This is a genomic window from uncultured Rhodospira sp., from assembly GCF_937138205.1.
Classification (GTDB): Bacteria; Pseudomonadota; Alphaproteobacteria; order Rhodospirillales; family Rhodospirillaceae; genus Rhodospira.
Genome location: NZ_CAKZOT010000091.1, coordinates 1 through 54,390 on the forward strand (window position 1 = coordinate 1; position 54,390 = coordinate 54,390).

Sequence of the window (54,390 nt, forward strand, 5' to 3'; positions counted from 1 at the left end):
AGACGATCTTGCCCGGATGGACGTTCTTCTTGGTCCAGCTCATCTCGGAGACGTGCACCAGACCCTCGACGCCCGGTTCCAGCTCCACGAAGGCGCCGTAGTCGGTGATGTTGGTCACGCGGCCCGCGAACACCGTGCCGACCGGGTACTTGGCGGCCACGCCCTCCCACGGATCGGCCTCCAGCTGCTTCATGCCCAGGCTGATGCGCTGGGTGTCGGGGTTGAAGCGGATCACCTGCACGCGCACCGTCTGGCCGATGTTCAGGGCCTCGGTCGGGTGGTTGATGCGCTTCCACGAAATGTCGGTGACGTGCAGCAGGCCGTCGACGCCGCCCAGGTCGACGAAGGCGCCGTAGTCGGTGATGTTCTTGACCACGCCGTCCAGGATCTCGCCTTCCTTCAGGCGTTCCAGCAGCTTGGCCCGCTCCTCGGCGCGCGTCTCTTCCAGCACCGAACGGCGCGAGACGACGATGTTACCGCGCGTGCGGTCCATCTTCAGGATCTGGAACTCGAACGGCTGCCCCATCAGCGGGGTGACGTCGCGCACCGGGCGGATGTCCACCTGGCTGCCGGGCAGGAAGGCCATGGCGCCGGACAGGTCCACCGTGAAGCCGCCCTTGACCCGGCCGAAGATCTGCCCCTTGACCCGCTGGCCGTCGTTGTAGGCCTTCTCCAGCTCGTTCCAGGCTTCCTCGCGGCGCGCCTTGTCGCGCGACAGGATGATGTTGCCGTCCCGGTCCTCGTAGCGCTCGACGAAGACGTCGATGGGATCGCCGGGCCTGAGCTCGGGGTCCTCGCCGGCCTTGGTGAATTCCTTCAGGGGCACGCGGCCCTCGGACTTCAGGCCGACATCGACGACGATGTGATCGTTGCGGACGGCGATCACCGTGCCTTTGATGACGGTGCCTTCAAGATTGGTGTTTTCGCCCAGGGTTTCGTTCAGGAGCGCCTCGAAGTCTTCCTTGAAGTCCTCCGTGGCGGGCATTTGGGTGGCGGCGTCGGCCATGGGGTCCGTATCCTTTCGGGTGGTCTGATGATATTCCGGCCAGCCGGTTGGGTCCGGCGGTCTTTGTGGCAGGGATTTCGGTCGGGTAAACCTCAGTCGCTGGATGAGCCGCAGGCGCCACGCGCGCGCGCCCCGGCCAGGACCAGCGCGGCGGCCAGGGCGCCGTCCTGGTCCAGATCGGTGGTGTCCAGTACGACGGCATCGTCCGCGGCAACAAGCGGTGCAACGCCGCGAGACGAATCCCGGGCGTCACGGTCCTTCATATCCTGAAGAACGCGCGACTCTATAACCTCCAAACCGCGCGCCCGCAACTCCAGAAAACGCCGATGCGCCCGCGCTTCCGGGCTTGCCGTGACGAACAGCTTCACCGGCGCACCCGGACAGACCACCGTGCCGATGTCCCGCCCGTCCAGCACGGCGCCGGCGGTGCCTGCCGGCGGTTTGGCCGCGAACGCGCGCTGGAAGTCGAGCAGCGCGGCCCGCACCGCCGGCATCGCGGCCACGCGCGAGGCGGCGTCGCCGGCGGCCTCGCCGCGCAGGTCGGGGTTCGACAGGTCCGACGGTGAAAGCGCGCGCGCCGCCCGTTCGGCTGCCGCCGGGTCGTCGGGATCGCCACCCGCCCGGCGCACGGCCCATCCCGTCGCGCGGTAGAGCAGGCCGGTGTCCAGATAGGCCAGACCCAGCCGCACCGCCAGGGCGCGGGCCAGTGTCCCCTTGCCGGCCGCCGCCGGGCCGTCGATGGCCACCACCAGGGAGGGCGCGCCGTCCGACCAGTCCCCCAGCCATGCCGGCGTCGCCGGCCAGTTGGCGGCCAGGGCAGCGGCCGTGGTCTCGGACTCGCCCGTGACGGTCAGGCGGACCCGCGCGCCCGCAGGCGCGACCGCCACCGGCACAGCGAACGCCGCCAGCAGGTCCGCCACCACGGCGGCGAGGCCCGGGGGCAGGGGTGCGCTGGTGTGGCCGGGTGCCGTCAGGCCGACACACAGCCGGGCCAGGGCCAGCGGCCAGGGTTCTGCCGTCGGATCCTCGGGGGCCGACGGCGCCATGGGCCGGGCGCGGCCACGCAGGGTGACGGGAGTCCCGGTGCCGGCCGCCATCACCGTGGCACCGCAGCCCTCCAGCAGCGCGGCCAGGCCGGCCGGCAAGGCCGCGCCGGTCACGACGGCGGTCAACGGATGTCCCGCCAACAGGCCGCACAGCGGGACCAGCGCGCCGGCGGTCTCGACCCGCAGCGGCGCCTCGGGCTCGCGCAGGCCGCCGAGGCCGCGCCCGTCGATGGTCGTCCAGGCCTTCGCGCCGGTCTCGCTCATCCGGGCGCCCAGGGCCGCCGCCAAGTCAGTGGTCCCCGGCGGCGCCACGGCCGCCGGCAGCCGGCTGGTGCCTGCTGTCGCGGCGGCCAGAAGCACCGCCAGGGTGGAGGCGGCGGCGGTCTCGTCGGCGGACAGGCCGAAGGGAGAAAAGACTCCGCTGTGGGCGGGCATCTCGGTCACGGGTCGGGCTCCGGCGGCGTTGGAAAACGAGGGTGCGCCGGCGGTTTATCACGGCGGCACACGGGGCGACAGGGGAACGGCGCCGGCGGCGCATCAAACCGCGCGAAGGGCGTTGACTTGGCCCGGCGATGATGGCAAACGCGCCACTCTTGCCGGTCGCGTCCGCCCTTGCGTCCAGGGACCGCCCCAGGGTGGAGGCGCGATGGCCGGCCGGAAGGAGCGATTGGGCCAGACGGGCGCCTCCGTTACCCGATCGCCGGGTGCAGAGCTTCAAGGAGATCCAGGGTGGCCAAGCCGGAATGGGGAACCAAACGGACGTGCGGCTCCTGCGGGGCCCGGTTCTATGACATGCGGCGCCAGCCCATCGTCTGTCCGAAGTGCGACGCGCTGTACGAGGAAGAGGCTCCGGCCCGGCCCCGGCGTGTCAAACCGGCCCCGCCGGAAAAGAAGCCGAAGCCCGCGCCGGTGGTCGAGGAGGCCTCGGATCTTGAAGAGTCCGCCGAGCTGGAAGACGCCGATCTCGACGAGACCAACCTCGACACCGACGACGACAAGACCGAGGACATGATCGAGGACGCGTCGGATTTGGGCGAGGACGACGAGGACATGGCCGAGGTCATCGAGCACCTGGACAGCGACACCGACGACACCTGAGGCACGGAACGGGACGGCCGTGGCGTTCCGGGCGCCTAGTGTAGGGCAAAAAAGGGCGCGGCGCGCCGCATTTTCCGCTTGCCCCGCCGGGGCGAAAACCCTAAGTTCCCGGGCCTCGACGGCAGCGCCGCCGTCGCCCTCCGGACCCGGCACCCCAAGGCCAGGTCACACGATATCCTGGGGCCGTAGCTCAGTTGGGAGAGCGCTACAATGGCATTGTAGAGGTCAGGGGTTCGATTCCCCTCGGCTCCACCATTTTTGTTCGCACCTTGCCGCCCGCCAACCCAAGGTGCTGGCACCGGTTCGAGGCTACGCCTCTCACCTCCACCATTTTTCTTTTACGCGCACCCGCCACACCAACCCTGCGCGGGTGGCTCGGCCGGGCCTTCTGGCGTGAAAGACCCTGCCGTTTCAGGACCTTCGACATGTTCTGGAGCGACATGGTCTTGCCGAGGCGTCGTTCCATCCAGCGAACCTGGCTCTCGCGAGTCCAGGTGCGCACGCCGTCCACGGCCGGGTCCGGGCCCGCAAAGACCGCCGCCTTCAGGACCGCCTGCTCGCTCTCGGTCAGGCGTTCGGGCGGACGCTACGAGTGCAGTGACGCCGTCAAGGGTTTCACCCTCGACGGCAAACGTCGCTGCACAACTTATACCGGGCGACGATAAGAATGACTCGTCCGACCAGGGTCTCTTCGGCGCGCCGATGATGCTGAGTCTTTGTTTTTCTCGCCGCAGCGCCCCTTCGGGGCGTGCGGCTCCGCGGCCCTGGCCGCCCTCAGGGCGGCCATACTTGGTCGGCGCCGCAAAGCGGCGCCGTGGGCGCCGGCCCCAGGTTGAAAAAGCTGGCGTCGCAAAGCGACGCCAAGGTCGCGCCGGCCGCCCGACGAAAAGGTCATCCTTTTCGTCGGGCGGTGTTAATGAATCGAGTGCATTTTTGGTCCAGACAAATGATGTTCGTTGCATCTCTTGTCTGGATCAATGCCCGAGGGCCGACCAAACAGGTCGCCCCCCCCTTGGCATTGGAGCGGATGACCGCGTTCCGCAGGGACTGCCGGTCTATTCCGGCCGCGCGCGCCGCTTCGGCCCGGGACATTTCGTCCAGAACAATTTGTCCAGCACATTTGCGGCGGCTTAGGCCCACGCCGCCGCTCGTCCCCGGGACCCCTCCTGCCCAGAAACGAGACGCTCTGGGCGCCGGCCCTCTCCAACGTGAAGTGCGTTCCACATCGGCTCACCCCTACATCTGGTGAGCTTCACGGAATCACAAACCGGCCCCATTTGGGAATCCCTCGCGAATCGGCTCGTCCGTGCGGCGGTATGACTTATCGCCAGACCGTCAGGGACGGCCCTCGCAGGAAGGCTGAGCGCTGCGATGTTCCGCGATCCAGGCGGAGCCCCGTTCTTTGTACCGGCGGCGTTGGTCGCGTCCGACCTTCTCCTGGAACACAGCGAGAAACGCGTCCAGGTGGGGCCGCAGCGGATCCTCGGCGCCGGTCAACGCGTCGGCGATGACCAGGAACAACTGGGCTGTTTCCGCCGAAGGAGCCACCCCGAGCCCGGCCGCGTAGGCCTCCGCGACGGCCAGGGCCGCCCGCCCGCTGCCATTGGCGGCGGCACGTTCCAGCAGGTCGAGCCCCTTGGCCTCGTCGCGCGCGACGCCCCCGAGCCCTTCGAGATAAACAAACCCCAGGTCGGTAGCGGCGTCGGGAAGGCCGATGGCGGCGGCGTCCTCCAAGTGCGGCAAGGCATCCTTGACCTTGCCCTGCCGCAGAAGCTGTGTCGCCTTGCGTTGCGCGGCGCAAGCTCGCCGAACCGCCTGGTCGGCATCCGGTTCCGTCAGGAACGAACGCACGTGCGACGGGGTCGGCGGCGCGATGGGCGCCGGCTCCGGTTCGGCGCGCCCGTTCCCTTGGCCATGCAGCAGGGCGAGCAGACTCCCGCCGGGGGTTGGCGGCGGTGTCTCAGTGGGCCCCTGGCGTTGGGAGGCGGACGGTTGGTCGGATGCGGTGGACGACCCGGAGGCCTTTGGCGATTCGGTCTCAGCCGGCGGTTCGGTCTCGGCCAGCGGTGCGGGCTTCGGCGGCGGTTCGATCTCTTCAACCGGATCGTCCAACGGCTGCGGGCGATCCAACGCGGCCAGCCGATCCCAGTAAACGGACAAATGGCGCGTTACGATTTCGTTGTAGCGGTCAGACTCTTTGAGCGCCTTCAGCCCGGCATTGAAGCGGTAGAGGAAAGTGGTGCCGCGCGGGTGGGTCTTTGAAATCAAAACGTGCAGGCCCTGGATCGAGATGGGCTGGGGCAGTTCCTTGACCTGTTCGTTCAGGCCCATCTCGCGCACGGTCAGACGCCCCAGGAACTCGTTGAGCGTCACGCCGTCCACCGCGCCGTCGACAAGCATCCGGAAACAGGCCTCGACCGAGTCGGGCTGCTCAAGCCGGATCCGGTTTTCGCTCAGCCAGCGCCGGCCCTCGCGGTCCAGGTCATGGGTGTAGTATCCATTCGGCCGGCAGATGGTGAGGCCTTCGATGTCACTGTCCGTCTCGAACCGGAGGTCGGACCCGGCTCGCACGAACAGCAGGACCAGCATCTCGAAGATCTGATCAGAGAAATGGAAATTCTGGCAGCGCTTGTGGTCGCGGTTCTCCTCGCAGTTCGGGCGCAACCAGGGAAAGCCCACGTCAAACGTCTTGTCGTCGAGAAGCGGAAACAGGTGCTTTGACCAGTCGTCTTCCCAGGACACCGAGAATGTCACCGGCGACGGGCTGACCTCGAAGGCGGCGTTGACCAACTCGGTGACCAGACCGCCGCCGAGCCAGTCCCGATCCGTGAACGGGGCATAGCCGCCCCCCGTCAGGCACCGCAACTGGGCCTGCCCCTCGCGCCGAAGGGGGGTCGGGTCGGCCCGCCCTTCCCCATCCAGACAAGGGATCGTCAGCCGCGTTCCGGGCAACAGGATCGATGGATTCCGCCCTATTTCAGTCTGGTTCGTGTAGTAGATTGATGACCATCGATCTTGATCACCATAGTACAGGACCGCGAGCGAGCGCAGCGTCTCGCCCCGCTCGGCGACGTGCACATGACCGCAGGTTTCGGCGTGCGCCTCGGCGTCCAGGATTCCGCTCGCCACAATCGCGACGAGTCCGCCGATGGCCCACGCGAGACGGCGTCCGTCGTGACAAAAGCTGCCGAGACGCACCTGCATCATGATCTCCAACCCTCTTCGCATCACAGCGGAGCGCCGTAAAAGTATTCGGCCAGCGTCCGTCGCATTCGACGCGTCACTGGTATTTTTCCCAGAACGCGCTCAGGTGCCGGTCAACGATCTCGTTGTAGACGCCGGACGCCTTGATCTGCGCCAGCCCCTCGTTGACCGCCGCGATTAGGTCGCTGGCCCAGGGGTGGTCGCGATGAGCCAGAACGTACAGGCCCTCGATCGATAGCGGCCGTGTTTGATTGACGGTCACCGCATCCATGATCTCCAGACGCAGGATGGCCTCGCGCCCCGTGAACTCGTTCAGGGCCACCGCGTCGACCTCGCCGTCGAGCAGCAGTTGGAAACAGTCGTCAACACTCTCCGGCTGCTTCAACGTGATCAGGCCATCCGCCAGCCAATTCCTGCCGTCTTTGTCGAGGTCGTGCGTGTAGTAGCCGTCGGGGCGGCACAGGGTCTTTCCGACCATGTCCGCGTCCTCATTGAACTCGATGGGGTCGTCCGCATCGACGAACAACAGAACCAGCATCTCGAACATCGGCTCGGAAAACAGGAAAGATTTGCAGCGGAGTTGCTCGGGATTTCCGACGCAATTGGGGCGCAACCAGGGAAAGCCGAGATCGTAGGCGCCGTTGCTGAGCAGGGGATCGAGATGACTGGACCAGTCATTGATCCAGTCGATCCGGTGGGCCTTCACACCGGGCGCCCGCGACATCACCCGGTCGACAATGCCGGTGATGAGGCCACCTTCCGCGAGAGAGCGGTCGGTGAACGGCTTGTAGTCGTCGGCCGTCAGAAGCAGGACCTCGCGTCCTGGTTTGTCCACCACCTCACCGGATGCGTCATTGTTGGCATCCGAGGCGTCCGACATCGTCGCCCGGACCTGACGAAAAGACCGCGTCATCCCCTCACCGGAGCCAGCCGAGGCCCCACCGGAGATGTCCGCGCCGGCCGCCTGATCCACTCCGGACTCGAGGCACGGAATCCGGAGCTCGTCACCGATCCGCAGGCGGAAGGGGGTCAGGCCGAGGAGGGAAATGTTCGCGTGGTGAAGGACGGTCCACTTGCGCGTATCTCCATAGACCGCCCCCGCAATTGTCGAGAGGGACTCGCCGGCACCGACGGTGTAGCTGCCGCCGCAGGTCTGTGTCTGCGCCAGCGCGGGTGTTGCCGCCCAATGAGCCAGGGCCACGAGAGCGATCAGCAGAAACCGCATGTCTTCAGGCCTCCTCGAGCCATTGCCATCTTTGTGCTTCCGCGCACCCGTTTCTGTGCCGAGTCGACACTGTCAACACTCAACACGCAAGCCGCTGTCGTCCAGTCCCAACGGTTTGCTTCGTTCCGAAACAGCGGTTTTTCGACTCGAGCCTCCGCTTCCCCTAGCGCGAAGACTGTCGGACAATCCCACGCCGCAGCCATACAGCCGATTTCGGCGCAAGCGTAACCATTGCTCCGTCTGGCCGCAAACAGGAATGTTCGTGCTCAACGTCAGTGGCGTGGGAGAGGCGAACCCTGCGCGGTGTCACCATGCCAGCGGCTGCCGTCTTGCCAAGGGCAGGCCCGGCGCGTATCACCACGCTCGTTTCGCAGTGAGGCACAAGAGCGATCATGACTCCCTGGCTGACGGTCGTCGGCATCGGCGAGGACGGCTTGGCGGGCTTGGGCAAGGCCGCGCGGCGGGCCGTGCGGGAGGCGCCCCGTTTGATGGGCAGTCCCCGCCACCTGGGCCTGGTGCCCGACATCCCCGGGCAGGTCCGGGAGCCCTGGCCCACGCCCTTCGCCGAAGGATATGACCGCGTGCTGGGCCACCGGGGCACCCCGCTGTGCGTGCTGGCCAGTGGCGACCCAATGTGGCACGGGCTGGGCGCCGCCCTGGCGCGGCACGTTCCCCCCGCCGAGATGCGCGTCTTCCCCGCGCCTTCGTGCGTGTCGCTGGCGGCGGCGCGGCTGGGCTGGGCGCTGCACGCGGTGGCCACCCTGCCCCTGCACGGCCGGCCCGTGGCCACGCTGCACCCGCTGCTGCACGCCGGGGCGCGCCTGCTGCTGCTGGCGGATAACCGCGACACCCCGGCCCAGGTCGCAGCCCTGCTGACGGCGCGCGGCTTCGGTGCCAGCGCCCTGAGCGTGCTGGAGCACCTGGGCGGACCGCGCGAACGCCGCCTGGACGGCACCGCCGCCGCCTGGGCGCACCCGCCGGGCGCCGACCTGGCGGTGATCGCGGTGGCCTGTGCCGCCGACCCCGGCACCGACGGCGGCCTGTCGCGGTTGGCAGGGCTGCCCGACGAGGCCTTTGACCACGACGGCCAGATCACCAAGCGCGACGCCCGCGCCATCACGCTGGCGCGACTGGCGCCGCGTCCGGGCGAGCTGTTGTGGGACGTCGGGGCGGGCTGCGGATCCATCGGCGTTGAATGGATGCGCGCCGATGCCACGTGCCGGGCCATCGCCATCGAAGTCCGCGCCGACCGTCGCGACCACATCGCCCGCAACCGCGAGGCCCTGGGTGTGCCGGGACTGGTGATCATCGCCGGCGAGGCCCCGGCGGCGCTGGACGGCCTGGAGCCGCCGGACGCGGTATTCCTCGGCGGTGGTGTGACCGTACACGGTCTGGTCGAGGCCTGCTGGGTGGCGCTGAAACCCGGCGGCCGGTTGGTGGCCAACGCCGTCACCCTGGAGGGCGAGGCGGCGCTGGTGGCCGCGCGGGCGCGCCTGGGCGGCAGCCTGACCCGGCTGTCGGTGGCGCAGGACCGGCCGCTCGGCGGCTTTCGGGGATGGCACCCGGCCGTTCCGGTCACGGTTTTCAGCGTCACCAAGCCCCACGCCGATCCCACCGGGGAGGCCGCCGCGTGAAAACCCTCCTGCTCATCGGCATCGGCCCGGGCGATCCGACGCTGTACGACGGCACCTTGCAGACCCTGCGCGACCTGATCGACGAGGGCCGCGAGGACCTCGCGGTCGAGGTGATCCCCGGCATCACCTGCATCCAGGCCCTGACCGCCAAGCACCGCATTCCGCTTAACCGCGTGTGCGAGGCGGTCGTCATCACCACGGGCCGGCAGATCGAAAGCACCGATCCGGCGGCGGTTCACAACAGCATCGTCATGTGGATGCGCGCGACGCGTTCCAGCGGCTGCGCGGGTCACGGTTCCGTGCGACTGCGGCGGCTCAGCCAAAGCCCTAATCCTTCAACGTCATCGGCAGGCCGGCGGCGATGAACAGCACCCGCTCGCACGCCGCCGCCACGCGCTGGTTGAGAAGCCCGGCCTCGTCGCGGAAGCGCCGTCCCAGCGGCGTGTCCGGCACCAGGCCCAGGCCCACCTCGTTGGCCACCAGCACTACCGGCGCCGACCGGTCGGACAGGGCAGCCAGCAGGCGGTCGGTGTGGCCGTCGATGTCGGCGTCGTCCAGCAGCAGATTGGTCAGCCACAACGTCAGGCAGTCCACCAGGACCGGCCGGTGCGCGTGCTCGGCCAGGGCGGCCGGCAGGGCGACCGGGACCTCGACCGACTCCCACGCATCGCCGCGCCGCGCCTGATGGCGGCGCACGCGGGCGTCCATCTCCGGATCGTCGCCCCAGGGGCGGAAGGTGGCGACATAGAGCGGCGTGGCGCCGGCCGCCCGCGCCGCCTCTAGAACGAGCGCCTCGGCGTGGCGGCTCTTGCCGGAGCGGGCACCGCCCAGGATCAACGTGCGGGGGGGAAGGGGCATCGCGTTCCCTCAACACGAACGGGGCGCGCCATCGGCACGCCCCGCCATCGCAAGACACTGGTGCGGCGATCCGCTTAGCGCGAGTAGTACTCGATCACCAGGTTCGGTTCCATCTGCACCGGATACGGCACGTCGGCCAGCTTCGGCTGGCGCAGGAAGGTGCCGGTGGTGCCCTTGTCGTCCATCTGGATGTAGTCCGGCACGTCGCGTTCGGGCGAGCCGATGGCCTCCATCACCAGGGCCATCTCGCGCGACTTTTCCTTGACCTCGATCACGTCGCCCTCGCGCACCTGGTACGAGGGGATGGTCACCGTGCGGCCGTTGACCTTGATGTGGCCGTGGTTGATGAACTGGCGCGCGGCGAACACCGTCGGGACGACCTTCATGCGGTAGACCACGGCGAGCAGGCGGCGTTCCAGCAGGCCGATCAGGTTTTCGGAGGTGTCGCCCTTACGGCGCGTGGCCTCCTCATAGGTGCGGCGGAACTGCTTTTCCGAGATTTCGCCGTAGTAGTTCTTCAGCTTCTGCTTGGCCATGAGCTGCACGCCGAAGTCGGAGGGCTTGCGGCGGCGCTGGCCGTGCTGGCCGGGGCCGTACTCACGGCGGTTGATAGGGCTCTTCGGGCGGCCCCAAAGATTGACGCCCAGGCGGCGGTCGATCTTGTACTTGGCGGAATGACGCTTGCTCATATGGCGGGACACCTTCATCGAGGTTGTTGTCTGGGCGGCCGCTGTTGGTTCTTTTCGGGCGGCCTGTTCGTGTCCCGGGTGCCACGCCTCTTCGGGGAAGAGGCAGGGTCGGCGCGATCCCGCCCCTGTCGGACGGGATCGGGCGGCACGGGCCAGACACGCGCGCGTCGGCCAACCCTTTCGGGCTCCGCCTGTCCGGGAAGGAAAGGGCGTGTCTACGCCACACGCGCGGCGGGGTCAAGGTGGGGATTCAAGGTTTCCCGATGAGGGCAATGGCCTTGCGCCGCACCGCCGCCAGTTCGGCCGGCGCGGCCCGGCCCTTCGGCGCCGCCTGACTGAGCACCAGCGCGGGCCGGCGGCCGCGTTGCTCATGACCGGCCTGGGGATCGAACGCCAGCCAGACCACGTCCCCCGCGTCGGGAACGAACCGGTCCGCCATCAAAGGCTCTCGCCTCCGACCGGCGGGCCGAAGTCCACCGGGTCGTGCCGATTCTCCGGCGTGATGGCGTCAATCAGGGCATCGATATCGGGGGCGGCGTCGGGCAGCGGCTCGACGAGGATGCGCCCCTGCTCCGCACGGATGTCCACCGGCTGGTCGGGGCGCAGGTTGGCCTCTCGCAGAACGGCAGCCGGAATCCGTACTGACGCGATGCTCCCCCGGAGTCGAACGACACCTCGCATACCTGATCCTCGACCGTGCGGTTCATCCGATCCCTATCATAGGGCATTCCGCGCCGCGTGGAAATCCGGCGCGCGCTCACACCACCCCCGGCAGCCACGGCGCCGACCACGGGAGCGCCAGGATCAGCGCCAATGGGCCGATCCTGGAAGAGCGGCCACCCGCCCGCCAACGTTCAGCCGGACGGAAATGCCTCGCAGGCGATGCCGTCGTTGTCGGCGTCAAGCCACGGCCAATACCCTGGCTCGCCACGATCAGCCGGGGCCACATCGACGGACCGGGCATAGGCGCATCCCGGCATGGCAGCGATGTGCCGCAGGGTTTGCCAGGGCGGCCACGGCGACAGCACGGACATCCACAAATACCCCGCCAAAACCAGGAAGACCGGAATTGCAATCCGGGACAGCCGCAGCAGCAGCCTGCGACGGCGCGCCGGCCGTTCAATCCGGTGCGAGACGCGCTCGAACCGCTTGCGCAACGCCCGTGCTTTGCGTTCACGGGCATCCGGATCGGAGGGTGTGTTGATGAGCCTCAGGCGTGGCATTCCGGGACCTCGGTGGTAGCCAGAACCAGCGTCCCATCTGTCGATGGATCGGGACGTCCCCCACGATCGCGATCATACCAAGCGCGGCAGCCACAGCGCCAGCCACGGCAGCGCCAGGATCAACGCCACGCGGCCGAGCTCGACGGTGAAGAACGGCAGCACACCGCGAAAGATGGTGCCCATGGGCACGCCTGGGCTGACGCTGCGAATGACGAAGACGTTCAGCCCGACGGGCGGCGTGATCAGGCCCAGTTCCACCACGATCAGGGCCAGGATGCCGAACCAGATCTTCAGGTCCTCGGTGGTCATGCCGAACCCCGCGTTGGCGGCCGTCACCCAGTCGCCGCCGTTCAACTCCACCAGCACCGGGAACAGGAACGGCACCACCACAAGGATCATGGACAGCGAGTCCATGAAACACCCCAGCACGATCAGCACCAACAGAACCCCCGCCAGGATCAGCCAGGGGTCGGCGGCGCCGGTGGCGGCCATCTCGGCCAGGGCCGCCGGCAGACCGCTGCGGGCTAAAAACCCTTTGAGCACCTCGGCGCCGAACAGGACGAAATAAATCATGCCGCCGGTGACCGCCGTGTCGCGCACGGCGCGGGCGATCTCGCGCCGGCCCAGACCGGTGCCGGTGAGTGCTTTCAACGCCACGCCGTACGCCAGCACAGCGAACACGCCGACCGCCGCCGCCGGGGTGGGCGTGAACAGCCCAAGGCCCAGGCCCAGCACGATGGCCCCGAAGATGAGCACCACGGGCACCAGCCGGCGGAGCGCCAACCGCCGCGCCGCCGGATCGGGGCGCGGCACACCCTCGGCCAGGCTCGGATCAAGCCGTACGCGCACGGCGATCACGGCCACGAACAGCGCCACCGCCAGCACACCCGGCACGATGGCCGCCTGGAACATCTCGACCACCGAGGCCTCGACGACGATGGCGTAGATGACCAGGGCGACGGACGGCGGAATCAGGATCCCCAGCGTGCCGCCCGCCGCCAGGGCGCCGGTGGCCAGCCCGTCGGCGTAGCGCAGGCGCTTCAGTTCCGGCAGGGCAACCCGCCCCATGGTGCTGGCCGTGGCCAGCGACGAGCCGCACACGGCGCCGAAGCCGGCGCAAGCCATCACCGCCGCCATGGCCACGCCGCCGCGCAGGCGCCCGACCAGCACGTTCAGACCCTGGAACAGGTCACGGCTCAGGTTGGCGTGGGCCGCCAGATAGCCCATGAGGATGAACAGCGGCACCACCGAGAGCGTGTAACTGCTCACCACGCTCCAGGTCAGCGACTTGAATTGGGCCAGATAGGGCTCGAAGCGCAGGAACGGCGCGGCGATCGACAGCGCCCAATTGCCGCCGATCCCCACCATCACCATGGCCAGCGCCACCGGCAGACGCAGGGCGATCAGCAGAAACAGGACCGCCAGGCCGGCCAGCCCGATCAGCTCGCGCTCACCCATCGGCGCCGTCCGGGGTGCCGGCATGGGGGTAGTGGCTGCCGGCCGACACCGATCCCGGCGGCGCGGCGGCCATCACGGCGGCGGTGGCGCTCCACGCCAGCAGGGCGGCGATGCCCGGCAGCCAGAACGGCCACTCCGGCCACGACCGCACGCTGGACACGACGCCGTCGGCGCGCGCCTCGGCCATGCCCCAGATCATCGACACCCCCAGGAACAGCGCCAGCAGCGCCGTCAGGACCAACGCCAGCCGGTCCACGGCGGCGTTGAAGGCAGGCGGGGCGCGCAGGGTGAACAGGTCCACCGACACATGCCCGTAGCGCAACTGGCAGTACGGCAGGAAGGCCAGCGCGCCGCCGCCGATCAGCAGGGCGACCACCTCCTCGTACCCGGCCAGCCCCGGCACCGACCCGCCCAGCGGCCGCGCCAGCGCATCCAGCGCGAATCCGGTCACGTTGATCACGGTCAGCCCGGTGATGAGCAGCAACACCGCCCCGCCGTACAGGGCGAGCGTGATGGCCAGCGGGCGCAGCAGGCGCTCGCGCGCCGCCGCCAGCACGCCGCCGGGGCGGGGATGGTGAGCCGTGGGTGTCTTGATCATGGCGCCCCGTCATGCGCGACCGGCGCCAAGGCGTCAAGGCGTCAAGGCACGGGTGCCCCGCCGTCACGCGATGCCAAGGAACAGCGCCAGCGAGCGCGTGACGGCAATCATGCTGTCGTCGTCGAGGCGGCCGATCACCTGACCCACCTTGTCGCGCCCGACGGCCTGCGGTTTGTCCACCATGATCTGGGACAGTTTCAGCAGTCCGTTCTCCGGCGAAGGCTCGACGGTCAGGCGGTAGAGTGGCGTGTTCCGGATCTCGCCGGTGATGGGGAGAATGACCACCGAAGGGAGTTCGGCGAACGCTTCGGACTGGATGATGAGGGCCGGTCGGGGCTTCCCGTAGTCGCCCCGCAGGGCAACGGTCACGACCGTCCCACGCGTCACGTCCAGTCCTCCGTCTCGGCCACGCGTTCAAGCCAGTCAATGATCTCCTGTTCATGCGGGTCATCGCGTAGCGCGAGACACTGCCGCCGGCACTCCTCGGCGAAGCCGGGCTGGCGGGTGTCGGGCACCCAGATCTGGACCGGGCGCAGGCCCTGGGCGCGCAGGGCGGCGCGACGCTTGCGCACGCGTTCGGCGGATGACATGGCCATCATGGCCTCCGTGACATCATTTCGCTACATGTAACATAGCGCGCGGAGCCTTCGGCGTCAACGCGACCCCCTGCCCGGTTGCTCCCTTGCCAGGGAGTCCCCAGCCCGCCATTCTCCGGCCGGTTTTCACGAACACGGGACACGCACGATGACGGCGACGGACACCACCACCGGCGTGGACGCGGCAAAGGCCGAGGCCGAGGGCTCCGGGCTGTCGCCGTGGTCGGCGCTGGTCGGCGTGCCGCATGTGGATGTCGCCCCGCACCACGCGCCCATCACCGCCGACATCGCGCTGCCCGGCTCCAAGAGCTACACCAACCGCGCCCTGCTGTGCGCCGCCATGGCCGACGGGCGCTCGACCCTGACCGGCCTGCTGCGCTCCGACGACAGCTATTGGTGCGCCGAGAGCCTGCGCCGCCTGGGCGCCGGGGTCACCGTCGAGGGCACCACCGCCACCATCGACGGCCTGGGCCGGCGCCGCCCCAACCCGGAGGCAAGCCTGTACATCGGCTCGGCCGGCACCACGGCGCGGTTCCTGCCCGGCTTGCTGGCGGCCGGCGGACCCGGGCGGTTCACCCTTGACGCCAGCCGGCAGATGCGCGGCCGGCCGATGGCGCCGCTGCTGCTGGCGTTGCGGCAACTGGGGGCGGACATCACCTGCCCGAACGTGCCGGACGCCCCGCCCTTGGAGATCGAGGGGGTCTCGTTGCTGGGCGGACCGGTGCGCATGTCCGGCGCCGTCTCCAGCCAGTTCATCAGCGGGGTGTTGATGGCCGGGCCGCTGGCGCTCAATGGCGTGCACGTGATGATCGAGGACCATGTGGTGCAGAAGGACTACGTGGCCATGACCCTGGACATGATGGAGACCTTCGGCGCCATCATCGAGGCCGACGAGGACCTGGAGGACATGCGGGTCGAGACCGGCGGCTATCGTCCGGCCGACGTGATGCTGGAGGCGGATGCCTCGACGGCGACCTATTTCCTCGCGCTGGCGGCGGTGACCGGCGGGCGGGTGACGGTGACCAACGTGGGCACGACGACGCGCCAGCCGGACCTGCGCTTCATCGACATCCTGGAGCGCATGGGCTGCAAGGTGATCCGCGAACCGGCGGCGGTGACCGTGGCGGGACCGCCGGGCGGATACCTGAAAGGCGGGTTCGATGTGGACATGCGGCCGCTGTCCGACGCGACCCTGACGCTGGCGGCCATCGCGCCCTATGCCGACGGGCCGGTGGCCATCCACAACGTGGCCCACATCCGCAAGCACGAAAGCGACCGCATCGGCGTCATGTGCGCGGCCCTGGCAGCGTTGGGCGTGCCGGTGGACGAGCGCCCGGACGGCATGACGATCCATCCGGCGCGGCCCACCCACGGCGTCATGGAGACGCACGACGACCACCGCGTGGCCATGGCGCTGTCGGTGCTTGGCGTGGCCGGGGAGGGCGTGCGGCTGCTGGACCCGGGCTGTGTCTCCAAGACCTGCCCGCCGTTCTTCGACCTGCTGGCCGGGTTGGGCGTGGGGGTTGAGGTGGCAAGCCCGGAGTAGGGTGCGTTCGACCGCCGCGACGCGGCGGGCAACGCACCGCCACCTCTCGGCCAGACGGTGCGTCGCGCCCCGGCCGTTGCCGCGGGGAGAGGCACGGGTCTGTAAGACGCCGAGCATTTCATGAAACGCCGGCCGGGCTGCGGACGCACCCTACGCCGCTTGCTGGGCTAACCCTGTCCCTCTTCCGGAAATCGCAGGCCACGCAACCGGGCTTCGATATCCATCCGGCCGTGGAACACTTCGACCAGTTCGAGCGTATCACGGGTCTCCCGCAGGATCAGGTAGTGCTCGCCTTCCCGGTAATAGGTGAGCCCCGTTACGTCCCGTTTGTCCTGCACAAGCACCGCACAGGGGCGCGGACGCGGTGGCAGACCGGAGGCGAGCGCCTCAAGGCGGCTGACAAGCTGGCTAGCGTATTTTTCGGCTTGGACATCGCCAAAGGTCTCAATGGTCCATTCAAGGATATCCTCAAGGCTGGCCAGGGCGGCCGGCGCATACATGATCCGCTTCATGCGTTGCGTCTGGCGCGGGCCGCGTCAAGCACGGCGCCCAGCACCTCTCGCGGTTCACCCGTGATGCCCTCTCCGCGATCAAGCTGGTCGAGGGCGATGCTGATCCGATCGCTGACCTCGTCCAGCGCATGGCGGTGTTTCAGGGCGCGCAGCCCGGCCCGCATGACTTCGCTGGCATTGGCGTAGGCGCCGGAGGCCACCAGGTCATCGACAAAGGCGCTGAGTTCCGGCGTAAGCGCGACATTGCGGGCGTGGCTGCTGGGCATGGCGTTGCTCCTTCTCACCCTGTCGCCCAAATATAGGGCACATGGTGGCCAGGATCGACACCCATGACCGGCTGCGGCGGATTGGCGCGCGGGTGAAGGGAGACTCCGCCCTATCCCCCCGGCGGGACGGCGGCGCCGATCTCGCCAAAGCTCTGCACCAAGCTGCCGATCACTAGGTACCAGCCGTCCACCAGCACGAAGAACACCAGCTTGAACGGCAACGCCAGCATCATCGGCGGCAGCATCATCATGCCCATGGACATCAGCACCGAGGCAATCACCATGTCGATGATGACGAAGGGCACATAGATCAGGAACCCGATCTCGAACGCGCGGCGCAGCTCGCTGATGACAAAGGCCGGCACGATGGCCGCCAGCGAGGCGTCCTCGGCCGTGGTGCCCGGCGGCGCGTCCGACAGGTCGATCATCAGCGCCAGGTCCTTCTCCCGCGTATGGCGCAGCATGAACGCCCGCAGCGGCACCACCGCGCGGTCGAAGGCCTCGAACTCGTCGATCTGCTCGTTCATCAGCGGAACGATGCCGGCCTCCCAGGACTCTTCCAGCGTCGGCGCCATGATGAACATGGTCATGAACAGCGCCAGCCCCATCATCAGCATGTTGGGCGGCGTCGTCTGCGTGCCCATGGCGTGGCGCAGGATGGAGAACACGACCACAATGCGCGTGAACGAGGTGGTCATGAGCAGAATGCCGGGGGCCACCGACAGCACGGTGATCAGCCCGACCAGCTGAACGACGCGCGCGGTCATGGTGCCGTCACCGTCGCCCAGGTCGATGGACAGCTGTTGCGCCCAGGCCGGGCCGGCGACCATCAGGCCGACGGCGGCCGCCGCCGCCAGGACCAGGGAGAGAAGGACCGCCCGCCTCATGACGACCCCGCCCGGCCGCGTGTCAGGAAGGATCGGAACGACGGCGCGGGCGTCGGGCTCGCGGGCTCGGGCATCGCCGGCGCCTCGATATCGCGCTCGACCACCAGGTCGGTGACGCCGCCGATCAGCAGAAGGTGCTCGCGGTCGTCGCGCCGCACCAGCACAAGACGCCTTCGATTGTCCACCATGGCGCCTTCGATCACGCCCAGGCGCCGTCGGGCGCCGCGCGCGGCACCGGGGCCGCCGCCCATGGGGCTGAAACGGCGCAGCAGCGCGGCCCCCACGAAGATGAGGCCGAGCACGATGGTCAGGGCGAGGGCGAAGCGGGTGTAGCTGTCCAGGTCCATGCGCGTATCCGAGACCAGGGCGACCGCGCCGACACCGGAGGACTCGGGCGCCTCGCGGTGCACTGCGGTTTTGTCCGGGATAGCACCGGGAGACCTAACGTTGGCTTAATGGCGGGGCGTCAGTCGCCGAACACCGCCCCCAGCGGGACGGCGAAATTGACCGTCAGGGTTTCGATGCCGGGGTTGCGCTCGCCAAGCTCGGCGTTGGAGATGTGGTGGTAGGCCAGCCCCAGGCGGCTGCCGCCCTCGAACTGCCAGGCCGCCTCGATGCCGGTGCGGAACTCCAGCGGATATCCGAGGTCGCGGCCGTCCCCGGCGTTGTAATAGCCGAGGGCGGCATTGGGCGTGACCACCACGCGCTCGCCGAAAAAGACGTCCAGCGCCACGCCGCCATAGCCGTAAAAGGACCCCCGGTCGGTCAACTCCAGGCCGACGATAGGGGTGAAACGCCACAGCTTGACCGGAAGGCGCCCCTCGACCCGGAACAGGGCGGAGGTCAGGTCACCGTCGGCTTCGTTGTCGTGACGCACGTTGGCGGCACCGACGCCGAAGGCGATGCGCGCCGGTTCCTCCGGCCCCTCGGCCCAGATGTCGTTGCCCCGGATGTGGTCGCCGATCATGCCGGCGCCGATGATGGCCAGCGATGCGGCGGCGATCATGTTGAAATCCTGGTCGGCTTGGGCCGGCCGCGTCGGTGTGCCCGTGGCCAGAAGCAGGGCCGCCAGCCCGGCCACCGCCGCCCGTGTCATGGTCCGTGTCATCCCCGCCCGCCCTGTGAGTTCGGTGTCCGGTCTTCCCGCACCTTACCCACTCGGCCGAGCGAGGCCAACGGTTTCAACCCGGCTGCTTGGATGTGGCCTCGGGCGTCTGATCCAGGGACGGCGTCGTGGCGCGGCGCCGGTCGGGGAACCCCAGCTTGCCCGGGTCGGCGTCGCGCCGCCGCCGGTCGGGGCCGACATAGTGTTTGGCGCGGACGAACAGGCGCGGCCGCTGCACTACCTCGCGGATGCGCGAGTACAGGCCGCGCACCGAGATCGGCTTGGCCAGGAACTCATTGACGCCGGCGTCGCGGGCCTCGGCGACCCGATGCGCCTCGGTGTGGCCGGTCAGCATGATGATCGGCACGAACGGGTTGGGACTGTCCTTGGATGTTCGCAGCAGCCGCGCCATCTCCAGCCCGTCCAGCGGGTTCATGTCCAGGTCGGCGATGACGATGTCGGCTGGCAGCACGCGCATGAGCTTCAGGGCATCGGCGCCGTCGACCGCCTCGCGGATCGCGCCGACCCCAAGGCTGCGCAGGATTTCCTTGATGATCAATCGCATGTAGGCGTTGTCGTCGACCACGAGAACGCAGAGTCGGCTGAGGTCCAGGCCCATGGCTGGGGTCCTTATGATGGTGACGCCGCCCCTCAATGTCGGGTCGAACGTTGTACGATCCAGTTCGCGCAAACGATCAAACCGGAGGCCGTTTCGCGGCTGGCCAACGACGCCCTCGCGGCGTATGACTGACCGGCGGCGAATCCAAGCCCGCATGACGCTTCGGGAGTCCGGCGCGACACCATGGACCAGACCCTTCTCCTGTGGCTCGGCGACCTGTTGTGGTGGCTCCTGTTCTGGACGGTCGCCGTGTTCCTGCTGGTCGCCGGTCTGTACATGATCGTCGGGCCGGCGCTGCGGCAGGGCCGGGCCGAGCGCCGCGTGGCCAAGGCGTTGCGACAGGCGGGGCTGACCAGCCTGAACAACCTGGTGCTGAAGGGCCGGCGCGGCGGGCTGTGCCAGGTGGACCACCTGGTGCGCCTGCCCACCGGCATCGTGGTGCTGGAGACGTGTATGCGCACGGGGCGCCTGACCGGCCACCCCCGGGCGGGTGTCTGGCGTCAGACCCTGGGCGTGGAGACGTACCGGTTCGGCAACCCCTTGCACCGCCTGCACCGGGCCATGGCCGCCGTCCGTGGGGCGCTGGCCGACGCCAAACTGGACCCGCCGCTGGTCACGGGGCAGGTCCTGGTGCCCGGCCGCACCCAGTTCGCGCGCGGCCGCCCGGACGGCGTTTCGCCGCTGTCCACCTTCCTGCAGGACCTGCGCGCCGCCCAAGCGAACGGCGAATCGCCGGCTCCCGAGATCGAGGGAGTCTGGGCGGCCCTGCGCAAGGCCGGTCTGGTCCACGCCCCGGACGAGGGCAACCCCTGGCACGCGCCGCTCCGGCGGGCGTTCCGCCGCCTGATGGCCGATCCGCGCACCGCCGCCGGCGTGATCTTCACCGGGGTTGGTGCCCTGATGCTGGCGCTGCTGCTGCTGAGCGCCGGCCGCATGTCATGACCGCCCCACCCACACGCCCCGGAGCCCTCATGCCCGCCGCCTTCGATCCCGGACTTGCCCGCGCCCGGTTTCCCGCCTTCGACAGCGACACCGGCCGGGACTGGGCCTTTTTCGAGAACGCCGGCGGCGCCTATGTTCCGCGGACGGTCATCGACCGCCTGACGCGGTTCATGGTCGAGGCCAAGGTGCAGCCGGGCGCACCCTTCCCCGCCTCGGCGCTGGCGACGGCGATGATGGCCGAGGGGACCGCCGCCATGGCCGCGCTGGTCAACGCGCCGCCGGAGACGCTGGTGCTGGGCGCCGACACCTCGACCAACCTGCATGTGCTGGCCAACGCGCTGGCGCCGCTGTTCGACCCGGGCGACGAGATCATCGTCACCAACCTGGACCACGAAGCCAACATCACCCCGTGGCGGCGCCTGACGCGGGTGGGCGCGGTGATCCGCGAATGGCGGTTCGAGCCCGAGACGGCGGCGCTGGACCTCGCTGGTCTGGAAGCCCTGCTGACCGAGAACACGCGGCTGGTGTGTCTGCCCCATGCCTCCAACATCACCGGATCGGTGTGCGACGCCGCGCGGGCGGTGCGGCTGGCGCACGAGGCCGGGGCGCTGGCGGTGGTGGACGGCGTGTCGTTCGCGCCGCACGCTCTGGTGGACCTGGCCGCGCTGAACGCCGACGCCTATGCGTTCAGCGCCTACAAGGTGTTCGGGCCGCACGTCGGCGTGCTGGCGGTGCGGCCGGAGCTGCTGGGGCGGCTGGACAACCAGAACCACATGTTCCTGGCCGGCAAGGGGACGCTGGCGCTCAACCCCGGCGGCCCGCCGCACGAGCTGACGGCGGCCCTGGCCGGCGTGACCGACTACCTGGAAGCACTGGACCGCGACCTGGGCGGACCGCCCGACGACGCCCCGCGCACCCGTATCGAGCGCCTGTTCGGGCTGTTCGAGGGGCATCAGACGGCGCTGACCGCGCGTCTGCTGGCGGGCCTGCGCGCCGTGCCGGGGGTGCGGGTGATCGGCGCGCCAGTTGCCGGGCCGCACCGCTCGCCCACCGTGGCCTTCGTGCACGAGCGGTTGTCGTCGCGCGCGGTGGCGGAGGCGATGCAGGCGCGCAAGGTCGCCGTCCGCCACGGCCACTTTTATGCGTGGCGGGCCGTGGAGGCGTTGGGCCTGGACGTCGACGACGGCATCGTCCGCACCAGCCTGGTGCACACCACCACCGCCGAGGAGGTCGACCGCCTGCTGGATGCGTTGCCGGGGGCGTGAGGGGCTCGGGTTCAAATCCTCTGATCTGTTGTCCACATTTCAAAGGGTTAGCGCTTCACAATGGACAACAACCCACGAGTCGTGTAGCGTCATCAATACGCCAGAGTTGGCGTGTTGGCCCCTGCTGAACCGAAAGCGCCTCCATGCTTCGGTGTGGTAGGGGCTTTCGATTCCCGCCTGATGGGAGGTGAGCAATGGCTGAGCGCAAATCTGCCCTGACCCGCGCGCCAAAGCGTCCCCGGCTAGAGGCCCTGCTTGCGGAAGCACGAAACATTACGGTCACCGATGACGAACTGCGGGAACAGCGCGCCAGTTTCGTGTTTGGGAACGCACCGAGAGATTCAGACATCACCAAGGAATCAGCGGCAAAGGCAGCACGGCGGATCCGACTGACCGACGTTTCTCCCTAGAAAATAAGCCTGCGCCAAACAAGGGGAGAGCAAGCCTGTGTTTGTCTTGAAGGAAGATGATCCAGAGTTATTTACGAAAATTCAGGAAAACAACCTGATACGTCAGTACGATTTGCTGACAAACTGCATTGAGATTGGCCTAAAGCAAGGCCCTCACTCGTTTGATAAGTTCCTTCTTTGGGCGCTGAACCACGTCGCTGTGGCAAATATTTCTCAATTCGGAGGCCGATTTCGGAAAGAGCCTGTTTACGTCGGCGATCATATCCCGCCGCACTTTCAACAGGTTGACGAATGGATGGACCGGTTCGTTTCAACCGTTCAAGAAAACTGGTACATTTGGACTCCGACGGAGTTGGCGGCATACGGCCTGTGGCGTTTGAATTGGATTCATCCGTTCATTGAAGGCAACGGCAGGACGGCTCGCGCCGTTTGCTATTTTTTGCTGTGCGTTCGGGCCGGGGCGCTCCTTCACGGTAGAAAAATCCTGCCGGAACGTATTCGGGAGAACAGACAAGGCTACGAAAATGCTCTCATCGCGGCCGACCGCGCTTGGGAGGCTGGGCACCTGGACCTCGCGCTGATGGAAGACTACTTGGCTGGGCTTGTCGAGGCGCAGCTTTCCGAAGGTCGCACCGACTTCAGGTGATGCGTCAGTGTGGCATTCCGCCCCCAACCGTTGCGGCTGAGGGCGGGCCAGATATTCAACACACAGACATGACCACATAGAGTTCATAGGGTCACCAAGCCCTACTTCCCCGCGATCTGTTCGGCCTTGTTGACCAGCACCTGGGCCTGCTTGATCGAGGCGATGTCGATCAGCTTGCCGTCCAGGGTGACGGCGCCGCGGCCCTCCTTGTTGGCCTGCTCCATGGCGTCCAGGATGGCGCGGGCCTGCGCGATGTCCTTCTCCGTCGGCGTGAAAATCGCGTTGGCCAGCTCGACCTGGCTGGGGTGGATGGCCCACTTGCCCTCGCAGCCCAGCACCATGGCGCGGCGCGCCTGCGCGGTGTAGCCGTCGGGGTCCTTGATGTTGCCGAACGGACCGTCCAGCGGGCGCAAGCCGTGGGCGCGCGCGGCCACCACCATGCGGGCGATGGCGTAGTGCCACATGTCGCCCCAGTGGTAGTCGCGGCTGCCGTCCTCGGCCGGGTCGGTCAGCACGCCGTAGTTCGGATTGGGGCCGCCGATGCCCACGGTGGCCGCCTTGGTCGAGGCGGCATAGTCCGCTACGCCGAAATGCAGGCTCTCGTTGCGCTTGGAGGCGGCGGCGATCTCGTGGATATTCGCCATGCCGAGCGCCGTTTCGATGATCATTTCCAGACCGATGCGCTTCTTGGCCTTGGTCGCGGTCTCGATCTGGCTGACGATGCAGTCCACCGTGTACACGTCGGCGGCGGTGCCGACCTTGGGGATCATGATCAGGTCGAGCTTGTCCGGCGCGCCCTCCAGCACCTCGACCAGGTCGCGGTACATGTAGTGCGTGTCCAGCCCGTTGATGCGCATGGAGACGGTCTTGCCGCTCCAATCCAGGTCGTTCAGCGCCTGGATGATGTTCTGGCGCGCTTTTTCCTTCTCGTCGGGCGCGACCGCGTCCTCCAGGTCCAGGAACACCACGTCGGCGTCGCCTTGCGCGGCCTTTTCCAGGAAACGCGGGCTGGAGCCGGGCACGGCCAACTCGGACCGGTTCAGGCGGGCCGGTGCCTGCTCGAAAACGGTGAAACTCATGGAATGCCTCCAGAATCGGATAAGAGCCGGCGGCATCATAGCCAATGCTGCGATGCCAACAAACCCCGATGGCAACGGCGTCCCGGCTGCACTACATTTCGCCCGTGCCACAGCGGAGGAGTGTTTCCATGACCGGGGTTGTCCAGCTTGGCGGCCGTGAGGCCGCGGCCATCGAACACCTGGGCGCCGAGGCCGTGCGCCCGCCCGACACCACCGACCAGGCGACCGCGAAGCGCATCGCCGAGATCATGGCCGAGATGGACGACATGGACCCCGACCGCTTCGCCGCCGGGCCGGCGCTGATGGCGTCGGACTACAGCAACCGGGTGCTGGAACACGTCACCGCCTCGGAGCTGGACGGTGTGCACGACAAGCTGGTCGAGTTGCAGATGCTCTACAAGGGCCTGGGCGCCGACCGCTTGCGCAAGGACAATCACGGCATTGTCGGCAAGATGATGTTCAGCTTCCAAAAGGAGCTGGAGAAGTTCCGCCAGCGGTTCGAGTCCGCCCGCACCACCGTCGACCGCGTCGTGGCGCAACTGGAAAAGGACCAGCGCGAAAGCGCCATCTCCATCCAGACGCTGGCGAACATGGGCATGGAGGTCACCGCCTCTTTCCGCGAACTGGCGCTGCACGTCGAGGCCGGGCAGCGCAAGCTGGAGGAGTGGCGCGCCCAGGGGCCGGCCAATCCGGGCGCGCCCGATTCCTCGGGCAGCGAGACCGACCAGCTCATGGATGCCATGGAGCAGCGCCGCTGGCAGGAGCGCCTGGACCACTGGGACCGGGTGGTCACCAATTTGACCAAGACGCGCTCGATCATGGGCACAACCATCCCCACCGTCTATCAGACGCTGAAGATGGAACGCGTGGTGATGGAGGAACTGGGCACCGCCCTGACCCAGTTCATGCCCGCCATCCGCCAACAGATCGCCCTGTTCGTGCAGCAGGCGCGCCAGGGCCGGCGGCTGGAGAATCTGAAAGCCACGCGCGAGATGACCGACGAGGTGCTGCAGCAGGTCGCCGGGCAGTTGGAGCACAATGCCGACATGCTGAACGAGCAGATGCGCGAGGGCGGCGTGTCCACCGACGTGCTGCTGAAGATGATGGACGACGTCGCCGGCTCCATCGAACGCCTGGACACGCAGGCCAAGCAGGCCATGGCCTACCGCGCCGAAAGCCGCGCCAAGCTCCAGGACGCCACGCGCAGCTTCGCCGACCGGGTGGCCAAGGTGGCGGTGGGACCGGGCGGATAGCCCCGCCCACCGTCCTCCCGGTATTCCGTGATGAACAAATCGAGTAGTGGGATTCCTCACGGTCTCCCCCTCTCATACCGGCCGACGATAGAATTGACTCGTCCGGCCGTCACGACGCCCTACCGGCTTTGTTGAATCTTTTTTTTTTCGCCGCAGCGCCCCAAAGGGGCGCTGCGGCGAAAAAACAAGGACTCGGCATCACCGGCGCCCCGAAGCGACCAGCCGGACGAGTCAATTCTATCGCCACCGGGCATGACACGGGTGGGGCACGGTCGGGGCCATGCTCGGCCGTGAGCCCAGGTAAGATCCCTCGCCGCAGGTCCATGAGCGCCGTCCGTGGTACTCTTGTCCATGGGGGAAGTCGCGGCCCGGGCGACGGACCTCCCGCCGTCGCCGGGGCCCGTGCAGCACGACGGACAAGGGAGGCCGCCATGTACACACGCATCATGGTTCCGGTGGACTTGGCCCACGCCGACACGCTGGACAAGGCCATCACGCAGGCCACCGATCTGGCGAAACTCTACGGCACCACAGTGGTTCTGGTGGGCGTGGCGCCGTCACAGCCGAACGAGGTCGCCCACACACCGGTCGAATACAACGAGAAGCTGAAAAAGTTCGCCCATGACCAGACCGCCCGCACGGGTGTCCTGATGGAGGCGCATCCCGTCTTCAACCACGACCCGGCGGTCGATCTGGAAAAGGCTCTGCGCGAGACATGCCACGAGTTGGGCGCCGACCTGGTGGTGATGGCCTCGCACATCCCGCGCTTCCGGGATGTGATTTTCGGCTCGCACGCCAGCCGGTTGGAGCGCCGCTGCGACTGCTCGGTGTTCATCGTCCGCTAGGCGCGGTCGCGCGGGGGACGGGCTCGTCTCGTCCCCCGCGCGGGTCACGCCGCCGCCGGCAACCCCAGCAACGCCCGCGCCTCGGCGGGCGTGGCCGGATGCCGGCCGTACTTGGCGCACAGGTCGGCGGCGCGTTTCACCAGCGCCGCGTTGGACGGCGCCAGCGTGTCCTTGTCGAGGCGGATGTTGTCTTCCAGCCCCGTGCGCAGGTGGCCGCCGTGCTCCAGCGCCCAGTGGTGCAGGGTGAGCTGGTGGCGGCCGATGCCGGCGCCGGTCCAGGTGGCGTCCGGGGCCAGGCGGCGGAGTGTCTCGACATAGAAATCGAACGTCGGCCGGTCCACCGGCACGGCGTTCTTCACCCCCATCACGAACTGCACGTGCAGGGGGCCGACAATGCGGCCGTCCCCGGCCATCTCCACCGCCTTGAACAGCATCGACAGGTCAAAGACCTCGATCTCCGGCTTGACGGCGTGTTCCTTCATCAGGCCCGCCAGCCAGTCGATGAATTGCGGTGCGTTCTCGTAGATGCGGGTCGGGAAGTTGCACGAACCGGTGGACAGCGAGGCCATGTCCGGCTTGAGCGGGACCATGCGCCCGCGCTCCTCGCCGGTGCCGGAGCGGCCGCCAGTGGAAACCTGCACGATCATGCCCGGGCAGTGCGCGCGGATGCCCGCGATCAGGCGGGCGAACTTGTCCGGGTCGGAGGTCGTGGAGCCATCGTCGTTGCGCACATGCAGATGGGCCAGGGACGCGCCGGCCTCGAACGCCGCGTGCGTGGACTCGACCTGCTCGCTCACCGTGACGGGCACGGCCGGATTGTCCCGCTGGGTGGGCACGGAGCCGGTGATGGCGACGGTGATGATGCAGGGCGTGGTCATGGCGCGGCGTCTCCGATCGACAGGGGGGCATGACACAGACAGATGACCCATGAGCGGCGCTGGCACAAGTGGGTCAGCCCTGGATCAGTTGCGCGATGGTCTTCATGGGGATGAACAGGCGGTTGGACTGATCGTCAAAGGTCTGAAAGCCATGCCTTGCTTGCCGTGAGGTTGCGGTGGCGCGCGCGGCGGCTCATGCTATCATCGAAACGAACGATGACGTCGCGGATTGCCGGAGGGCGCATCATGGAGGCCGTGAAACAGGGCGCCAGCGTAAACGACACCGAAAAGGCCACCACGGCGGTTCTGGCCGCCATCGCCGGCGCGCGCGAGGAGTCGGCGCCGTTCCGGCACTGGCGGCTGTCCGGCGTGTGGCCGGCCGAGGTGGCCCGGGACCTGGAGCACCTGCCCCTCGCGGTGGCCGCCATGACCTATGACCAGGGCCGGCGGGAAGAGAACAATGCCGTCCGCGCGTACATGGATCCGGCGCGGCAGGCCGAGGTGCCGGCCTGCCGGATGGTGGCCGAGAGCCTTCAGGATCCGCGCACCGTGGCCGCGTTCGAGGCCCTGTGCGACGTCGACCTGAGCGGCACCTTCCTGCGCGTCGAGTTCGCCCAGGATGTCGAGGGCTTCTGGCTGGAACCGCACACCGACATCGGCGTCAAGCGCTTCACCATGCTGGTGCCGGTGTCGAGCGGGCCGGAGGCCGCCGGCTGGGGCACCGACCTCTACGCCGATCCGATGGGGCCGCCTCAACGCCTGCCGTTCGAGGCCAATTCGGCCACCATCTTCGTGCCCGCTGACGATACGTGGCATGGGTTCGAGCGGCGACCGATCGAGGGCGTGCGCCGGTCGCTGATCGTCAACTATGTGGGCGCGGAATGGCGCGCGCGGCACGAACTCTGCTTCCCGGACCGACCGGTGGGTTAAGGTTCGTCCGCTCCGTTTGCGCCCTGAGTCGCCCACAGCCGGGCGTACAGCCCGTCGCGGGCCAGCAGGTCGGCGTGTCGCCCGCTCTCGACCAGGCGGCCTTGATCCAGGACATGGATCAGGTCGGCGTCGCGGATGGTCGACAGCCGGTGCGCCACCACCAGGGTCGTCCGGCCCGCGCCCAGCCTATCCAGCGCCGCCTGCACGCGCCGTTCCGTGTCGCGGTCCAGCGCCGCCGTGGCCTCGTCCAGCAGCAGCAGGGGCGCGTCCTTGACCATCGCCCGGGCGATGGCGATGCGCTGACGCTGCCCGCCCGACAGGCGCAAGCCGCTTTCGCCGATCTGGGTCGCGTAGCCCTCGGGCAGAGCGGCGATGAAGTCGTGCGCCTCGGCGGCCCTGGCTGCCTCCTCGGCGCGCGCGCGCCAGGGTGGCGGCGGATCGCGGGGATCGATCGGCTCGGGGCAGCCGAACAGGATGTTCTCCAGCACAGAGCCCTCGAACAGGGTGACGTCCTGGGTGACCAGGGCCAGGTGCCGCCACAGCGAGGCGCGGGTGACCGCCGCCGTGTCCTGGCCGTCGATCAAAACGCGCCCGGCCGACGGATCCAGCAACCGCGCCACCAGATTGAGCACCGTGGACTTGCCGGCCCCGGACGGCCCCACCAGGGCCACCTTGGCGCCGGCCGGCACGTCCAGCGAGACGCCGCACAGGGCCGGCGTAGGGGCGTCGGCGTGGGTCACCCGCACGTCCTCCAGCCGGATGGCCCCGGCCGAGGCGACCAAGGGCCGTGCCCCCGGCGCATCGCGCAGCGAAGGGCGGCTGTCGAGCACCTCGAACAGGCGCTGGATGGCGGCCGCGCCCTCCTGAATCACGGCGTTCAGACCCGCCAGCTTCTTGATCGGGCGGTAGGCCAGGATCAGGGCGGTGATGAACGAGAAGAAGGTGCCCGGCGTGGTGTCGCCGGCGATCACGCGGTGGCCGCCGTACAGGACAACGGTGGTGACGGCGATCCCGGCGGCGATCTCGACCAGCAGCGAGGCCAGAATCTTCGCCCGCTCGACCTGGAACATCGACTCGAACAGCTCCAGGACCACGCCGTGGACACGCGCCCGCTCAATCGCAGGCGTCCCGAACACCTTGACCACCCGGATCCCCACGAACGTTTGCTGCAACATAGCGTCGTAGCGCCCCAGGGTCTCCTGCAACGCCGTGGTCTGGCGCCGCGCGCGTCGGCCCAACGCCAAGACCGGCAGCACCAGGGCGGGGAACACGGCCAGCCCGGCCAGTGTCAGCTCCCAATCCATGGCCATCAAGGTCGCGAACAGGGCGACCAAGGTGGCGACGTCCCGCCCCAGGGCGATCGCCGTGGAGGTGAACGTCGTCTTCAGGGTGTCCAGATCGTTGACCAGGCGCGAGGCCAGGTCGCCGATGGGGTGGCGCTGGAAGAACGCGAGATCGAGCCCCAACAGATGCCCGAACAGGCGCGCGCGGGCGGTGGCCACCATGCCCAGGCCAGCGTACAACATGCACGCCCTTTGCGCGTAGTTGGCAATGCCCTTCAGGGCGAAGGCGCCAGGCAGCCCCAGGCCCACCACCCACATCATGCTCCGGTTCTGCGCCGCCAGCACTTCGTCGACGGCCGGCTTCATGAGCCAGGCGGTCAGCGACGTCGCGCCGGCCACCACCAGCATGGCGAGGCCGCCGGCCACCATCCACGGCCACCAGCGCCCGCCCATGGTCCGCGTGAAGTGCCACACCAGCGCGCCGGCCTGGCCGATGGGCAGGCGGCGGGCGCCGCCGGCGGCGCCGTCCATGACCGGGTCGCTCATGACGCGGCGGAGCCCGGCGCGCCGGCGGGATCGTTCTCGGCGGTCCACGGGGATTCCGCCCGGCCGGGACGCGGGTGGCGGATCATCCACCACAGGCCGAGCGCCGCCGTCCCCAACGGTCCGGCGTACAGCAAGGGAAGGAATGTGGTGTCCGTGCGCGCCAGGTTGGCCGCGCCCAGCATCGACGCCTGGGCCAGCAGAACGGCGGCGATGGCGGCGATGACGCGTCGGTTGCGGCCCCGGCGGTTGAACTCGCCGGAGAGCAGGGCGCCCAACGCCACCAGGGCGAACCCCACGTTGGCGAGCGGCTTGGCCAAGCGCTCATTGCCCTCCATGCGCATCCGGCGGATATTGCTTTCATTGAAGCCTTCGGGAAAGCCGGGGGCCATCGGCTCGCCCACCTGCAACGTGAACAACTCGACGGTCGGACGCTCGCGCGATTCCGGCACCCGCACCATGGACTGGGCTTTGTCCTCGCCCAAGGCAATGGCATGGCTATCGAAGAACAGAAAGCTGACCTGTCCCGTCTCGCGATCGCGTTCCTGGCGGACACCGTTGACCATCCGCACGGCCGGCCGACCCGCCTCCTGGTCCACCATGCCGCGCTGGGCGGTGATCGTCACGTCTGCCTCCGGGTCGCTGCGGTCGTGAATGATCAGCCCCTCCAGGTCGCCGCGCTCCGTCCGGTCGCGCACGTAAATGGTGATGCGGTCGGTCACCTCGGTCAGGGCTCCCTCGGTCAGGGCGAGGCGGCTGATCTCGTGCCGGATTTCAAACCGCAGCGTGTTAAACGCCTGTTCCAGCCGGGGCAAGGCATACAGTGTGAGATAGTACCCCAGCACGCTTGCCGCCGCCGCCAGCAGCAGCGCCGGGGCGGCGAGGCGCCATCGGCTGACTCCGGCGGCCTGTAAGACCACCAGTTCGCGGTCCATCATCATGCGGTGATAAACGAACAGGATCACGGCGCACAGGGCCAGGGGCAGGAACACCGTCAGGAAGTCCGGCATCAACAGGACGGTCAACTTCAGGAAAACCCCGACCGGCAGGCCCTCGTTGATGAAGGCGTCGAAAAACCGCAGGGAGTTGATCAGCCACAGCAACACCATCAGCGCCGAGGTGCTGAGCACGAGGGCGAGAACGAGTTGCCGCAGGATATAGCGGGTGATGAGGTGCATGGCGGCGCCGAGTATAGGCGCCCCGGCCCGGGCCGCGAAAGGGGAAGTGGACCGGCGGGTCCAGGGCAATCGGGTGCACGACGCCCGTGGGAGCGAAAACCCGCATGAGTGGCTTATGTTCGGCCAAGAACACGCAGTCCGTCATTGCGAGGAACGAAGTGACGAAGCAATCCAGGGCGAATACATCATGAACAAGCCCTGGATTGCTTCGCCGGCGTCCAACGACGCCGGCTCGCAATGACGGGTTTTGTGCTGGCCTCTCGCCCGGAGGCCCATCTCGGCGATGAGGTACCCCTTCACCCGATCGCCCTGTCGGCGGTTCCGCCAGCGCTTGACGAATCCGCTTCATGCCCTGACATAATGAAAGATGGACGACGCCCCCCGCGATGGTGCCGTATTCGGGCCATCAAGGATGGGGGACGCCGACCGACAGGGCGGGCGCCGGAGATCCGGGCTCGCCGATCCACTCGCTCGCGACCGGGGAGGAGGAGCACCATGACCCGCGTGTCCGGGTTCAACAGCCCGCTGTTGGTGGGTTTCGAGCATGTCGAACGCCTGCTGGACCGTGTGCAGAAATCCCAGGCGGAAGGGTACCCGCCCTACAACATCGAACAGCGTGGCGAGACCCGCCTGCGCATCACGCTGGCGGTGGCCGGCTTCACCGAGGACGATCTTTCGGTCTCGGTCGAGGAAAACCAGCTTGTCATTCGCGGCCGTCAGGTGGCCGAGGACGACGACCGCCTGTTCCTGCATCGGGGCATCGCGGCGCGACAGTTCCAGCGCGCGTTCGTGCTGGCCGAGGGCATGGAAATCCTGGGCGCCAGTTTGGAGAACGGCCTGCTGCACATCGACCTGGACCGACCCGTTCCGGAACCGCGCGTGCGCCGGATTGAGATCACCAGCCCGGATGTCACCAACAAGGACGGGCGCGCTCCCGCCCACGGACGGACCGGCCGCTCCATCAATGTGGCTGATCGGGAAGGAGACCCGGTATGACTGATGACCACGACATTCACGACCTTGAGGCCGATCTTGAGCCGGAGACCGACCCCACCGCCGAGCCCTTGACGGGCGCTGTGGGGGACATGAGCCCGCGCGACTTCGCGCAACTCGGCCTCAACCGCATCGCCTATGTGCGGGCCGTGACGACGCAGGATGACGAGACCGGCTGGGCCATCTTCGCCGCGAATGGTCAGCGCATCGGCCTGGCGCCGACCTGCGATCTGGCCTTTGCCGCCACGCGCCAGCACGACATGGTGCCGATGAGCGTGCATTGAGTTCGTCCGCCAATCAATGCGGCAGGCTGCGCACTGGCATGAACAGAACTGGGCGCGCGGCGTGCGCGGCCCGCCGTCAGCACTCGAACCGGCCCCAGCGCCGTTCGAGTACCTCGCGGGCGCAACTCACCAGCATGAAGAGTTCGCGGCCGCCCAGGGCGTAGGCATCCTGTTCAGCCTCCCGCAGCCGATGCCAGGCCGCATAGGCGCGCCGCCGCATCTCCTCGTCCGAACGACCGGTCGCCGCCAAAGGGCCGTCCAAACCGTCTCCAACCGCTCCAGCAACCGGCCCCTGCATCCTTGCCTCCCGCGCAATCCACTTTCCCCAGCGCTCGAATGGTAGCCCCGCCAAAGTGGATCCGCGCCCCCCAATTGGGGGGCAAAAGGAAAATCGGGCTGCCGTCTCAAGACGACTGATGGTATTGGCATGGGGCGGAGCCAATCCTTCCGCCCTCTCTCTTCCTTTAATTGCGTCAGATGGATTGTTTCGGCCTTTCGTGGGGCTTTCTATGAGGCAGTTGCGGATACGGTGTTGTTGCGCGCTTGGTGGTCATTGCACTCTGACCCCCTGCGGTCCGTTGTGGACGCACGCATTTCGGGTCGTGGTTTCGGATCGACGCGACACGCGTGACCGGTGACACGACGCAAGGACGGTGGCGAACACCCGATGAGCCGATGCCCCATTCCCCCCGAAAATCGCGTCCGCCGCGCCCTGGAGCTTTCACCCCGGCTCTACGACGCCGCGCTCGATCCGACGAAATGGCCGGGCGTGTTGCGCGCGTTGCGACTCCTGTTCCAGGCCGAGGCCGCGCAGTTCAATCTGGCGCGCCGGAGCGAGCCGGCCCTGTTGCTGTCGTACGATGATGGCGTGACCGAGGAACAGAAGCGGGCGTTTCTGACGTACGACGATTTCGCCCACGCCGACCCGAGAACGCCCCATGTCGTCGGCCGGAATTTCCGGCCTCATCACTGCCGCGAGTTCCTGGAGGACACCGTCTGGCGGTCCAGCGAAACGTACAAGAAGCTGCACGAACCGTGGGGCCTCGACTATACGCTCTGGTACAGCGTCCCGTCGGAGGACGCCGACCTGATCGCGATTCTGGCATTCACCCGGCACGAGTCGGTCGGTCCCTTCACCCAGGACGACCTGGATCACCTGTCGCTGTACGTGCCGCACCTGCGCCGGGCCATCGACGTCGCCGTCAGCCTGGCGTCGGCGCGAGCCGGCCGCACTGCGTTCGCCAAGGTCTTCGACCGGGTCGAGGCGGCGGTGCTGATCGTCGATCGCTTCGCCATGCCGGTGCACGCCAATCCGGCGGCGCGGGAGTTGCTCGACGAGGGGCGGGCGTTGTCCGACGCCCACGGTCCGCTGTGCGCCACCGACGGGCCGAGCACGGAGCGCCTGCGCGCCGTCATCCAGGAGGCCGGCGTGGCCGGCATGACGGGCCAGCCCTTTTCCCCCGTCGACATGACCGTGAACGCCCGGGACGGCGGCCGGCCGGTCTATGTCTCCATCTCGTCCCTGGCCGACGACGCCCGCGAGACCGCCGGCCTGTCGCCCGACATCGCGCTGGTGGGCGTGTTCATCACCGATCCCTCGCGACAGTTCGAGACCGATGGCGAGCGCCTGCAACGCCTGTTCGGCCTGACGCACACCGAGACGCAAATCCTGGAGGCGTTGGCCCGCACGGGATCGGCGCGCAGGACCGCCGAGGCCACCGGGCGAGGATACGAGACGGTGCGCAAGCACATCAAGATCATCCGCGACAAGATGGGGGCGACGTCGCAGGTGGATCTGGTGCGCATGGCGGCCGAGACGCGGCAGCGGTGAGGGGCGGTCTCGGTCCGGGCGACGATAGAATTGACTCGCCCGGCATTCGCGACGCCCAGCCGGCGTTGTTGAGTCTTTGTTTTTCTCGCCGCAGCGCCCCTTTTGGGGCGCGCGGCTCCGCCGCTTCGCGGCGCCGGCGCAGTCGCGCCGGCCGGCCGTCGAATGAAGTCACTTCATTCGACGGCCGGTCTTACGAGGCGCCCCGGTTGGCCTTTTCCTCCAGCCCGGAGTTTCCGAAACGGCGTGCCAGTTCGGCCCACACCTGCTCCGGGGCAACGCCCGTCTGTGCCCACAGCACGCTGAGGTGATAGAGCAGGTCGGCGCTTTCGGTGACCACCGCGTCCGGTCCCTCGGCCAGGGCGGCGATGACCACTTCGGTCGCCTCCTCGCCCACCTTCTGGGCGATCTTGTTCGGCCCCTTGGCGAACAGCTTGGCGGTGTAGGAGGACGCCGGGTCGGCGCCCTTGCGGCTGTCCACCACCCGGCTCAGGTGGTCGAGCACGCGGGCGTCGACGGGTACGCTCTCAGAAGAGGTGTCGGGGGCTGTCACAGGGTTCCTCCCGCACCGCGATGCCAGCGGCGCGCATGTGCGCCTTGGCCTCGCCGATGGTGTGTTCGCCAAAGTGGAAGATGGACGCGGCCAGGACGGCCGTGGCGTGGCCGTCGCGGATGCCCTCGACCAGGTGGTCGAGCGTGCCCACGCCGCCCGAGGCGATGACCGGCACCGTCACGGCGTCGGCGATGGCCCGCGTCAGCGGAATGTCGAAGCCCTGCCGCGTGCCGTCACGGTCCATGCTGGTGAGCAGGATTTCGCCCGCGCCCAACTCGACCATGCGCTTCGCCCAGCCGACGGCCTCGATGCCGGTGGGCGTGCGGCCGCCGTGGGTGAAGATCTCGAACCGGTCCTCGCTTACTCGCTTGGCGTCGATGGCCACGACGATGCACTGGGTGCCGAACTTCTCGGCCGCCTCGCGCACGAACTCGGGGGTCTTCACGGCCGCCGTGTTGATGGACACCTTATCGGCCCCGGCCAGCAGCAGCCGGCGCACGTCCTCGACCGTGCGTACCCCGCCGCCCACCGTCAGCGGCATGAAGCAACGCTCGGCGGTGCGGGCGACCACGTCGTACAGCGTCTCGCGGTTGTCGCTGCTGGCGGTAATATCCAGAAAGCATAGCTCGTCCGCGCCGGCGGCGTCGTACACCGTGGCCTGCTCGACCGGATCGCCGGCGTCGCGCAGGTCGACGAAGTTGACCCCCTTGACCACGCGGCCGTCCTTGACGTCCAGGCAGGGGATGATGCGCATCTTCAGCATGGCCGCGCCCCTTCGTCCTCTGGCCCGTCCTCGGCCAGCACCGCCAGCGCCGCGCGCGGATCGAGCCGCCCGTCGTACAGCGCCCGGCCGCTGATGACGCCGATGATGCCGCTGGCCCGGCGGCGGGCCACGGCGCGCACGTCGTCCAGCGAGGAAATGCCGCCCGACAGGATCACCGGCGTGGTCAGCCGCTCGGCCAGCGCGGCGGTGGCGTCCAGGTTGGGGCCGCCCATCACGCCGTCGCGGTCGATGTCGGTGTGGATGATGGCGTCGACGCCCGCGTCCTCGAACCGCAGCGCCAGGTCGAGCGCCGTGACCTTGGAGGTCTCGGCCCAGCCCTCCACCGCCACCATGCCGTCGCGGGCATCGATGCCCACGGCGATGCGGCCGGGGAACTCATGGCAGGCCTTGCGCACGAGGTCGGGGTCGCGCAGGGCCACGGTGCCGAGAATCACCCGGGCCACACCCTTCTCCAGCCAGAACTCGACGGTCTGCAGGTCGCGGATACCGCCGCCGAGTTGCACGGGCGTCTCGCCGACGGCCGCGAGGATGGACTCCACGGCGGCCTCGTTGACCGGGTGGCCGGAAAAGGCCCCGTTCAGGTCCACCACGTGCAGCCAACGGCTGCCGGCATCCACGAACAGCTTGGCCTGGGCGCCCGGGCTGTCATTGAACACGGTGGCCTGGGCCATGTCGCCCTTCAGCAGGCGCACGCACTGGCCGTCCTTCAGGTCGATGGCGGGAAACAGGATCATCGGCTTACGGCGTCCAGCGCAGGAAGTTGGTGATCAGGCGCAGGCCGGTGGCCTGGCTCTTCTCGGGGTGGAACTGGGTGCCGACCATGGTGTCGCGGGCGACCATGGCGGTCACCGGACCGCCGTAGTCCACGGTGGCCAGCACCTGACCCGGATCGTCCGCCGCCAGATGGAAGGAGTGGACGAAATAGGCGTGCTGGCCCGAATGCAGCCCGGCCAGCACCGGATGATCGGCGCCGCGCAGGTCCAACTCGTTCCAGCCCATGTGCGGCACCTTCAGCGCCGGGTCGGACGGCCGGATGGCCTCGACCACGCCATCAATCCAGCCCAGCCCCTCGGTGGTGCCGTATTCGCGCCCCTCGCGGGCCATGAGCTGCATCCCCACACAGATGCCCAGGAACGGCCGGCCGCGCGTCGCCACGGCCTCGGTCAGCGCCTCGATCATGCCGTCCACCGCCGCCAGCCCGCGCCGGCAGTCGGCGAAGGCGCCAACGCCGGGCAGCACGACGCGGTCGGCCTTGGCCACCTCCTCGGCGCGGGTGGTGACGAGGACGGTGTGATCCAGATGGGCCTCCAGCGCGGCGCGTTCGAACGCCTTGGCGGCGGAGCGCAGATTGCCGGAGCCGTAGTCGATGATGGCGATGGTCATGGGACCCGTGGTGCCCGTGCGGGGATTGGAGGACTCATGGTGCGCCTTTTAGCAGGATGAACGCGGCGGAGAAAGCGTCGCCGCGTGGCGGTTGACGGCTGCGGTGGCGGGCGGCACACGCTTGCTATGGGATTTTGTCCTGAATGCGTGTATACTTTTAAATCAAGGTCGCCAAAATTGCAATTCGAGGGCACGAATGGGGGGAAATGCCCGCCGGAGATGCGGTCCGGACCGATCCACCTCGCGCCATACGCGATTGTGGCGCGGCCTTTCGCTTTTGATCGCGCTCAGCCTCGGTGGGTGCGGGGGCGGCGCCGCCCTGCACGATGTGCCCCCGGCCCCCGATGTCCCGCCGCTGACCCATGCGCAGGTCGAGGCCGTCGGCACCCTCGCCCTGGCCTCGGTCACCCAGGCGCCGCACGCCATCGAAGGCGGCTACCGCTCCACCGCGTGGTGCAAGGGACCGCCCAACCCCTATCATGCCCAATACACGGAAGACGCCGTCACGGGCGCGCTGTACGACGTCTTTCAGTCGGAATTGGGCAATGATCTGGGGTTCCGCGTGGTCGGCGATCCGGACGACCTGTTCCGGCGGGGCCGGGCGCGCGCCGGCGCCGAGTACCGCCTGGCGATGCGGATCGGATCGCTGCGGCTCAACCTGTGCCGCGAGGTCAACCTGCTGGGCGCCATGACCGGCATCACCGGCGAGGCCAGTGGCAGGATCAAGGTGCAGGTGCGCGACGAGAAGACCAACGAGGTGGTGTTCGATGATTACGTCGTGGCGCGCGGCAGTGTGGACGAGCCCCCGGACAGGCCGATCGCCGATGCCCTGCGGGCCGAGGTCGTCCGCGACGCCCTGCGGCGGCTGGCCGCCGACAACCGCTTCCGGCGGGCGCTGGTGAGCGGTGTGCCCAGCAGCGACGCCCTGCGGCGCGCCGACCCGGGCTATGGCGGCCCGGCCGTCTCGCAGATGTCCGCGGCCCCGCCGGCTGCCGGCGGCGTCGCCACCCGACAGGGCGTTTGGGGCGCCCAGGGTGGGGGATTTCAGGGCGGGGGCTTCCACCTCGTCGGCCCGCCGCTGTTCCTGGAGCCCTTCGCCGTCAATGTCGAGCGCATCCGCGCCGCCACCGTGACCGTGCTCGACATGGGCGGGCACGGCAGCGGGTTCTTCATCACCCGCGACGGCTGGGCGCTGACCAACAACCACGTCATCGACGGCGCCGACGTGTTCCGGCTGCGTCTGGTGGACGGCCGCGAGGTCTGGGCGCGGGTGGAGCGGCGTCACCCCCAACGGGACGTCGCCCTGCTGAAGGCCATGGGCCAGGGGTTCGAGGCGCTGCCGATCCGCCCGACCCTGGCGCAGGTGTCGGAACAAACGTTCGCCATCGGCACGCCGACCGAACGGGTGCTGGGGCAGTCGGTCAGCGAGGGCATCATCAGCGCCTACCGCCCCCGCGCCCTGGACGGGATGGACGTCTACCAGGCCACCACGCCCATTCACCGTGGCAACAGCGGCGGTCCGCTGGTGGATGCCTGGGGCAATGTGGTGGCCATCAGTCAGTCGATCATCGCCGACAACGGCGGAGCCCTGGGCAGCGGCCTGGGCTTTTTTGTGCCTATTCACGACGCCTTGCGCCACCTGGGCGTCCAGGTGGTCAACCCGACCCCGGGGGTCGCGCACGGGCCGCCGGTCGCCGCGCCGAGCGGCGCTTCGGCGGGGTATGGCGCCACTCCCGCCGGCCCCATCCCGCAGGCGCATCCCGGTCCGACGCAGCCCTATCCCGTGCAGCCGTATCCGGCGCACCCCTCCCCGCAGCAAACCTACCCGCGGCACTCCTACCCGGCGCAGCCGTATCCGGCACCGCACCGCTGGCCCTGATACCGCCCGACGAAATGGTTGACCGTGTCGTCGGGCGGCCGGCGCGCCTCTGGCGTCGCTCCGCGATGCCAGTTCAACCAAAACAGGGCCGGAGCTCCCGGCGCCGCTGGGCTGCGCCTGCTCAAAAAGTGGCCGCCATTTTGCGGCCGATATGGTCCGCCTGCACGTCACCGGATGACAGCGCCCCCCGCCGCCGTGTTATGACAACGCAACAACCGCTCCGCTCCCCGTCGTCGGATCGCCCATGCTCGCCTTCATCGTGCGTCGTCTCATCCAGTCGGTGCTGGTCATGCTGGCGGTGGCCCTGGTGGGCTTCGCCCTGTTCACCTATGTGGGCGATCCGATCAACAACATGGTCGGCCAGGACACCAGCATCGAGGACCGCGAGCGGTTGCGCGAGGACCTGGGGCTGAACGACCCGTTCCCGGTGCAGTTCTTCCGGTTCGTGGTCAACGCCGCCCAGGCGGATTTCGGCATTTCGTATCGGCATGGCCGCCCGGTCGAGGACCTGCTGGTCGAGCGCGCCCCGGCCACGCTGGAACTGTCCTTCGCCGCCGGGCTGTTCGCGCTGTTCGTGGGTGTGCCCATGGGCATCTACACGGCCCTGAACCGGCGATCATGGCTGTCGAAGGTGTTCCTGACGGTGTCGCTGATCGGCGTGTCGCTGCCGACGTTCCTGATCGGGATCCTGCTGATCCTGGTGTTCTCGGTCTGGCTGGGCTGGCTGCCGTCGTTCGGGCGCGGCGAGACCGTGCAGTTCGGCTGGTGGAGCACCGGGTTCCTGACCTGGGATGGCCTGACGGCCCTGATCATGCCGGCGATCACCCTGGGCCTGTTCCAGATGACGCTGATCATGCGGCTGGTGCGCGCGGAAATGCTGGAGGTCCTGCGTACCGACTACATCAAGTTCGCCCGCGCGCGCGGGCTGTCGGCGCGGGCCGTCAACTTCGGCCATGCGCTGAAGAACACGCTGGTCCCGGTCATCACCATCACCGGCCTGCAACTGGGCAGCGTCATCGCCTTCGCCATCATCACCGAGACCGTGTTCCAGTGGCCGGGCATGGGCCTGTTGTTCATCCAGGCCATCGAGTTCGTCGATATCCCGGTGATGGCCGCGTATCTGGTGCTGGTGGCGTTCCTGTTCGTGCTGATCAACCTGATCGTCGACCTGCTGTATTTCGCCGTGGATCCGCGCCTGCGAGTGGGCGGCGGCGGAGGACAGGGGCTATGAGCGCCCGGGCGAGCACCACCTGGTCCGGCCGCCTGGGCGATGCCCTGTGGCGCGCCTGGGACAGCGACCTGACGTATTCCTTCCTGCGCTCGCCGGTGACCATCGTCGCCGCCGTGGTGGCGCTGGGGCTGATCGTGGCGTCGGTGGCGGCCCCCCTGATCGCGCCCACCGACCCGTTCGCCCTGGCCACCGTCGACCTGATGGCCGCCTTCACCCCGCCGGTGTGGATGGAGGGCGGCGACCCGCAGTTCCTGTTGGGCACCGACGACCAGGGCCGCGACATGCTGTCGGCCATCCTGTACGGAATGCGGATTTCGTTGTTCGTGGGCGCCGCGTCCGTGGTGTTCGCCATGACCCTGGGGGTCGGGCTGGGCCTGCTGGCGGGCTATGCCGGCGGCTGGATTGACGCCCTGCTGATGCGCGTCGCCGACGTGCAGATCTCGTTCCCGGCCATCCTCATCGCCCTGCTGATCGACGGCGTGGCGCGCGGGATTCTGCCGCGCGAGGTGCATCACGAGATGGCGCTGTGGGTGATCATCTTCGCCATCGGCGCGCCCGGCTGGGTGCAGTACGCCCGCACCGTGCGTGGCTCGACCATGGTCGAGAAGAACCGCGAGTACGTCATGGCCGCGCACATCATGGGGGTGCACCCGGTGGTCATCGCCCTGCGCCACGTACTGCCCAACGCGATGGGGCCGGTGCTGGTGATCGCCACCATTCACCTGGCCATCGCCGTGATCACTGAGGCGACGCTGTCCTTCCTGGGCGTGGGCCTGCCGCCGACCGAGCCGTCGCTGGGGACCTTGATCCGCATCGGCAACGACTTTTTGTTCTCGGGCGAATGGTGGATCACCATCTTCCCCGGGGTGGCGCTGGTGCTGTTGGTGTTGTCGGTCAACCTGCTGGGCGACTGGCTGCGCGACGCGCTCAACCCGAAGCTGCGATGAGGGGCAAAGCATGAGCGATCCCCTCCTCTCTGTCCGCGACCTCCGGGTCGACTTCCCCACCCGGCGGGGCGTGCTGACGGCCGTCGACGGGGTGTCGTTCGACATCCACCCGGGCGAGATCCTGGGCGTGGTCGGCGAATCCGGCGCCGGCAAGTCGCAGACCGGCGCCGCCGTCATCGGCCTGCTGGAGCCGCCCGGACGCATCGCCGCCGGCGACATCCATCTGGAGGGCCAGCGCATCGACCGCCTGTCGCAGGAGCAATTGCGCAAGGTGCGCGGCCGCAAGATCGGCGCCGTGTTCCAGGACCCGCTGACCAGCCTCAACCCGCTGTACACCATCGGCCGCCAACTCACCGAGACCATCCGCACCCACCTGCCCCTGAGCGAGGCCGAGGCCCGCGACCGCGCGGTCCAGGTGTTGGGCGAGGTGGGCATTCCCAGCCCTGCCGACCGCCTGGACGCCTACCCGCACCAGTTCTCCGGCGGGATGCGCCAGCGGGTGGTGATCGCGCTGGCCCTGTGCGTCAACCCGCGCCTGATCATCGCCGACGAGCCCACCACGGCGCTGGACGTCTCCATCCAGGCGCAGATCACCGCCCTGCTGAAACGCCTGTGCCGCGAGCACGGCACGGCGGTCATGCTCATCACCCATGACATGGGGGTGATCGCCGAGACCGCCGACCGCGTCGCCGTGCTGTACGGCGGCCGGCTGGCCGAGGTGGGGCCGGTGGACGATGTGGTCAACCGGCCGCTGCATCCCTACACCGAGGGCCTGATGGCCTGCATCCCCACCACGCACGAACGCCCGCCCCGGCTGGCGCAGATCGAGGGTTCCATGCCGTCCCTGACGGCCATGCCGCCCGGCTGTGCCTTTCACCCGCGCTGTCCGCACGCCTTCGACCGCTGTGCGGCCGAGCGCCCGCCGCTGTTCGACCATCCGCCGTCGGCCGCCGCCTGCTGGCTGTGGGCGCCGGAGGGCGCGCGCGCGACCGAGAGGGCCGCGTCATGAGGGACGGGAACGGGGCCGGCGCGCCGATGGTGACCGAGGACGAGCAGGCGGTGCTGGTGCGCCTGCGCGGCCTGTCGAAGCACTTCGACGTGTCGCCGCCGCTGCTGTCGCGACTGCTGGAGGGCAAGCGGCGGCGCGTCCTGAAGGCCGTGGACGGCGTCGATCTGGACATCCCGCGCGGCCACACGACGGCTCTGGTGGGCGAATCGGGCTGCGGCAAGTCCACCGTGGCGCGCGTGCTGGTCACCCTGTACCGGCCCACCACCGGCGATCTGATCTTCGAGGGCACCGATCTCGGCCGCCTGACCGAGCGCCAAGCGCTAGCGCCGTTCCGCCGGCGGATGCAGATGATCTTCCAGGACCCGTTCGCCAGCCTCAATCCGCGCTGGCGGGTGGGCCGTATCATCGCCGAGCCGATCCGAGCGCACGGCCTGATGGACGACGACCGCGCCATCGCCGGGCGCGTGGCCGAGCTGCTGGAACACGTCGGCCTGCGCGCGGGCGACGCCGACCGGTTCCCGCACGAGTTCTCCGGCGGCCAGCGCCAGCGCATTTCCATCGCCCGGGCGCTGGCGTCCAGCCCGCACTTCCTGGTGTGCGACGAGCCCACCAGCGCGCTGGATGTGTCGGTGCAGGCGCAAATCCTGAACCTGTTGCGGGACCTGCAACGCGAACTCGGGCTGACCTATCTGGTCATCACCCACGATCTGGCCGTGGTGCGCTTCATCGCCGACACCATCGGGGTCATGTATCTGGGGCGGCTGTGCGAGGTGGCGCCGGCCGACACGCTGTTCGCCCGGCCGCGCCACCCCTACACGCGGCTGCTGATCGAGACCGTGCCGGACCTGCGGGCGCCCGACCGCGACCGCAAGCCCATGGCCGGCGAAGTGCCGAGTCCGCTCGACCCGCCAACCGGCTGCGCGTTCCATACCCGCTGTCCGCTGGCGGCCGAGCGGTGCGCGCGGGACCGCCCGGCCCTGCGGCGCGACGCCGACGGCGCCGTCGCCTGCCACGCGGTGGAGGAAGGGCGGTTGCCGGAGTGGGGGCGGTAGAGGGGAGAGGACACGCGATGACGAGATTGGCCGTTCTGTTGGCGATGATGGTGGCGTCCTCGCCCTCCCTCGCCGCCGAAAGCCCCTGGTCTCGCCAGACCACCCCGGCGCAGGGGCCTGTGCGGGTGATCGGCGGCTACACCGAGGGCTGCATTGCCGGGGCGGTGGCGCTGCCGCTGGACGGCCCGGGGTATGCGGTGTTGCGGCCCCAGCGCCTGCGGTATTTCGGCCATCCCGATCTGATCGCCGTCGTCCGCGACCTGGGAGCGCGGGCGGCGGCGCAAGGCTGGGGCACGCTGCTGGTCGGCGACCTGTCGCAGCCGCGCGGCGGCCCCATGAGCTACGGCCACGCCAGCCACGAGGCCGGCCTGGACGTGGACATCTGGCTGCGTCTGTGGCCCTCCGGCCAGCCCTTTCCCGAGGCGGAGCGGCGCGATCCCACCGAGGTGTCGATGGTTCGGACCGGGGCCGAGACCGCCGACCCGGAGCGATGGACCCCCGCCCACGCCGCCCTGGTGCGAGCGGCCGCGCAGGACCCGCGCGTCGCCCGCCTGTTCGTCAACCCGGCCATCAAGGCCACGCTGTGCGCCGACTTCCCACCGGACCAGGACGGCAACGCCCGCTGGCTGCGCAAGGTTCGCTCCTGGTATGGCCACGATGCGCACCTGCACATCCGTCTGCATTGCCCGGCCGACAGCCCGGCGTGCGAGCCTCAGGATCCGCCGCCGCCCGGCGCGGGCTGCGAGGCGGAGGGCTTCGCCTGGTGGTTCGACCGCATCGCCGGCCGTCTCGCCGCGCGGACGCAGGCGCCCGGTGGCGCCCAGGCCACCCCTGTTGCATCGCCGCCGCAATCCGTGCCTACGGACTGCGAGGCCCTTCTGTCCGCTCGATAAATCACGCGGCTGCCGCTATATCTGAAGACTGCGGGACACGCACCGTCGGTCGCGTGTCCGTCGCGGGAGTCGGGGAGAGGGCGGGCGCGGCATGGCGGCAACGGAACGGATGGGCAGGCGCAGAAACGAGGCTGGCAGGCGCGGAGCGGACCGCTCGACCCCGGGCCGGCGGCGATGGCCATGGGCCGGCGTCCTGGCGGCGGCCATGGTCGTGTCCGCCTGCGTGACCCCCGGAGAGGGCGGTGGGTCGTTCCCTCTGGCCGGCATCGGTGAGCGGACGGCGGGAGCTGTGTCACCGTCGGAGAATGGGCCTGCACGCGAGGCGGTGCGGCGTCTGCTTGAAGAGCAACCGGCGCTTCTGACGCCACACCCAGAGGTTGTTCGGCCATTCTACGAACAACGAGGCTTCCAGCCCGCATGGACCACGGCCGAGGGCCTGGACGCCCGGGGCCGGCAGGTGCGGGCGGTGCTGGAGACGGCGTGGGCCGATGGGCTGGCCGGCATCGCCGTGCCCCCGACACCGCCCGAGGGGGCTGTCCTGGACGCCGAGGCGCGCGCGGCGCTGGACATCGCCCTGACGGCGGCCCTGGCCGACTATGCCATGGCCGCGATTCCCCTGCGGCCGGCGTGGGCGCCGGCGAGCCCGGATGCTGTGCCGACGGCGCTGGTGACCATCGCCGCCGACGATCCGGCGGCCGAGCGGCCGGGCCGTCTGTTCCGGCTGGTCAGCGAGGATGACCGGTACGCTCGCCTGCGGCGCGGACTGCTGCGCTACCAGGCCCTGGTCGAGGCCGGGGGCTGGCCCGCCGTGCCCGCCGAGGGTCCGAAAGTGGAACCGGGCGACCGCCACGCCGACCTGGTGGCGGTGCGCGAGCGGCTGCGGGTGTCCGGGGACCTGGCAACCGACTCGGTCGCGCCCGATACGAGCCTGCTCGACCCCGCGCTGGCGGCGGCGATCGAGCGGTTCCAGGCCCGCCACGGCTTGCTGGTGGACGGCATCGTCGGCCGACGCACCCGCGCCGCCCTGGCCGTGCCGGCCGAGGCGCGCGTTCGGCAGATGGCGCTCAACCTGCGCCGGTTGCGCGACATGCCGCCGCCCCCGGCTGGCCGCTCGGTCGAGGTGAACATCGCCGGTGCGGCGCTGGAGGGGCGGCAGGACGGTGTCCCTGCTTTCCGCACCGACGTCATCGTCGGCATGGAGGACCGGCCGACGCCGCGCCTGCGTAGCGCCATCAACAGACTGGTGTTGAACCCGACCTGGACCGTGCCCACCAGCATCGCCGAGAAGGACCTGCTGCCGAAGCTGCGCGAGAACCCGGAGTACCTGACAGAGAACAATTTCACGGTCTTCGACGGCTGGAGCCGGGACGCCGAGAAACTGGACCCGACGACCATCGACTGGCACGCCGAGGACCTCGATATTCGCGGCCTGCGCCTGCGTCAGGCGCCGGGCCAAAGCAACGCGCTCGGCGCCATAAAGTTCATGTTTCCGAACGAACACAACGTCTACCTGCACAGCACGCCCAGCCGGGGGCTGTTCGCGCGCTCCCAACGCACGTTCAGTTCGGGGTGCGTGCGGGTGCGCGATCCGCTGGACTTCGCCACGTTCCTGATGAACGAGCCCGCGACCTGGACCCCGGACGCATTCAAGAGGCGGATCGCGGACGGCAAGACGAAGGCGGTGCACCCGCGCGAGTCGGTCCCGGTGGCATTGGTCTACCTGACCGCCTGGGTGGACGAAGACGGCACGGCGCAGTTCCGGCGCGACGTGTACGGGTACGATGCGCGGGAATTGGAGACCATGGGCAGGACGATGTAATACGGGGCGACATTTGGCTTGACTCGTTCGCCGGCCGCTTGGTCTTGCCTTTTCCCGAGAACCCTCCGCCCCTGTCGGGGGGTGCCTTTGTGTCTTGGTGGTGCTTCCATCCGGACGGCCGGAACGTGAACCACCAAGACACAAAGACACCACGGCGGCGGCTCGATCCTGCCCGGCTGGCGGGCGACGCCCCGCCCCCGCAAGAACCGCCCCGGTCAGGGGTGAGCGTCGGGCGGTCCGGACTCCTCCAGCAGCCGATCAACGGCCGCCTGAATCAGGTCATCCCGCGCGTAGGTCTCTGCGTTCACGCCATCCATGAATCGGCTGATCGCCTCGGCGGCCTGCTGGATGTCCCACAGGAGAACCCGCGCGTCACGCCGCATAGACGAGCGCCCTTGACCGATCAATGGCAGCGCGCAGGTACGGATTGCGCAGGGCGGTCTCTTCCACAAGGTCAACGGGCCGACCCAGTTCCCTCTCCAGCGCCTCTTTCAGGCCGAAGAACTGCTCCAGGGCCGTGAGGTCCGGCCGGGACGCCAACGCCACACGGAAATCCGCATCGCTGGTGGCGGGATCAAAATCCTCACTCCCGGCGGCGGACCCGAACACCTCCAGGCGCACCACGCCATAGCGATGGCAGAGCGCGGCAATGGCCTCGCGGTTGTCGATGATGGCGGCGTGCATGGTGGCCCTCCGTAGTGCCCCTACTCCGCCGCCCTAAGCGCATCCGCGGCCAGACGCGCCTTGGCGTTCAGAAGCTCAATGCCGACGATCCGGTTGTCGGCGTCGTAGTCGAACACGACACCGGGGGAGACCTCCTCGGACTCCGCCGTGGGGCGGTCGGAGAGGGTCACGTACAGCGCGTCAACCTTGGGGTCATAGGCGGTCTTCATCGCTGGGCTCTCCGATCAAGGAAGGCGGTGATCACCAGGATATCATCGCCATCGGGCCGATGAACAACCCTGAGAACACGACCACCGACGTCCGGAATGACCCGGAAGGACCGGGTGAGAGACGGGTCGCCTGGGTCCGGTTCAGTGCGGTCGGGGTCCAGAATGGTCAACTCAACCCACGACCGCCGCAGTTGGCGCCTGAGGATGGCTTTTTCCGCGTGGGCAGAAAGGACAATCACGCCGGACCTGTGCCTTGTATGGCCCAGCCAAGGTCCGCGCCCCGACTGGCCCCCCTCACCGCCGCGCAGAGGACCGCCACGCCAGGATCACCACGACAATCCCGAACAGCAGCACCAGTCCCATGCCGGCGAAGGCCGCTTGTGTAAACGTCATCAGTCGTCCTCCATGGCCAGGAGAATCGCGGACAGAGTCTGGCAACCCACCACAGGAACGCGCCCGCCAGGACGACCGGGGACCCGGACGAGTACCCCAGAACACCAAGCGCGATGCCACCGAAGGTCGAGACCTTTCGGAGCTCGGAGGCGATGGTGTGCCGAACTTCCTGATTGAAGCGCAGTCTCATCGGTGTCCGGGTCCCCCGCGCCTTGATACAAGCTAGGCGATGAGCGCTTGCCGATCAAGACAACGGCCCACACCCTTCCGCCACCCCATGCGCCACCGGTTCGGCCGGGTGACCAACGCTCTGTGTCCTCTGTGCCTCTGTGGTGTTTCTTTCCGGTCGGTCGTGCGGGGTTTCACCACAGAGACACAAAGAGCACAGAGACGGCGGCTCGATCCCGCGCGGCCGGCACGCCCCGGCCCCGGCACGACACGGTTCGGGGCCTGGCAGGCGGGCGACGCCCCGTCCCCACATGGCGTCAGGCGGACATCACCCGGCCCTTCGGGTCCGGGATCGGCCGGCCCATGGCCTCGGCCTGTTCGATCCACGCGGCGATGACGCGCTGGGCGTTGGCGACGGCCTCCTCATAGCGATGCGGCGGGATGCGCCTTCGGCGCGAACCCGCCCTACGCTCTACTGCCTCCGGCAAACCCGGGGCGATTCACACGTCGGCGCCCTACGCCCGCAGGCGCTGGAAGGCGACCACGCGGCCCGACAGGTCGTCCGCCGCCAGACGTCGCGCCTGGGCGTCATAGGCCTGGTGCAGCAGGTCGCGCACGCGGTCGGCGGCCCCGGGGGGGCCGACCGACTCGAACACCCCCAGCGCCTCGCGCAGGGCCTCGACGGCCTCGGATTCGCTGTCCGGCGGGGCGGGATCGGCGGTCAGCAGCGCCGCCCCCAGGGCGGCCCGCGCCCACGCCCACGCCTCGCTGTCCTCGTGCGGCGGCACCACCTCCAGCACGGCGCGGATCGCTCCGGCGCCGCCGCCGGGTCGCGCCGTCCGGTCCCGCAGCACGGCCTTCATGGCCTCCATCAGCACGCCCCGCCGCGCCGGTTCGGTCTCCGGCGACCACACCCAGGCGACCGCCGTCAGGGCCGACAGGGCGGCGTCCAGCGCGCCCGCGTCGCCGTCGCGGCGCGCCACGCGCCACAACGCCCGGGCCAGGGTGACATGGACGGCGCAATAGGTGTCCGGCATGGTGTAGGGAGACAGCCGCGCGGCGGCGGCCCGATAGGCCGCCACCACGGCGTCGAGCCGTGCCGCCCCCAGCGTGGCCGGCCGGCTCTCGGGGTGCTCGGGCAGGGCCAGGACCGCGTCCGCCCAGTCGACCCTCGCCAGGGCGATCAGGTCGCGCGGCCAGGTCGCCGCCAGCGCGTCGAGTCCGGTCTCCATCAGCCTCACCGCCCGTGCCAGGCGTACCGGATCGCCGCTCAGCAGCCCGTGCGCGCGTTGCGCCAACCCCAGCGCCAGACGGTACCCCTGCAGCATCTCGCCGGCCGGCGCCCGCTCTTCCAGCAGCAGCGCCTCGGCCCGGACAAGGGCGCGCGCCAGCGCCCGCCGGTGGTCGGCGCGGCGCCGCTCCGGCATGGCGGCGGACGGCGTGACCGCCGCCAGGACCAGGGTGTGCAGCAGGTGGGCCGCGCCTTCCGACAGGGGCATGGTCACCTGGATCGTCGACCACGGATGCAGGCCCAGGGGGTCCTCGGCCGTGCGGCGCGGGCGCGCCCCGACCACGGACAGCCGCAGGACGTCACCGGCCCGCTGGCCCCAGATCAGCGCGTCGGCGCCGTACTCGGTCAACCAGGCCCGCCCCACGGACTGCGTGCGGGACAGCAGGGACACAAGCCCGCCATCGCGCCGCAGGGTGGCGGTGGGGCTGCCGGGCAGCAGGCGGGCGCGCAGGCCCTCGCGCCGGCGCACGGCGTGCCAGACGGCGTTGGCGGCCAGCCCGCCGTCGGCCCCGTTGACGCCGTCCAGCGGGCAGACCAGGACCGTGATGATTCGCCCGGGTCGGCGCGACAAACCCCATCGCGCTCCGGATCGTCCGTGCCATGGCATCGACGACTCGTCTCCGGTGATGGGCCCGGTTTCGGCCCTAATGTTTGGTTCCACGGCGCCTGTTCGGTGGATCGTCGGGGGCGATCCGACGGTCCCGCGTGTGGCAATTCGGCCTATGGGTCCCACAAAATCATGAATTTCCGATGAAGCGGCGGTTTACCGTGCGACTGCGAACAGGCATCATGCGGCCCGGCCGCGCCGGCATTGGAGGCTCGCCGCGCGGCGCCTTGGAGCAAGCGTATGAGACAGTCCGTGCAGCGGGTCGTCCCGCATGAACGGGACCGGGTGTTCGATCTGGTCGCGGATGTGGAGGCCTACCCCTCGTTCCTGCCGCTGTGGAAGACGGCCCGGATCATCGACCGCACCGCCGACGGATACCGAACCCGGCAGAGCCTCGGCATCGGTCCGGCCACGCTCGATTTCACGTCGACCACGGCGGTCACGCCCCCGGACCGCATCGTCGTTACCGCCCGCGACGGCCCCATGCGCGACCTGCGCATGGTGTGGACCTTCGAGGAGGTCGGCCCCGGGCAATGCCGGGTGAGCCTTGACCTTGTGGTTGAAGTCCGCAGCCGGATCCTTCAGAAGCTTCTTCAGGCCACGTACGGAGAGATGGCGCCGCGTCTGGTGTCGAATTTCGAGGCCCGAGCCCGCGCCGTTGCCCGCGGCGAGGTCGAGCCACCACCTTCGGGCGCCCCCGCTGGCGGGTCCGCGTCCCCGTCGACGGCGCCGTCCGTGACCGACAACCGCCGCCGGTTAAGCGAGGGGAAACGGTGAGCGGTCCATCATTCATCATCGTGGCGCGAACACCGTTTACGCCCCGTGTGCTCCTCCCCGGTCCGCCCGACGTCTCTCGGGCCGGCTCCGGTCCTTGTCGTCTCGTTTCGTGTGCGTCAACACTCTTTAGGACAGGTCCATGAACAAACCCCAAGCGGTCGCGCCCGAGTTCCCGCGCGGTCCCCTGCCGGACGACCCGACAATCGTGCCGGCCTCGCGCCCGATGCCCGTCGATGCCAATCGTCCGGCCCCGGTTCCGGTCCCCGCCATTCCGGAGTACCTGAGCCGGGTCTACACCTGGGCGTACCTCACGCCCGCCTACAGTCGCTTCCTCGACACCTCGCTGGTCGTGTCGGCGATCCTGTGGGGCAACATGAACCGGCTGATGCGGGCCGGCTTCTCGGAGTTCAAGCCGGGCCAGACCGTGTTGCAGCCGGCCTGTGTGTACGGCACGTTCTCGCGGAAGCTCGCCGAGGTCCTGGGGCCGAGCGGCACCCTGCACGTGACCGACGTGGCCACCAACCAGATCGAGACCTGCCGCAAGAAGCTGGCCGACCATCCCACCGCCCGCATCGGCCTGGCCGACGCGGCGGAACCGCGTGACCGCGATTACGACGGCGTGTGCTGTTTCTTCCTGCTGCACGAGGTGCCGGAGGACTACAAGCATCGCATCGTCAAGAGCCTGCTGGACGCCACCCGGCCGGGCGGCAAGACGGTGTTCGTGGACTACCACGGCCCGCACTGGGCGCATCCGTTGCGGCCGATCATGCTGGCGGTCTGGCGCCTGCTGGAGCCGTTTGCCATCGCCCTGAGCAAGAACGAGATCGCCTCCTACGCGCCGCCGGCCCTGGCCCGGCAGTTCACCTGGCGCAAGGAGACCTACTTCGGCGGGCTCTACCAGAAGGTCGTGGCGACCCGGGTGGTCGCGGGCACCTGACGGCGGCCGCGAGCGGGCAGGATAGGCGACGTTTTTTGACTCGGGACTCAAGATTCCCTAATAACCTGTTGGAATCTTGACTCATCCGCAGTACCTTGTATCGAGAGTCTCTCGACAGCAAGGGCGAGTCGCCATGGCTACCCGCGAAATCGATCCGGACGAGGACCTCCGGGGCGCCGATGCGATCCGGACGGACACGGACCCCAAACGCCGCGCGCGGGCGCCACGGCTGATTGCCGACAACGACCGGCCGGCCGCGCCGGAGGTGGCGGCCGACGATGACGACGCGGATCAGGGCGCCGCGCCTCGGGCTGCCGCGCGCCACGCCGACGGCGCGGCGGCCATGGACCTGCCGCCGCTGCCGCCGGATCCGCCGCTGACCCTGCCGCACAGCGTCGAGTGGCGCTCGTGGATCGCCGCCGGGTTCTCGCTGTTCTGGCTCGCCTTCTTCGGCTTCTACGTCCAGCAGAGCGTGGGCTGGACCAACCTGTTCATGCTGCTGCCGCATGAGTTCGCCGGTTTCGCCGCCGGCGGGCTGATTCCCGTGGCCCTGGCCTGGGCGCTGGTGGCGGTGTTCTCGCGCGATGGCCGCTATGGCCGCGAGGCGCTGATCCTGCGCGACCAGTTGCGCCGGCTGTCCTACCCCACCGACACGGCGCGCGGCCAGATGAACGAGGTCGCCCAGTCACTCACCGAACAGGCGCGGCTGTTGACCGACTCCTCGCGCCAAGCCCTGGCCGAGGCCCGGCAGGTGCGCGACGGCCTGCGCAACGAGGTGGTGGCACTGAGTTCGCTGGCCGACAAGTTCCGCGAGGATATCGCCCAGGTCATCCGCGACACCGAAAGCCAGGTCTACGGCCTGGAGGACGCCACGGAGCGCGCCGTCAGCCGCGCCCGCGATGCCGGCCAGACGCTGGAACGCCAGACCGGGACCCTGAGCGAGACCACCGACAAGATGTTGGCCCAGACCCGGACGCTGGACGAAAGCCTGCGCAAGCATGTGCAGGACCTGACCCTGGTCGGCCAGCAGGCGCGTGAGCATGGCAGTTCCCTGCACGCCGTCAACGACGGCATGACCCGCGCGCTCCGCGAGGGCCGCACGCTCAGCGAGGAGATGTCCACCCTGCTGAAGGAGATGGACCAGCACATCGGCGGCCAACACCAGCACGTCGAGGACCTGCGCGGGCGCTGGGAAAAGACCAGCCAGGCCGCACAGGAGGCCATGGCCCAGCGCTCGCAGGGGATCGACCAGGTCAGCGAACGCCTGCTCAGCCGCACCCAGGTGATCGAAAGCACCATCGGCCGCCAGACCGATGCCCTGATGAGCGCCTCCGATCAGGCCATGTCCCGTCTGAAGGAGATGGAAGGCCTCTTCACCCGCCGGGTGCAGAGCATGAACACCGCCGTCGACGAGGCCACCGGCAAGCTGTCGGATGCCTCGCTGATGGTGGCCCAGCGCGGGCAGGAGGCGGAAACCGCCACGCGCTCGGCCACCAACACGCTGGAACGCGCCGCCGGCACCCTCGACGACATGCTGCGCGCCCTGACCGCCGCCGTGCAGCGCGCCGAAAGCCGCGCCCGCGACGCCGGCGCGGCGGTCAAGGAGCAGGCCGAGGGCCTGGAGGCGCATACCACCGAGGCCGGCCGTCAGGCCGAGGCGATCCGCGAGGCGATCACGGCCCAGGGCGAGGCCCTGGCCGACGGGGCGCGGCTCATCGGCCAGCAACTCGACCTGGTCCAAAGCGGCCTGAGCCAGCACGCGCGCCACCTGGGCGACGCCGCGAATTCCGCCGCCGGCCGTATCAGCGAGACGGTGGAGGCCCTGCGCCAGCGCCTGACCGACCTGTCCGGCATCTCCGGTCAGGTCAACCGGGAACTCGAAAGCGTGGGCACCAATCTCGTCCAGCACGCCGAAACGCTGGAATCCACCGGGGCGCGCACGGTCGCCCATACGCGCACGGCTGCCGAGGCGGTCCGCGCCGAGACTCAGGCCCTGCAGGACCTCGTCGCCAAGGTTCACGGCGCCCTGGCGGGGCTGGAACAGACCCTGGCCGAGCGCGTCGAGGCGGTCGACCGGGCCGCGTCGGGTGCCGACGAACGCCTGACGGCGACAGCCGAGGTGATCGAGGGCAAGGTGCGGGTGCTGAACGACGGCTCCGAACAGGCGTCGGTGGCCTTGACCGGCGTTGCCAGCCTGCTTGACGACCGTTCGGACCATCTGGAGACGATCATCGGCCGTTCCGTGACCCGCATGACCGACCTGGGCGGCGCGCTCGACCAGCACGCCCGCCAGTTCGAGGAGATCACCGGGCGCGGCCTGTCACAGGCGACCGTGGCCGGCAACCGGCTGCGCCAGTCCACCGACGGCATCCAGGCCGCCGCCGAAAAGGCCGCCGAGACCGTGCGCGGCGCCGCCACGCTGCTGGGCGGCTCGCTGGAGGAGGCGGACGAGCGGGCGCGCGACTTGGTGCCTGTACTGGAACGCGCCGTGGCCAGCATCCGCCAGGAGGCCGATACCCTGGCCCTGTCCGGCGACAAGGTCTCGGACACCACGCGCCGGCTGGGCGCCGAGTTCCTGCGTCATGCACAGATCCTGGTGGAGGCCGCCGACAAGGCCGAGCAGCGCGCCGGGCTGCTGCGGACCGAGGTGGAGCAGGCGCAGATCGGCACCTTCCTGCACCAGGCCAGCGTCATGATCGAACGCCTGGAAAGCGTCGCCGTGGACATCGCCCGCATCTTCAACCCGGTACGCGACGAGGAACTGTGGCGGCGTTACCAGAAAGGCGACCACGGCGTCTTTCTGCGCCACCTGGCGCGCGTCATGACCGTCAAGCAGCACGGCGCCGTGCGCGAGGTGTTCGACAACGACCGCGAGTTCCGCGGGTACGTCACCCAGTTCGTCACCGACTACGAAAGCCTGCTGGAACAGGCCCACCAGACCGCGCGGGCCGACATCCTGACGGCGCTGTTCATCGGTTCCGACCTGGGCAAGGTCTATCTGGTTCTGGCCAAGGCGCTCGGCCGACTGGAGGAATAGAGTGGCCACACGGCCGGTCCGTTGGCATAGTCCTCGGCGTTCGGGTCGAGGCCGCCGGTGCGCGGCGCCACCGGGCGAGGCACCTAGACAGCGCACATGAGCACACCGGAGACAGTCGAGCGGGTGGTGATCGGGGCCGGGGTGGTCGGCTTGGCGGTCGCGCGCGCGCTGGCGCTGGCGGGGCGCGAAGTGATCCTTCTTGAGGCCGCCGACGCCTTTGGCACAGAAACCTCCTCGCGCAACAGCGAGGTCATCCACGCTGGCGTGTACTACCCCGAAGGCAGCCTGAAGGCGCGCCTGTGCGTGCAAGGCCGCCGGATGCTGTACGCCTATCTGGCCGAGCGCGGCCTGCCGCACGACCGCTGCGGCAAGCTGATCGTCGCCAGCCGCGCTGGCGGCGCGCCGGAAATCGCGGCGCTGCGCGGCGTTCAGGCCCGCGCGGCGGCGGCCGGCGTGGACCTGCCCTGGCTGTCCGGTGCCGAGGCCATGGCGCTGGAACCGGGCGGGCTGGACTGCGTCGCCGCGCTGGAGTCGCCCGAAACGGGGATCCTGGACAGCCATGCCCTGATGTTGTCGCTGCTGGGCGACGCCGAGGCGGCGGGCACGGTGCTGGCGCTGCGCAGTCCCGTGGTTGGCGGACGCGCCCTCGACGGCGGCGGGGTGGAGCTGGACGTGGGCGGCGCCGCCCCCATGCGGCTGCGGGCGCGGGGGGTGGTCAACTGCGCTGGCCTGGGCGCCCGCGCGGTGGGCCTGTCGATCGCGGGGGTCCCACCCGAGACCGTGCCGCCGCTGCATCTGGCGCGCGGGGTC

The 54,390-nt window shown here is 69.1% G+C and carries 60 protein-coding genes and 1 tRNA gene (1 of these 61 only partly in view); 26 read left to right on the plus strand and 35 right to left on the minus strand.

All coding sequences use genetic code 11. The annotated features are described in order from the left end of the window. Both Q0309_RS13090 and cmk read right to left on the minus strand, forming a co-directional pair. A partial coding sequence (locus tag Q0309_RS13090; RefSeq protein WP_299441756.1) for a 30S ribosomal protein S1 occupies positions 1-1,006 on the minus strand: 1,006 nt, incomplete at its 3' end. 92 nt (positions 1,007-1,098) lie between these two features. After that, positions 1,099-1,758, minus strand: a complete 660-nt coding sequence (cmk, locus tag Q0309_RS13095; RefSeq protein WP_299442033.1) for a (d)CMP kinase — start codon at positions 1,756-1,758, stop codon at positions 1,099-1,101. 1,023 nt (positions 1,759-2,781) lie between these two features. Between cmk and Q0309_RS13100 the strand changes: the two genes are divergently transcribed. Together Q0309_RS13100 and Q0309_RS13105 are read left to right on the plus strand one after the other, a co-directional pair. Next, positions 2,782-3,150, plus strand: coding sequence for a TIGR02300 family protein (locus tag Q0309_RS13100; protein ID WP_299441759.1), 369 nt, complete (start codon positions 2,782-2,784; stop codon positions 3,148-3,150). Between the two features lie 179 nt (positions 3,151-3,329). Further along, a tRNA-Ala gene (locus Q0309_RS13105) sits at positions 3,330-3,405 on the plus strand. Here Q0309_RS13105 and Q0309_RS18650 read toward each other — a convergent pair. The 3 genes from Q0309_RS18650 to Q0309_RS13115 all read right to left on the minus strand — a co-directional run bounded on the left by Q0309_RS18650 (position 3,356) and on the right by Q0309_RS13115 (position 7,579). Beyond that, positions 3,356-3,661 (minus strand): winged helix-turn-helix domain-containing protein, encoded by a 306-nt coding sequence (locus tag Q0309_RS18650; RefSeq protein WP_366940625.1) that lies wholly within the window; start codon positions 3,659-3,661, stop codon positions 3,356-3,358. The two genes, Q0309_RS13105 and Q0309_RS18650, sit on opposite strands and share 50 nt — an antisense overlap. A gap of 824 nt (positions 3,662-4,485) precedes the next feature. Beyond that, a complete protein-coding gene (locus Q0309_RS13110; RefSeq protein WP_299441762.1) occupies positions 4,486-6,357 on the minus strand; it encodes a transporter substrate-binding domain-containing protein in 1,872 nt (623 codons plus the stop codon). A 73-nt stretch (positions 6,358-6,430) separates the two neighbouring features. After that, on the minus strand, positions 6,431-7,579 hold the full coding sequence (locus Q0309_RS13115; RefSeq protein WP_299441765.1) for a transporter substrate-binding domain-containing protein: 1,149 nt from the start codon (positions 7,577-7,579) through the stop codon (positions 6,431-6,433). 392 nt (positions 7,580-7,971) lie between these two features. On the opposite strand from Q0309_RS13115, the gene cbiE reads away from it, so the two are divergent. Both cbiE and Q0309_RS13125 read left to right on the plus strand, forming a co-directional pair. Continuing rightward, complete coding sequence (gene cbiE / locus Q0309_RS13120) at positions 7,972-9,213, plus strand: precorrin-6y C5,15-methyltransferase (decarboxylating) subunit CbiE (protein ID WP_299441768.1); 1,242 nt, start codon at positions 7,972-7,974, stop codon at positions 9,211-9,213. Next, entirely contained in the window at positions 9,210-9,578 is a 369-nt protein-coding gene (locus Q0309_RS13125; RefSeq protein ID WP_299441771.1) for an SAM-dependent methyltransferase, read from the plus strand. Before cbiE ends, Q0309_RS13125 begins: the two co-directional genes overlap by 4 nt. On the opposite strand, the gene cobU is transcribed toward Q0309_RS13125, so the two are convergent. The 9 genes from cobU to Q0309_RS13170 all read right to left on the minus strand — a co-directional run bounded on the left by cobU (position 9,541) and on the right by Q0309_RS13170 (position 14,635). After that, positions 9,541-10,071: a bifunctional adenosylcobinamide kinase/adenosylcobinamide-phosphate guanylyltransferase gene (cobU, locus tag Q0309_RS13130; RefSeq protein ID WP_299441774.1), complete on the minus strand. Its 531-nt coding sequence runs from the start codon at positions 10,069-10,071 to the stop codon at positions 9,541-9,543. The genes Q0309_RS13125 and cobU overlap by 38 nt on opposite strands. A 74-nt stretch (positions 10,072-10,145) precedes the next feature. Further along, positions 10,146-10,760 (minus strand): 30S ribosomal protein S4, encoded by a 615-nt coding sequence (rpsD, locus tag Q0309_RS13135; RefSeq protein ID WP_299441779.1) that lies wholly within the window; start codon positions 10,758-10,760, stop codon positions 10,146-10,148. A gap of 250 nt (positions 10,761-11,010) precedes the next feature. Continuing rightward, a complete protein-coding gene (locus Q0309_RS13140) occupies positions 11,011-11,199 on the minus strand; it encodes a type II toxin-antitoxin system PemK/MazF family toxin (protein WP_299441782.1) in 189 nt (62 codons plus the stop codon). Further along, positions 11,199-11,441, minus strand: a complete 243-nt coding sequence (locus tag Q0309_RS13145; protein ID WP_299441785.1) for an AbrB/MazE/SpoVT family DNA-binding domain-containing protein — start codon at positions 11,439-11,441, stop codon at positions 11,199-11,201. The genes Q0309_RS13140 and Q0309_RS13145 overlap by 1 nt, the downstream gene beginning before the upstream one ends. A 173-nt stretch (positions 11,442-11,614) precedes the next feature. Continuing rightward, positions 11,615-11,983 carry an excalibur calcium-binding domain-containing protein gene (locus tag Q0309_RS13150; RefSeq protein WP_299441788.1) on the minus strand — a complete coding sequence of 123 codons (369 nt, stop codon included), beginning with the start codon at positions 11,981-11,983 and terminating at the stop codon, positions 11,615-11,617. 72 nt (positions 11,984-12,055) lie between these two features. After that, the gene (locus Q0309_RS13155; protein WP_299441791.1) at positions 12,056-13,441 is read right to left on the minus strand and encodes a TRAP transporter large permease; all 1,386 of its coding nucleotides are present in this window, start codon (positions 13,439-13,441) and stop codon (positions 12,056-12,058) included. Then, positions 13,434-14,039, minus strand: coding sequence for a TRAP transporter small permease subunit (locus tag Q0309_RS13160; protein WP_299441794.1), 606 nt, complete (start codon positions 14,037-14,039; stop codon positions 13,434-13,436). The genes Q0309_RS13155 and Q0309_RS13160 overlap by 8 nt, the downstream gene beginning before the upstream one ends. 63 nt (positions 14,040-14,102) lie before the next feature. Beyond that, entirely contained in the window at positions 14,103-14,426 is a 324-nt protein-coding gene (locus tag Q0309_RS13165) for a type II toxin-antitoxin system PemK/MazF family toxin (RefSeq protein ID WP_299441797.1), read from the minus strand. Further along, on the minus strand, positions 14,423-14,635 hold the full coding sequence (locus tag Q0309_RS13170; RefSeq protein ID WP_299441800.1) for an antitoxin MazE family protein: 213 nt from the start codon (positions 14,633-14,635) through the stop codon (positions 14,423-14,425). The genes Q0309_RS13165 and Q0309_RS13170 overlap by 4 nt, the downstream gene beginning before the upstream one ends. 148 nt (positions 14,636-14,783) lie before the next feature. Here Q0309_RS13170 and aroA point away from each other — a divergent pair, with 148 nt between their 5' ends. Continuing rightward, positions 14,784-16,181, plus strand: a complete 1,398-nt coding sequence (gene aroA / locus Q0309_RS13175) for a 3-phosphoshikimate 1-carboxyvinyltransferase (RefSeq protein WP_299441803.1) — start codon at positions 14,784-14,786, stop codon at positions 16,179-16,181. A 167-nt stretch (positions 16,182-16,348) separates the two neighbouring features. Here aroA and Q0309_RS13180 read toward each other — a convergent pair whose 3' ends face one another. The 6 genes from Q0309_RS13180 to Q0309_RS13205 form a co-directional block, all read right to left on the minus strand. Further along, on the minus strand, positions 16,349-16,693 hold the full coding sequence (locus Q0309_RS13180; RefSeq protein WP_299441806.1) for a type II toxin-antitoxin system RelE/ParE family toxin: 345 nt from the start codon (positions 16,691-16,693) through the stop codon (positions 16,349-16,351). Next, complete coding sequence (locus Q0309_RS13185; protein WP_299441809.1) at positions 16,690-16,959, minus strand: type II toxin-antitoxin system ParD family antitoxin; 270 nt, start codon at positions 16,957-16,959, stop codon at positions 16,690-16,692. Before Q0309_RS13185 ends, Q0309_RS13180 begins: the two co-directional genes overlap by 4 nt. A gap of 110 nt (positions 16,960-17,069) precedes the next feature. After that, the gene (gene fliP, locus Q0309_RS13190; protein WP_299441812.1) at positions 17,070-17,846 is read right to left on the minus strand and encodes a flagellar type III secretion system pore protein FliP; all 777 of its coding nucleotides are present in this window, start codon (positions 17,844-17,846) and stop codon (positions 17,070-17,072) included. After that, positions 17,843-18,256 (minus strand): flagellar biosynthetic protein FliO, encoded by a 414-nt coding sequence (locus Q0309_RS13195; protein WP_299441815.1) that lies wholly within the window; start codon positions 18,254-18,256, stop codon positions 17,843-17,845. The genes fliP and Q0309_RS13195 overlap by 4 nt, the downstream gene beginning before the upstream one ends. A 56-nt stretch (positions 18,257-18,312) precedes the next feature. Continuing rightward, positions 18,313-18,954: an acyloxyacyl hydrolase gene (locus tag Q0309_RS13200; RefSeq protein WP_299441818.1), complete on the minus strand. Its 642-nt coding sequence runs from the start codon at positions 18,952-18,954 to the stop codon at positions 18,313-18,315. 73 nt (positions 18,955-19,027) lie between these two features. After that, on the minus strand, positions 19,028-19,570 hold the full coding sequence (locus tag Q0309_RS13205; protein WP_299441821.1) for a response regulator: 543 nt from the start codon (positions 19,568-19,570) through the stop codon (positions 19,028-19,030). A gap of 183 nt (positions 19,571-19,753) precedes the next feature. On the opposite strand from Q0309_RS13205, the gene Q0309_RS13210 reads away from it, so the two are divergent. From Q0309_RS13210 to Q0309_RS13225, 4 genes are all read left to right on the plus strand, one after another. Further along, positions 19,754-20,512: a nuclease-related domain-containing protein gene (locus Q0309_RS13210; RefSeq protein WP_299441824.1), complete on the plus strand. Its 759-nt coding sequence runs from the start codon at positions 19,754-19,756 to the stop codon at positions 20,510-20,512. Between the two features lie 29 nt (positions 20,513-20,541). Beyond that, positions 20,542-21,777, plus strand: a complete 1,236-nt coding sequence (locus Q0309_RS13215; RefSeq protein ID WP_299441827.1) for an aminotransferase class V-fold PLP-dependent enzyme — start codon at positions 20,542-20,544, stop codon at positions 21,775-21,777. 194 nt (positions 21,778-21,971) lie between these two features. Beyond that, the gene (locus tag Q0309_RS13220) at positions 21,972-22,187 is read left to right on the plus strand and encodes a hypothetical protein (RefSeq protein ID WP_299441830.1); all 216 of its coding nucleotides are present in this window, start codon (positions 21,972-21,974) and stop codon (positions 22,185-22,187) included. 37 nt (positions 22,188-22,224) lie between these two features. Next, positions 22,225-22,833 (plus strand): Fic family protein, encoded by a 609-nt coding sequence (locus tag Q0309_RS13225; protein ID WP_299441833.1) that lies wholly within the window; start codon positions 22,225-22,227, stop codon positions 22,831-22,833. A 101-nt stretch (positions 22,834-22,934) separates the two neighbouring features. On the opposite strand, the gene Q0309_RS13230 is transcribed toward Q0309_RS13225, so the two are convergent. After that, positions 22,935-23,912, minus strand: coding sequence for a CoA ester lyase (locus tag Q0309_RS13230; protein ID WP_299441836.1), 978 nt, complete (start codon positions 23,910-23,912; stop codon positions 22,935-22,937). A gap of 128 nt (positions 23,913-24,040) precedes the next feature. On the opposite strand from Q0309_RS13230, the gene Q0309_RS13235 reads away from it, so the two are divergent. Both Q0309_RS13235 and Q0309_RS13240 read left to right on the plus strand, forming a co-directional pair. Further along, positions 24,041-25,165 (plus strand): toxic anion resistance protein, encoded by a 1,125-nt coding sequence (locus Q0309_RS13235; protein ID WP_299441840.1) that lies wholly within the window; start codon positions 24,041-24,043, stop codon positions 25,163-25,165. Between the two features lie 431 nt (positions 25,166-25,596). After that, positions 25,597-26,010 (plus strand): universal stress protein, encoded by a 414-nt coding sequence (locus Q0309_RS13240; RefSeq protein WP_299441843.1) that lies wholly within the window; start codon positions 25,597-25,599, stop codon positions 26,008-26,010. A gap of 44 nt (positions 26,011-26,054) precedes the next feature. Here Q0309_RS13240 and Q0309_RS13245 read toward each other — a convergent pair whose 3' ends face one another. Continuing rightward, positions 26,055-26,888, minus strand: coding sequence for a 3-keto-5-aminohexanoate cleavage protein (locus Q0309_RS13245; RefSeq protein ID WP_299441846.1), 834 nt, complete (start codon positions 26,886-26,888; stop codon positions 26,055-26,057). 246 nt (positions 26,889-27,134) lie between these two features. Here Q0309_RS13245 and Q0309_RS13250 point away from each other — a divergent pair, with 246 nt between their 5' ends. After that, positions 27,135-27,818 (plus strand): 2OG-Fe(II) oxygenase, encoded by a 684-nt coding sequence (locus Q0309_RS13250; RefSeq protein ID WP_299441849.1) that lies wholly within the window; start codon positions 27,135-27,137, stop codon positions 27,816-27,818. Here the strand turns inward: Q0309_RS13250 and Q0309_RS13255 are convergent. Together Q0309_RS13255 and lptF are read right to left on the minus strand one after the other, a co-directional pair. Then, positions 27,815-29,647 carry an ABC transporter ATP-binding protein gene (locus Q0309_RS13255; protein WP_299441852.1) on the minus strand — a complete coding sequence of 611 codons (1,833 nt, stop codon included), beginning with the start codon at positions 29,645-29,647 and terminating at the stop codon, positions 27,815-27,817. The genes Q0309_RS13250 and Q0309_RS13255 overlap by 4 nt on opposite strands. Next, a complete protein-coding gene (gene lptF / locus Q0309_RS13260) occupies positions 29,644-30,822 on the minus strand; it encodes an LPS export ABC transporter permease LptF (RefSeq protein ID WP_299441855.1) in 1,179 nt (392 codons plus the stop codon). Before lptF ends, Q0309_RS13255 begins: the two co-directional genes overlap by 4 nt. 495 nt (positions 30,823-31,317) lie before the next feature. On the opposite strand from lptF, the gene Q0309_RS13265 reads away from it, so the two are divergent. Together Q0309_RS13265 and Q0309_RS13270 are read left to right on the plus strand one after the other, a co-directional pair. Beyond that, complete coding sequence (locus Q0309_RS13265) at positions 31,318-31,818, plus strand: Hsp20 family protein (RefSeq protein ID WP_299441858.1); 501 nt, start codon at positions 31,318-31,320, stop codon at positions 31,816-31,818. Beyond that, positions 31,815-32,099 (plus strand): DUF1150 family protein, encoded by a 285-nt coding sequence (locus Q0309_RS13270; protein ID WP_299441861.1) that lies wholly within the window; start codon positions 31,815-31,817, stop codon positions 32,097-32,099. Before Q0309_RS13265 ends, Q0309_RS13270 begins: the two co-directional genes overlap by 4 nt. A 76-nt stretch (positions 32,100-32,175) precedes the next feature. On the opposite strand, the gene Q0309_RS13275 is transcribed toward Q0309_RS13270, so the two are convergent. Continuing rightward, entirely contained in the window at positions 32,176-32,361 is a 186-nt protein-coding gene (locus Q0309_RS13275; RefSeq protein WP_299441864.1) for a hypothetical protein, read from the minus strand. Positions 32,362-32,766: 405 nt separating this feature from the next. Between Q0309_RS13275 and Q0309_RS13280 the strand changes: the two genes are divergently transcribed. Then, complete coding sequence (locus tag Q0309_RS13280; protein ID WP_299441867.1) at positions 32,767-33,930, plus strand: helix-turn-helix transcriptional regulator; 1,164 nt, start codon at positions 32,767-32,769, stop codon at positions 33,928-33,930. A gap of 190 nt (positions 33,931-34,120) precedes the next feature. On the opposite strand, the gene Q0309_RS13285 is transcribed toward Q0309_RS13280, so the two are convergent. Genes Q0309_RS13285 through hisH form a run of 4 tightly spaced genes read right to left on the minus strand, consistent with a single transcriptional unit; the run spans position 34,121 to position 36,647 of the window. Then, positions 34,121-34,480 carry a phosphoribosyl-ATP diphosphatase gene (locus Q0309_RS13285; protein WP_299441870.1) on the minus strand — a complete coding sequence of 120 codons (360 nt, stop codon included), beginning with the start codon at positions 34,478-34,480 and terminating at the stop codon, positions 34,121-34,123. Continuing rightward, entirely contained in the window at positions 34,455-35,243 is a 789-nt protein-coding gene (gene hisF, locus Q0309_RS13290; RefSeq protein ID WP_299441873.1) for an imidazole glycerol phosphate synthase subunit HisF, read from the minus strand. Before hisF ends, Q0309_RS13285 begins: the two co-directional genes overlap by 26 nt. Then, the gene (hisA, locus tag Q0309_RS13295) at positions 35,237-35,998 is read right to left on the minus strand and encodes a 1-(5-phosphoribosyl)-5-[(5-phosphoribosylamino)methylideneamino]imidazole-4-carboxamide isomerase (protein ID WP_299441876.1); all 762 of its coding nucleotides are present in this window, start codon (positions 35,996-35,998) and stop codon (positions 35,237-35,239) included. The genes hisF and hisA overlap by 7 nt, the downstream gene beginning before the upstream one ends. Before the next feature lie 4 nt (positions 35,999-36,002). Beyond that, positions 36,003-36,647 carry an imidazole glycerol phosphate synthase subunit HisH gene (hisH, locus tag Q0309_RS13300; protein ID WP_299441879.1) on the minus strand — a complete coding sequence of 215 codons (645 nt, stop codon included), beginning with the start codon at positions 36,645-36,647 and terminating at the stop codon, positions 36,003-36,005. 277 nt (positions 36,648-36,924) lie between these two features. On the opposite strand from hisH, the gene Q0309_RS13305 reads away from it, so the two are divergent. The 7 genes from Q0309_RS13305 (at position 36,925) to Q0309_RS13335 (ending at position 45,477) form a co-directional block, all read left to right on the plus strand. Then, positions 36,925-38,526 (plus strand): trypsin-like peptidase domain-containing protein, encoded by a 1,602-nt coding sequence (locus tag Q0309_RS13305; RefSeq protein ID WP_299441882.1) that lies wholly within the window; start codon positions 36,925-36,927, stop codon positions 38,524-38,526. A gap of 244 nt (positions 38,527-38,770) precedes the next feature. Beyond that, positions 38,771-39,757, plus strand: coding sequence for an ABC transporter permease (locus Q0309_RS13310; RefSeq protein WP_299441885.1), 987 nt, complete (start codon positions 38,771-38,773; stop codon positions 39,755-39,757). Then, positions 39,754-40,704, plus strand: coding sequence for an ABC transporter permease (locus Q0309_RS13315; protein WP_299441888.1), 951 nt, complete (start codon positions 39,754-39,756; stop codon positions 40,702-40,704). Before Q0309_RS13310 ends, Q0309_RS13315 begins: the two co-directional genes overlap by 4 nt. Before the next feature lie 10 nt (positions 40,705-40,714). After that, on the plus strand, positions 40,715-41,713 hold the full coding sequence (locus Q0309_RS13320) for an ABC transporter ATP-binding protein (protein ID WP_299441891.1): 999 nt from the start codon (positions 40,715-40,717) through the stop codon (positions 41,711-41,713). Beyond that, the gene (locus Q0309_RS13325) at positions 41,710-42,765 is read left to right on the plus strand and encodes an oligopeptide/dipeptide ABC transporter ATP-binding protein (RefSeq protein ID WP_299441894.1); all 1,056 of its coding nucleotides are present in this window, start codon (positions 41,710-41,712) and stop codon (positions 42,763-42,765) included. Before Q0309_RS13320 ends, Q0309_RS13325 begins: the two co-directional genes overlap by 4 nt. 17 nt (positions 42,766-42,782) lie before the next feature. Then, positions 42,783-43,658, plus strand: coding sequence for a penicillin-insensitive murein endopeptidase (mepA, locus tag Q0309_RS13330; RefSeq protein WP_299441897.1), 876 nt, complete (start codon positions 42,783-42,785; stop codon positions 43,656-43,658). A 205-nt stretch (positions 43,659-43,863) separates the two neighbouring features. Beyond that, a complete protein-coding gene (locus Q0309_RS13335) occupies positions 43,864-45,477 on the plus strand; it encodes a L,D-transpeptidase family protein (RefSeq protein ID WP_299441900.1) in 1,614 nt (537 codons plus the stop codon). Positions 45,478-45,692: 215 nt separating this feature from the next. Here Q0309_RS13335 and Q0309_RS13340 read toward each other — a convergent pair whose 3' ends face one another. The 6 genes from Q0309_RS13340 to Q0309_RS13365 all read right to left on the minus strand — a co-directional run bounded on the left by Q0309_RS13340 (position 45,693) and on the right by Q0309_RS13365 (position 48,793). Then, entirely contained in the window at positions 45,693-45,860 is a 168-nt protein-coding gene (locus Q0309_RS13340) for a hypothetical protein (RefSeq protein WP_299441903.1), read from the minus strand. Next, positions 45,850-46,161, minus strand: coding sequence for a nucleotidyltransferase domain-containing protein (locus Q0309_RS13345; protein WP_299441906.1), 312 nt, complete (start codon positions 46,159-46,161; stop codon positions 45,850-45,852). Before Q0309_RS13345 ends, Q0309_RS13340 begins: the two co-directional genes overlap by 11 nt. A 20-nt stretch (positions 46,162-46,181) precedes the next feature. Then, a complete protein-coding gene (locus tag Q0309_RS13350; RefSeq protein ID WP_299441909.1) occupies positions 46,182-46,370 on the minus strand; it encodes a DUF2283 domain-containing protein in 189 nt (62 codons plus the stop codon). After that, the gene (locus tag Q0309_RS13355) at positions 46,367-46,609 is read right to left on the minus strand and encodes a DUF4258 domain-containing protein (RefSeq protein WP_299441912.1); all 243 of its coding nucleotides are present in this window, start codon (positions 46,607-46,609) and stop codon (positions 46,367-46,369) included. Before Q0309_RS13355 ends, Q0309_RS13350 begins: the two co-directional genes overlap by 4 nt. 639 nt (positions 46,610-47,248) lie before the next feature. Then, on the minus strand, positions 47,249-47,419 hold the full coding sequence (locus Q0309_RS13360) for a hypothetical protein (RefSeq protein WP_299441915.1): 171 nt from the start codon (positions 47,417-47,419) through the stop codon (positions 47,249-47,251). A gap of 27 nt (positions 47,420-47,446) precedes the next feature. Further along, positions 47,447-48,793 (minus strand): hypothetical protein, encoded by a 1,347-nt coding sequence (locus Q0309_RS13365; RefSeq protein WP_299441918.1) that lies wholly within the window; start codon positions 48,791-48,793, stop codon positions 47,447-47,449. A 276-nt stretch (positions 48,794-49,069) separates the two neighbouring features. On the opposite strand from Q0309_RS13365, the gene Q0309_RS13370 reads away from it, so the two are divergent. The 4 genes from Q0309_RS13370 to Q0309_RS13385 all read left to right on the plus strand — a co-directional run. Continuing rightward, entirely contained in the window at positions 49,070-49,606 is a 537-nt protein-coding gene (locus Q0309_RS13370) for a type II toxin-antitoxin system RatA family toxin (protein WP_299441921.1), read from the plus strand. A gap of 139 nt (positions 49,607-49,745) precedes the next feature. After that, entirely contained in the window at positions 49,746-50,543 is a 798-nt protein-coding gene (gene rquA, locus Q0309_RS13375; RefSeq protein ID WP_299441924.1) for a rhodoquinone biosynthesis methyltransferase RquA, read from the plus strand. A 133-nt stretch (positions 50,544-50,676) separates the two neighbouring features. Further along, a complete protein-coding gene (locus Q0309_RS13380) occupies positions 50,677-53,580 on the plus strand; it encodes a hypothetical protein (RefSeq protein ID WP_299441927.1) in 2,904 nt (967 codons plus the stop codon). A 96-nt stretch (positions 53,581-53,676) separates the two neighbouring features. Then, positions 53,677-54,390, plus strand: the 5' portion of a protein-coding gene (locus tag Q0309_RS13385) for an NAD(P)/FAD-dependent oxidoreductase (RefSeq protein WP_299441930.1). The gene runs 408 nt beyond the window's last position; only the first 714 of its 1,122 coding nucleotides appear in the window; it begins with the start codon at positions 53,677-53,679; the stop codon falls past the right edge of the window.

Coding starts and splice junctions, on each gene's coding strand:
- Q0309_RS13240 (WP_299441843.1), top strand. CDS start 25,597: ATGTACACACGCATCATGGTTCCGGTGGACTTGGCCCACGCCGACACG.
- Q0309_RS13185 (WP_299441809.1), bottom strand. CDS start 16,959: ATGCCCAGCAGCCACGCCCGCAATGTCGCGCTTACGCCGGAACTCAGC.
- hisA (WP_299441876.1), bottom strand. CDS start 35,998: ATGATCCTGTTTCCCGCCATCGACCTGAAGGACGGCCAGTGCGTGCGC.
- Q0309_RS13350 (WP_299441909.1), bottom strand. CDS start 46,370: ATGAAGACCGCCTATGACCCCAAGGTTGACGCGCTGTACGTGACCCTC.
- Q0309_RS13180 (WP_299441806.1), bottom strand. CDS start 16,693: ATGAAGCGGATCATGTATGCGCCGGCCGCCCTGGCCAGCCTTGAGGAT.
- Q0309_RS13210 (WP_299441824.1), top strand. CDS start 19,754: ATGGACCAGACCCTTCTCCTGTGGCTCGGCGACCTGTTGTGGTGGCTC.
- Q0309_RS13310 (WP_299441885.1), top strand. CDS start 38,771: ATGCTCGCCTTCATCGTGCGTCGTCTCATCCAGTCGGTGCTGGTCATG.
- Q0309_RS13320 (WP_299441891.1), top strand. CDS start 40,715: ATGAGCGATCCCCTCCTCTCTGTCCGCGACCTCCGGGTCGACTTCCCC.
- Q0309_RS13345 (WP_299441906.1), bottom strand. CDS start 46,161: ATGCACGCCGCCATCATCGACAACCGCGAGGCCATTGCCGCGCTCTGC.
- rpsD (WP_299441779.1), bottom strand. CDS start 10,760: ATGAGCAAGCGTCATTCCGCCAAGTACAAGATCGACCGCCGCCTGGGC.
- Q0309_RS13220 (WP_299441830.1), top strand. CDS start 21,972: ATGGCTGAGCGCAAATCTGCCCTGACCCGCGCGCCAAAGCGTCCCCGG.
- Q0309_RS13265 (WP_299441858.1), top strand. CDS start 31,318: ATGACCCGCGTGTCCGGGTTCAACAGCCCGCTGTTGGTGGGTTTCGAG.
- Q0309_RS13160 (WP_299441794.1), bottom strand. CDS start 14,039: ATGATCAAGACACCCACGGCTCACCATCCCCGCCCCGGCGGCGTGCTG.
- Q0309_RS13315 (WP_299441888.1), top strand. CDS start 39,754: ATGAGCGCCCGGGCGAGCACCACCTGGTCCGGCCGCCTGGGCGATGCC.
- Q0309_RS13325 (WP_299441894.1), top strand. CDS start 41,710: ATGAGGGACGGGAACGGGGCCGGCGCGCCGATGGTGACCGAGGACGAG.
- fliP (WP_299441812.1), bottom strand. CDS start 17,846: ATGAGGCGGGCGGTCCTTCTCTCCCTGGTCCTGGCGGCGGCGGCCGCC.
- lptF (WP_299441855.1), bottom strand. CDS start 30,822: ATGCACCTCATCACCCGCTATATCCTGCGGCAACTCGTTCTCGCCCTC.
- Q0309_RS13380 (WP_299441927.1), top strand. CDS start 50,677: ATGGCTACCCGCGAAATCGATCCGGACGAGGACCTCCGGGGCGCCGAT.
- Q0309_RS13110 (WP_299441762.1), bottom strand. CDS start 6,357: ATGATGCAGGTGCGTCTCGGCAGCTTTTGTCACGACGGACGCCGTCTC.
- Q0309_RS13370 (WP_299441921.1), top strand. CDS start 49,070: ATGAGACAGTCCGTGCAGCGGGTCGTCCCGCATGAACGGGACCGGGTG.
- Q0309_RS13155 (WP_299441791.1), bottom strand. CDS start 13,441: ATGGGTGAGCGCGAGCTGATCGGGCTGGCCGGCCTGGCGGTCCTGTTT.
- Q0309_RS13245 (WP_299441846.1), bottom strand. CDS start 26,888: ATGACCACGCCCTGCATCATCACCGTCGCCATCACCGGCTCCGTGCCC.
- Q0309_RS13230 (WP_299441836.1), bottom strand. CDS start 23,912: ATGAGTTTCACCGTTTTCGAGCAGGCACCGGCCCGCCTGAACCGGTCC.
- Q0309_RS13280 (WP_299441867.1), top strand. CDS start 32,767: ATGAGCCGATGCCCCATTCCCCCCGAAAATCGCGTCCGCCGCGCCCTG.
- Q0309_RS13335 (WP_299441900.1), top strand. CDS start 43,864: ATGGTCGTGTCCGCCTGCGTGACCCCCGGAGAGGGCGGTGGGTCGTTC.
- Q0309_RS13250 (WP_299441849.1), top strand. CDS start 27,135: ATGGAGGCCGTGAAACAGGGCGCCAGCGTAAACGACACCGAAAAGGCC.
- Q0309_RS13255 (WP_299441852.1), bottom strand. CDS start 29,647: ATGAGCGACCCGGTCATGGACGGCGCCGCCGGCGGCGCCCGCCGCCTG.
- Q0309_RS13115 (WP_299441765.1), bottom strand. CDS start 7,579: ATGCGGTTTCTGCTGATCGCTCTCGTGGCCCTGGCTCATTGGGCGGCA.
- Q0309_RS13235 (WP_299441840.1), top strand. CDS start 24,041: ATGACCGGGGTTGTCCAGCTTGGCGGCCGTGAGGCCGCGGCCATCGAA.
- rquA (WP_299441924.1), top strand. CDS start 49,746: ATGAACAAACCCCAAGCGGTCGCGCCCGAGTTCCCGCGCGGTCCCCTG.
- Q0309_RS13145 (WP_299441785.1), bottom strand. CDS start 11,441: ATGCGAGGTGTCGTTCGACTCCGGGGGAGCATCGCGTCAGTACGGATT.
- Q0309_RS13205 (WP_299441821.1), bottom strand. CDS start 19,570: ATGGGCCTGGACCTCAGCCGACTCTGCGTTCTCGTGGTCGACGACAAC.
- hisF (WP_299441873.1), bottom strand. CDS start 35,243: ATGCTGAAGATGCGCATCATCCCCTGCCTGGACGTCAAGGACGGCCGC.
- cobU (WP_299441774.1), bottom strand. CDS start 10,071: ATGCCCCTTCCCCCCCGCACGTTGATCCTGGGCGGTGCCCGCTCCGGC.
- aroA (WP_299441803.1), top strand. CDS start 14,784: ATGACGGCGACGGACACCACCACCGGCGTGGACGCGGCAAAGGCCGAG.
- mepA (WP_299441897.1), top strand. CDS start 42,783: ATGACGAGATTGGCCGTTCTGTTGGCGATGATGGTGGCGTCCTCGCCC.
- hisH (WP_299441879.1), bottom strand. CDS start 36,647: ATGACCATCGCCATCATCGACTACGGCTCCGGCAATCTGCGCTCCGCC.
- Q0309_RS13200 (WP_299441818.1), bottom strand. CDS start 18,954: ATGACACGGACCATGACACGGGCGGCGGTGGCCGGGCTGGCGGCCCTG.
- Q0309_RS13215 (WP_299441827.1), top strand. CDS start 20,542: ATGCCCGCCGCCTTCGATCCCGGACTTGCCCGCGCCCGGTTTCCCGCC.
- Q0309_RS13140 (WP_299441782.1), bottom strand. CDS start 11,199: ATGGCGGACCGGTTCGTTCCCGACGCGGGGGACGTGGTCTGGCTGGCG.
- Q0309_RS13340 (WP_299441903.1), bottom strand. CDS start 45,860: ATGCGGCGTGACGCGCGGGTTCTCCTGTGGGACATCCAGCAGGCCGCC.
- Q0309_RS13270 (WP_299441861.1), top strand. CDS start 31,815: ATGACTGATGACCACGACATTCACGACCTTGAGGCCGATCTTGAGCCG.
- Q0309_RS13150 (WP_299441788.1), bottom strand. CDS start 11,983: ATGCCACGCCTGAGGCTCATCAACACACCCTCCGATCCGGATGCCCGT.
- Q0309_RS13170 (WP_299441800.1), bottom strand. CDS start 14,635: ATGGCCATGTCATCCGCCGAACGCGTGCGCAAGCGTCGCGCCGCCCTG.
- cbiE (WP_299441768.1), top strand. CDS start 7,972: ATGACTCCCTGGCTGACGGTCGTCGGCATCGGCGAGGACGGCTTGGCG.